A 57,671-nucleotide genomic window follows, 5' to 3' on the forward strand; every position below is an offset into this window, starting at 1 on the left:
GACCTCGACCGTCGACCTGGCCGATCTGCTGCTGCGCCTCGTCGAGGCCGACGCACCGTCAGGGACGTACCACGGCACGTCGTCGGGTGAGACGACGTGGTGGGGCTTCGCCCGCGCCGTCTTCGAGGAGTCCGGCCTGGACCCCGAGCGTGTGCAGCCGACGACGACGGACGCGTTCCCCCGGCCCGCTCCCCGACCCGCTTACAGCGTGCTGTCCCACAGCTCTTTGGTCACAGCGACGGTCACTCCGATCGGGGACTGGCGGTCGGGACTATCCGCGCATCTGCAGCACATCAAGGGCGGGCAACCTCGCACCTAGCGGGCGACGCGTTTCCCGCTTCCGCCCGCTGTCGAGGACGGTGCCCCCAGCGTGGACCAACGCGCCTCAAAGCTACTCCCTCGGTAGCATCTATAGAACATGGCCACGACTCGAGGGGTTAGAATGAGCCGGCGCGGCAGCATTGGATTTTGGTTATTCACCGTCGCCTCTGTGCTTGTGGCGAGCATCGGCGTTGTCCTCGTCTCGAATGCGTTGTCGTCGCCTGACGTCGACACGGTAATTAAACCGGCGCTGCTTTGCGTGAGCCTTGTGGGCCTTAACGTCGTTACGTATGCGGTCTGGTTCAACCGTTGGAACGTCATCGCGCACACCCAGCTCGTATTCTCGGTAGTCGCGTATGTCATCCCGATCTACTACCTCAACACGCTCGATCTACTTGGCGGCCCCGCCTTGGATCTCTATTACCGCGTCGTCTCCCTCGGCTTTCTCTGTTGTCTGGTCGGAACCTTCGTGGGGGCACTTCTGGCCAGTCCTGCTCGAAGCGCGCTGATTCAGTCTCGACACGACTTTGAGGGACCTGCGGCGACGATCATGCGTCGGCGCACCTACACCTTGCTCATCCTCAGCATCGTAGGGATTCTCGTCTCATTCGCTGTCATGAGATTCATTCCTGCCGCTTCTCCTGACCCATTGTCGGCGAAGTTCTTCAGGGGAGCCTACGCAGACGCCTACCGGCCAGTGGCTCCGCTCTACCGATTCTCTACGACGGTTATCACCCTGCTCCTGCCGATGGCTGCTCTTTACGCATGGACACGACGCACGTTTGGCGCCGTCTTCATGCTCGTTGCCGCAGCTGGAGTGATGATTCTCGGGCTGCTACGGGAGCCGGCCTTCAGTGGCATCCTGCTCTTCATCGGGGTCTTGATGGCTTGGCAGGGCAGCAGGCTTCCGCGGTATTTCGCCCTGCTGATCGGCGCCTACTTCGCGGGTGCGGCGTTGTACTCGATGCTCGGAGCGCTCGGGGTACCCGGCTACACAGGTGGCGGCATCGTGTCCGGGGGTGACATCTTCGCTCAGGCGGCATCCGGAGCACCCGACCTTCGTGACCAGGTCGGCTTCCTGAATCGGTGGTCTATGCGGCCGGAGTACACCGACGGCAAAACCTTCTTCGGTGGCTTGATCCCGGGCAACTACCCCTGGAATCCATCCGTGTGGTCACTTCACGTCGTTAACCCGAGCCAGTCGATCGAATCCATCAACTCCGGCGGTCTGCGACTGCCCGCACCACTATGGGGGCTGGTGAGCTTTGGGTGGCCCGGCGTGGTGATCGTGAGCTTCCTCAACGGTGTCATCGGCGGATTTCTCGCGCGCAGGTTCTCCCACCTGATTACCGGCGCGCCCCTCGTGACTGCGACGTGTTGGGTGGTGCTCTACGCGGCCATTCTGGATGTCGCCCCAGTGTTCTTCCGGCTGAGCTACTTATCAGTCATCCAGCTCGGGGTGGTCGTCTGGCTCCTCCGGGCAGCAAGGGTGGGTCCGAGCGTGCCACCTAGCGAATTACCCGGCCCTCCTCCAACGGTCAACGTGATGGTTGGTGAACGTCCCTGAGCCACCCTGGCTCGCAAGTACCGACATCATCGCGGTCAGCGCGCCTTGCGCTCGCGCTCTGGCTTCTGTTAAGGCTCCCTCGTCGGCATTCGCCGGCTCCAAGAACGAGGCCGCTGACACTGACGGGGCTAGGGGTATGCCGAATTCTTGGGCGAAGGCCCTGACCTTTGCCTTGGACCCGATCGCAACCAACCGAGCACCACAGGACATCCCCAGGTACAGTGCGTGCATTCGTGAAGCCACTACGACGTCCGCCTTCATGACATCGTCGGCGAGAACCCTCCAGTGATGAACCACTCCCGGGTCGGTCTCGCATCCGCGCAGACCCCGCACCGCATCTCGATCGTCGAACGGCGCGCTCTGGCTCATGGCGACGAATCTCACGGTTCCATAGCGGCCGGTCATCGCTGCGATGTCGTCGTCTGAGACGTCGGCGGCCTCGGCGCTCGCAAGAGCAAGGATCGCGCCCGTTCGTGCGGATTGGGCTGGGCCGTCGTCAAGCTCAGCCAGCAGGAAGGCATCTGCCCCCAGCGCGACCTTGGCCGAACGAGAGAGCTCCCGGCATCGATCGACCGACGCGGCGTCCCGTGGCCAGGCTGATCGTCGCCACAGCGCGACCTTGAGCAGGGTGCGGGGCAAGAACCGACTCACCGGGTCGCAGCCGACGCCGAAGTAGGCAAGCGGTCGGCGCGCCACCCAAGCGCAGACTGACGTCACCGCGACGAGCCGCGGCAGTCCGCCCAAGGCGGCCCCGTCGTCTTGAAGCATCGTGCCGCCGCCCACAACAACGGCGTCCGCAGACCTGACCGCCTTCAAGAGTGAGAGCACCCCTGACACGGGCACCCGGCCTTGACCACCTTGCCGGGGGGAATCCCCGAACTCCGCGACGGACACGACATGACCTTCCCTCCGGAGCGCTCCCGCCAGGGCGTCCGTGAGCATGGCATCACCGAGGTTGATCGGTTCTCCCTCGGACCCCGACCGGTCTGAGTTCACGACGAGGATCTTCATGGCCAACCAATCGTTGTGTTTTGCGGAAGTGCCGAAGGACTGCGACTGAGACAGCCATCAGCAAGATCTCGGCCACGAGCGTGGTCCACGAGATGCCAGTGACGCCGTAGAGGTTCCCGAGAACGAAGGCGAGGAGCGTCACAACGATGCCGAGGCATACGTTCATCCAGATGCGGGTCCGCACCCCTCCGAAGGCGAGGATCGCCGAGACCAGTGAGTAGTTGGCGAACTTGGGAACGAGCGCCAGGGCTACGACGACGAAGACGACATGCCCGTTGACCGGCAGTGCGAGCGTGGAGAAGACCCACCCCTGAACGAGAAGAAGCACTGCCACGACAACCACGCCCAGGCCGAGCATGCTCGCGACGAGAGCCTTGAGGATCCGGGGCTGTTGAACCAGCCGCGGAAGCGCTTGCGTGGAGATCGTCGCGGGGATCATCTCGAGTGGCTGTGTGAACCGGTAGGCCACGGCGAGCCGGGCCGCATCCGGCCAGGATAAGAGAGCCGTACCCATGATCATCGGCATCTGGGAGTAGAGGGCAGACAGAGCGGATCCGATGCCGAAGCTCACGACATCTCTGAGACGCGGGCGCGTCCCTGCTTCAGGGCATCGACCGCGTTCTGCCACAAGCACGCCCAGCAGAACCAAGCCTCCGACTACGGGCGCGAGAAGCGACGGGAACAGGGAGCCGGAAGCCAGACAGGCTGCAGTGAGAGCCACCCTGACGCTGCCGGACAGCAGCTCTGGGAGTGCGTACGAGCGATCGTCCCCGCGCCACAATCGCGGCGCACGAGCCACTCGGAGGACAGTGTCAGTCAGTTGGCCCAGCGCGAAGGTGACGACAGCGAACCACCACAGCGCCCAGAGATCGGTCGGGGCCCGCAACCCTTGCCACGTCAGTGCCAGCGCATATCCGGGCAGCGCGATGGCACCCTGGACACTGACCGCGAAGCCATATTGGGTCCGCGTTGGCGTGCTCTCGCGAGTCAGGAGGTAGTTGGTTCCTCCCCCGTCAAACACGATCGAGGTCGCAGCAAGGACCCCGATGGTCGCGATGGCGAAACTCGACGCCTCTGGGGGAGCGAGACGTGCGATGGCCACGAGGAACAGCAGCTGCCCACCCCGCGAGACAACCACGGCGGCGAGCGGTAGCCCCTTGTGCCACCGTCGGTTACGTCGCGTCACGACCCTGACCGGTCGAGGCTCACGCGGCGGACCTTGCGCCAGCCTCTCGTCGCCGAGCTCCCAAGAATCGACAGCGACCCACGACCAACGACGCCCCCCGCAACGACCACCGCTTCCGCCGGGCTGCGCTTGAGGTTCTTTGCGTAGTAGGTGTACATAGCCCGGTGGAAAGCCACGTTGGAACGAAGCCGGCGCGGCTTTCCACTCGAGGCGCCCTTGGAGTGGGTCGAGGTGCCGGTGGCAACCATCCCCACTCCCCAACCGGACTGCGTGGCGTCAAAGCACAGTTGCAGGTCTTCTCCGTACATCCAGTAGGCGGTGTCGAAGATCGGAGACTGCGGATCCCGGAACTCGGGATTGACAAGCATGAGTGCGCCGGTGGTGGCCTCGATGCGGCGCACACCATTGCTTCCCTCCGCCTCGGCTCGGGGCTCTGGAGGGGCGTTGTATCTCCAACGTCGCGGCGTAAACCGGCCGATGGCCGCGTAGAGCGTGGCGGTCCCCAGCTTCGGCAAACGGCGAACGGACGCACTGTCAGGCGAACCAGTCTCGTCGAGCAGAGGGGCGGTGAGGATGCCGAACTCTTGGTGTGCGGACATAGCGGCTGTCATGTCCGCGACCACCTGGGGAGCCAAAGCAACGTCTGGGTTAAGACAGAGAACGGGGCCGCGATCGACGACGTACGTCGACGCTGTTGCGTATCCCCCGGCGAACCCGTCGTTCGACGACTGCACGACTGTGACTGGGAAGGGCAGCTCCGTCCGCAGCCGACTCAGGTGCGCCACAGTCGAGTCGGTGCTCCCGTTGTCTACGATCACCACCCGCTCGATGCCGCTCTCGTTCGCGATCAGTCCCTTCGCGTAGTCGCTGAGCGTGGAGTCGCTGTTGTAGGTGACTGTGATGATGGTGGCCTTCACAGCGAGTTCGCCACCTTCTTGCGCAGAAGCTGCACCGTGTCCGCCCATGACGACACACCGCCTGACGCGGTCCGACCTCGAGCCAGCGCCTCAGCCATCGCCTGGGCCATCCCGGCGGGAGTCGGCTGCGCGGCAATCACGTCGGGCCCGTGCATGTCGGAGACACCGCTGTCTTCGGCAACGACAACGGGGATGCCGAAGTACAGCGCCTCAGCAATCGGTAGACCGAACCCCTCATCAGACGACGCGACCACGACACAGTCGGCGCCCGCGATGATGCGTTGGTATTCAGGCTCCTCGACGAAACCTGGGAAGAGGACGTCTTCCTCCTTACCCAAGCTCGCGGCGAGCGACTTGAGTTGTGCTGCAAGCTCACCTCGGGCGCCGAGCACTGTCAGAGCAGCATTGTCGGGAAGCTTGGCCATCCCCCTGATGACGAGATCCGGACGCTTGTTGTTGTGGTGCCCAAAAGTGACCACCATGGGCCGGGGGTGCACCGGGAGGTCTCCTACCTCCCACCGCCGCGGATGGTCCCCACCGTTCGGCACGATCTCCGTGGACGCCGTCCGCACGAGCTCGAGGGTCTCGTTCTCGGCCTTGTCGGAGATGCAGAGGCAGCCGGTGGCACGGGCCGCAGAGAGCTCCCAAAGCTTTCGGTAGGCGCGTTGAGCAACGCCGAACTCATCCTTGTTCTTGAGGTGGCGCCAGTCGTGTTCGAAGCAGAACGTGGGCCGAGCAAAGACGAGTGGCGAGACTATAGGGCTGAGGGAGACCACCGCATCGACCTTCTTGACCGCTGCCAGCAGGGGCTGCAGCAGCATTTGGCCGGTGGAACGTGCGACGACCCTCTCGTTGGGCCAGGTGACGAAGTCCACATCGGGGCCCGCAAACGAATCGCGCACCCAGCTGGGGCCCAGCACCACCAGTTCATCCGCGGGGTACAGCTCGCACCAGGTACGCACAACTTCCTCCGCGTGCAGCCGCATACCGCCCGACTGACGAGGGGAGCCAAGGACATCAACCAGTACCTTCATCGTTCATCACTTTCAGCACTAACGCCGGAATAGGAGCTCTGTGTGAGTCCAGGCGGCGCTCAGTAGGCGCCCTTGCCCCGGAGGACCGCGAAGATCGTGCGCCAGATGAGGACCATGTCGAGCGAGAGCGACCAGTTCTCGACGTAGTAGAGGTCCATGCGCACCGCGTCGTCCCAGGCGACGTCGCTGCGGCCGCTGACCTGCCACATCCCCGTCATGCCAGGCTTGGTCTTGAGGCGGCGCGCGTGCGTGGCGGTGTAGGTGCTGACCTCCGCCGGACGCTGGGGCCGCGGTCCCACGAGACTCATGTCGCCCTCGAGGACGTTGATGAGCTGCGGCAGCTCGTCGAGCGACCACTTGCGCAGAAAGTGCCCCACCGAAGTGACCCGCTTGTCGTTCTTGATCTTGATGAGTGGCGGCAGCGATCCGTTCTCCTCTGCCAGCTTCTGCAGGTGCGCATCGGCTCCGTCAGCCATGGAGCGGAACTTCCAGATGCGGAACTCCGCACCACCCAGCCCAACCCGGATCTGTCGGTAGAAGACCGGCCCCGGGCTCGTGAGCTTGACGGCCACGGCAATGACCGCGAAGAGCGGTGAGAGCAGGACCAGCGCCATCGCGGAGAAGACCTTGTCGAAGAGGTCCTTCACCGTACGCATCGCGCCGGTGTACTGGGGCCCCTGGACGTAGAGGAGCGGCAGGCCTTCGACCGGCCGCGTGTGCACGCGGGGGCCGGCGATCCCGCTGAGTGATGGAGCGAGGATCAGGTCGGCCCCGACGGACTCGAGTGCCCACATGAGCTCGCTCAGCTCAGCCGGCGAGAGGTTCGCCGAGCTCGACACCACGACAGCATCGATGTCCAGCTGGTGCGCTAGCCGAGCGACGTTCTCCGCCAACGGTTCCCGCTCTCTGACGGAGACCTGCCCCGCGACGAGCAGACCCGATGTCGGTGAGGCGCTGACGTGCTCCGCAAGACGCCCGATGTCGGACGGGTCCTCGATGGTCAGCACGCGCGACGACGAGCGGCCGAGGGCGCGCCGGGCCAGGAGGTTGCGGCGCCACAGCCAACGCGTTGCCAGCAACGCGGCCAGGGTGAGCGGGAGCGAGATGACGACGTAGCTGCGTCCGACTTCGTACTGGAGGAAGTAGGCGACGAATCCGAGGCCACCCAGCATCCACACGGTTGCGCCGAGGATACGCCGGTACTCCTCCGTCCCCGACCCGAGCACTCGCTTGTCACGTGAGCCGTTGAGTCCGAGCACGACCGTCCAAGAGATAGCTACGAGAACCGTGAGCATCCAGTAGGGAATGGTGGGCACTCGCGTAGTGCGGTCTGCGACGACGTCCATCCCGAGGTCGGGAAGGCTCATCGCCTGGGCCACCGCGGTCGCACAGAGCGCACCGACCAGGTCCGAGACCGTCAGCCTGAGCCGCTCGACGATGGCCCACCGATGACGCGTCGCGGAGATTGAGCTGATGGTGTGGCTGAGAGCCCCGCTGCTGGACTCGCTCATAGACATGCTCCTGTCGCCCCTGAAATTCGACCGCACGTCATCGGGCGTCAAGCATTGCTCCACAACCACAGTGGAGCAGCCCCACGAATAGTGGATCTCCCGAGGTGAGGCCTTGCCCGAATCATGGCACAAGAGTGTTTCTGGCGCATTTCGAAGCAGATGCTCGTGAGATTCCTGTTTGACACATCTGTCACATCAGATTGCGCAATACCATTGATGGGCACGACGCGCCGAAGAACCCGTGAGTAACATGGACCCGGCGGGGATTCGCACAGCCGTCGCACCCGCCCATCCCTCAAAAGAAGACGCCCGGTGAGGGAAGTCCGGCGCGGTCCGGGCCCCTACCAGACATACTGGACCCCATGGATGCTCATGCGCTCGCGACCACCTATCGAGTCCCCAGCAACATCGCATGGATCGACGGCGCGGACTTTGGGATGCGCGAGGAACTCTATCTGACGGCGCTTCCGTCAGGTCAGACCGTCCTACTCGAGGATACTGGCCGTCTGATCTGGTTGGTCGCCATGGAAGGAGGCGAGGTGTTAGAGCGCGTAGCTGAGGTGGTCGGACTTCCGCTAGCCGCGATCGAGAGCGACGTCACACGATTCCTTGCTGAGGTCACGACTCGTGGCCTGCTCGCCGGTAGCCTGACCCTACCTCGCAGCGATTGACCGATTCGAAGCGCTCCGACCGTGGATGCTCGTTCAAGCGAACAGGTCGGGCGACGACCAAGGTTCCTGGGATCACGGGCTCAGTGTCTGGCGAAAGCGGCCGAGAGCTAGGATCACCTTCGCACGGCTATGAAGCCCCCACGCTCAAGCGCCCTTCAAGATACAAATATGTCGCACGCAGTCGAATTTGCACATTGCATTATCACAGCGCAACAGGGCTGGTTGCGCCCTTCGGCCAACCGAAGCCATCAGCGACGCCTGAGTTTCCAGCGTCGTCCGTCACCGCGACAGAGCCCGTGTAGGCTTGATTGGACCCACCACTCCACGTGACGCTCCACTGCGTAGCGGATGCGTATGAGTACGTGCCCATAGTCAGGCCGGCTACCGACACCACAACCGTCCCGGCCTCGCTCTTCGTCCCCGAAATTGTGCCGGTCTGATTATTCGTGGAGATCGTCGCCTGCGTCGCGAGCACTGTGGGTCGCACCGTGTCCTTAATCACAGTCTGCGTCGCCGTCACGGACGGCTTGTTCCCTGAGGCGACCGTGGCCGTGAACGTGTGGACTCCATCTGACCACCCTGCAACGACAGAGGACGGAATGACGACGGACCACGTTCCGCCTGACGCCGTTACATTGCTGCTCGTGTAAGAGCCAGTCTTGACGTAGACCTGAACGCCCGCCGTCGCAGTGCCTGACACGGTCACTGTGGCAGTGGGTGCGTTACCAATGTTGATGTAGCGGGTGGGGATCAAAGCGCCGACCGCTTGCGGACTTACGACCACGGACGTGATCGCAATGGCGTCACCTGTTGCGGCAAAGGCCGGGGTGGAACCGACAATGGCAACCGCGGGCACACTCCATGCGCCAGCCTTTAGAACCCTACGACGCGCAACCGACGGGCGCTCGTTGGTCTCCGATGTCTCGCTGATGTGCTCCACGACTTCTCCCCTTTGAACGCCGGCTCTGCACCTCGCGTAGCCATCACCTTAGCCCCATTGACAGAACCGGCCTGACAGACGCTCAAGATTCCAGCCACCATAGGGTCGAGGCCTGCGGCGGATCCTGACGCTCGGCCGTTGACCTCCGTGCGCTCCCACCGAACAGTAGCCTCATCGCATGCCTCGCTGCCTTGGAATCACCGCTCTCGACACACCCCTGCGGCTCACTTTCGCGAGGTCAGTTCCCCAAGCCTTCGTACAGGCTGTCGCCCACGCTTGGTCCCGCTGCCTTGCCGAGAGCGAGCGATCGAGAGTCGGCGCTGTGGAGATCGACCCTGCGCTTCTCGCTGTCCATGCCCCCTTGGACGACTCCCCTGAGGAGTTCCGTTGCGCCCTGCAGCGGCTCAGCCAGGACGTGACCCACTGTCTCATCACCGCCCAGGCCGGCCGCCTGCTGATGTTTCATGCAGCCGCGGTCAGCCATCCGCAAACGGGGGCGAGCATGGTGTTCGTTGCTCCAAGCGGGACCGGAAAGACGACGCTGACCCGTCTCCTGGGGCGCACTCACGGCTACCTCACTGACGAGACCGTTGGCATCGAGCCTGCCACGGGTCGCATCCACCCCTACCCCAAACCGCTCTCCGTTGCCTATGGCGAGAATGGGCGCAAGTTCGAGACATCCCCGGACGATCTAGGCCTCGTGGCCGCTCATCCGGTCCCTGCTGTGGCCCGCATTGTGCTGCTCCGCCGGGAGTATGGTGCCCCCGCGCCCGCTAGCGTGGAGGAACTTGACGTCCTGGACGCCGTGGCTGCGCTCATCCCCGAGACCTCCGCACTGAACCGTCTGCCACGGCCTCTGCAAAGCGTCGCGGAACTCCTCACCCGCACAGGGCCACTGGTCCGGCTGTCCTATCACGAGGCAGGGGAGCTCGTACCCCTCGTGTTCAGGATGTTCGAGGACGCAGCATGAATGGGCGCTTCGTGCGGGGAGATGCACTGGACGCACTCGAGTCCGACGGTGAAGCGCTACTACTCCTTCCCCCTGATCGGGTGGTCCGGCTCTCACCGATCGCGACGATGATCTTCAACTCGGCCTCCAGCGCCGTTTCGTTGGAGGACCTCGCACCAGTCGTGGAGGAACGTTTCGGTCCGCCCGCTGGTAGGGCCATCGCGGAGGCCGTGAGTGAGATCGTCGACGGCCTTGTTGCGGTTGGCGCGCTAGAGCTGGCCCCCGATGTCTGAGCTTCCCACCATCCCCGTGCGGCTCCGCGTCCATCTGGCGCATGCGACGGTGCAGGCAATCGCCGAAGAGGTGGGTGCCGACATCCTCCACATCAAGGGCCCGGCCGTGGACCCTGCGCTTCGTCCTGAGGGCCGCGCGAGTGCGGACGCGGATGTGCTGGTCCACCCCGCTCACCTGAAGCGGTTGTTGGCTGGTCTAGAGCGACATGGCTGGCAACAGGTCACGACGCTGAGGAGTGGTGGCCTGGTGGAGCACTCCACCAACTGGTATCACGGCGAACTCGGCCAGGTAGACGTCCACCTGCGCTTTCCCGGGATCCAAGTCACGCCCGAGCAAGCCTTTGATTTGCTCTGGAAAGACCGCGGCGTGCAGGAGGTCGCTCATCGCGCGTGTGTCGTCCCCCGGCTGGCGGCTCAGCGGCTTGTCTTGCTGCTGCATGCAGCACGCGACATGCGAAGCTACGCCGACGACGTCACCGCTGCGTGGACCAACGCTTCCGGGTCGGAGCGGGAGGAAGTCCGCGCGCTGGCACGCCAGTTCGACGCGGAGGTGGCGCTCGCCGCGGCAACGGGCCAACTGGAGGGTTGCCGCGATCGGCCCGAGTACGAGCTGTGGCGGCTCTACGCCGACGGCATGATGACCACCAGCGGGTTCAGGAGAATGAGGGCCGAGATCAAGGCACGGCCGGCCGGCTACAGGATGGTCCACGTCAGAGTCATCGCGTATGCCGTCAGCGCGGTCGTCCGCGTGCCGCAGCGGCTCACGGTGCAGTTGGCCCGAAAACCCACCATGAGCGAGATTCGCGCGGGCTACGTCGCGCTTCTCCGCCGAGGCGCGGATGTGGTGAGGCCCCGGACTCGTCTCTGACCGATACAGGGCGGCACCGGAAGCATGTTAGGGCGCCCTGCGCCCAATGAATGCGGGGACGATCCGGATCAGGGCGGCGTCGATCTCGTCGGCGCAGCGCCGAGCGGCAGCACGACCCCGTCGATACGGGTCGCGCACATCCCAGGTCATCGAGTCCGGCATGCTCATCGCCCGAACCTCGTCCGCGAGATCCCGGCCATGAACCCCTGAGGTCGCGAGATGCAGCCCATCCGCGAAATGCTGCAGGCCAAGCACCTTGCCCACATGATGAGGCCACAGGTCGAGGACTCGCATCCGCTGGCCGAACTCGAATGTGAGCACGAGGTCGGCCTCCGTCACCAGTTCTTCACCTAAACACCGGCTGACATGCCCCGCGGGATCTCCCCCGCGCGCCAGCAACTCGGTCGCCATCGCGGGATCCATGCCACGACCGGGGACGCCGGGGATGCCCGCGCTCGAGACCACCACCGGGTGACCGCGGAGAAGGTGCGAGGCCCGCCGCTCGGCATACGGCGACCGTGAAATGTTGGCGGTGCAGACGAAGAGGACCCGCAGCGGGGTCAAGGCGCTTTCCTCGCGACGGATCACGTGCCCACGCTACCGGCGGCTCCCGCACGGCCAAGCGCCGCCGTCGCCCCAACTGCGCCCGACCGTGGACTGGGACCCAACGCTGTTAACCTGCGCCGAGCACCGCGTGAGTCGAAAGCAGACATACCGAGGAGAGTCACAGTGAAGGTCGTTGTCACCGGGGGGGCTGGCTTCATTGGGTCGAACCTCGGCAAAGAGCTGCTGCAGCGCCCCGAGATCGACGAGGTCCTTGCTCTAGATGACCTGTCCACGGGTGCGCGGGCCAACCTCGAAAGCACCGGCATCCGGCTTCACGAGGCCTCCATCCTCGACCCGGCGGCTCTGGACGCGGTCTGCGACGGCGCCGACGCGATCGTTCACCTCGCTGCGCTGCCCTCGGTCCCCCGATCGGTCATCGACCCCATCGCGTCGCACCACGCAAACGCGACCGGCACGCTCGAGGTGCTGCAGGCAGCGCGCAGAGCCGGCAATCTGCACGTTGTCGTGGCGTCGTCGTCGTCTGTATATGGCGCCAACCGCGAGCTGCCCAAGCGCGAGAGCATGCGCACTGCGCCCATCTCGCCGTATGCCGTGAGCAAGCAGGCGACGGAGGCCTATGCCTTGTCCTTCGGCCACACCTACGACCTGCCCACCCTCGCCTTCCGATTCTTCAACGTCTACGGCCCGCTTCAACCGGCGGGACACGCGTATGCCGCCGTGGTGCCAGCCTTCGTCGATGCCGCGCTTCGCGGCGTCCCGTTGACCGTTCACGGTGACGGAGAGCAGACCCGCGACTTCACCTTCGTCGGAACGGTGACCCGCGTGATCGCCGACGCCGTCATCCGCAAGGTGTCCGACCCGGACCCCGTCAACCTCGCCTTCGGCAGCCGCACCTCCTTGAACGGGCTCATCGACGATCTCGGTGAGATCCTCGGCGGGCGCCCCGCGGTCGAGCACGTCGCCTCTAGGGCTGGCGACGTCCGTGACTCGCAGGCCGACAACGCGCGGCTGCGTCGACTCTTCCCCGACGTCGAACCCGTGTCACTCCACGACGGGTTGAGAGCCACCGTCGACTGGTTCCAGACGCTGCCCGACTACCAGCGCTAGCCCGTGCGCTGGCCGCTGCACCACATCGGCAAGCCCGTGCTCGCGGGTCTGGCGCTTCTTGTCGCGTGGATCCTCTGGGCCGCGATCTGCGCTGGGGCGGGCGGGCAGCCACTCGCGCTCACGTCGCCCTACGTCGCCGCTCCCGTCGGGCTGGGCGTCGGCGTCGCAGCGGGCTCCTTTGTCGCCACCCGCTCGAGCGCGCCGGTTGTGCCGCTTGCCCTCATGACGCTGACGGGAGCGCTCATCGTCGGCGTCATGTGGACCGATGGGCCGGCGAAGAATCCCCTCGGCTATGCCAACGCCAACGCGGCACTGGCCGTCCAGCTCATCGGGCTCTCGGGCCTCGCCCTGTTGAGCCAGGTCGGCAAGCGGCGCATCTTGCTCGCCTTGTCGGCGATAGGCGCCTTCGCTGTGATCGTCATCAACAGTTCGCGGGCCGGGATCGTCGTCGCCATCCCACTACTCGTGGTCGTCGCCGTCAGCGCATGGCGGCCCACCCGTCGCCAGAGGGTCGCGGTGATCGCGGGCATGGCAGGTCTGGCAGTCTCGACGCTGGCCGCAGCCGTCATCGTCAGCTTGGCGGCTCGCGACGAGTGGCCGAACTGGGCCACCACCGCCTTCGACTCGGCCCGGCGTTCCCTGTGGCACGACGCCTGGCAGATCTGGTCGACCCATCTCGTTTTCGGCGTCGGGCCCGGCAACTTCGAGCGACTCAGCGCCCTGGGCCACGACTCCGACACTGCCGCGGCACACTCCTCCGTGCTTCAGGTCGGGGCCGAGACCGGCACTGTCGGTGTCGTCCTCCTCGGACTCACCGTCGTCGCGGGCCTGCTGTGGGCAGGAAGGGGCCGACCGGCATACGCCGTCGTCGGTGCGGCCGCGTGGACGGCCCTGCTCGTGCACTCTCTCGTCGACCACCTGGTCGACTTCCCCGCCATCGTGGTCGCGGGCGGCATGGTGATCGGCTGGGCCGGAGCGACCACACGCGAGTCAGAAGAGCTCGACATCCCCCAACGTGAGGGTCCAGTCGCCCACCGGCGGGGGTGACACCGCAAGCGGGCGCGTCGTGAGCAGCGGCCCCTGACCCACCAGCGGGAGAAGTCCCGCAGAGGGGCCGGTTCGCAGCCCGATGGCGTAGTCCGCGCCCGTCTCCTTGAGCATCCGCCGCATCAGCTGCGTGCCAGTGCGCCAGTCAGGCACGAGCTGCTCGAGCACGACCGCTTCGACCGAGACTCCACGCTGGCGGAGCCTGAAGACCATGCCGCCCTCAGCCGGGTCGGTCGTGGCAAGAAGCAGCCGATAGCGCAAGGGGCCGAAGGCCGTTCGCCACGCGAGGTATTCGGGAGTCCTGTTGGTTCGGTATCCCTGGCTCGGTGCGTGCGTGAGGAGAGCGTCTGCGACAGATCTGTCTTCGAACGCCTCGACTGCATCGAGACCTGCGGTCGTTGGCTGCGACCACATCGCGGCAGGCACGCGGGAGTTCACCATCGTCCGAAGCGAGCGCGGGCGCGCAGGGAGGACCCCCACGGGCAGCCGTCTTGCCACGCTCCAGCCCATCTTGAGATAGCCCGGCCGGCTCTGGTCGTTGGGAGTGTTGAAGACGAGCCCGTCGCCCGCCAGCGTCAACTCGGCGACACCCTGCAGGGTGAGCCTCCGGAAGATCCCCATGCCCTGGTATGCCGGGTCGGTCGCCGTGTCGACAGCCCGCACCGCCCGCACCTTCCGACCGTTCCCGTCGATGAACTCCCACCGCAAGAAGGTCCGGTAGCCCACGATGCGGTCGTCGTGAAGGGCCACCCAGGCAGGGGACTCCCCGAACGCGTTATCGCGGTGCTTCCAGTGGAGAAACGCCTCGTAGTTCGGGTCGTCCCCCTTCCCGAGAGCTGCCTGAAGCAACGGGATGACCGCAGGCTCGTCCGTCGGCTCGGCCCGCCTGACGACGAGATCCTTCGCCTGCACTGTGCTCGTCACTGCTGCGACTCCCCTGGTTGGTACGCTTCGCGCGTTTGCGGCTCGTGCCGACCTCGTTGTCCGCCAAGGGGACCCGAGACCTGAGAGGTGAGTCTATTGGGCACCGCCCCGACTCCGGGAGATCGGACCAAGATCCTCTGGCTCATCAAGGGTCTGGGGCCCGGTGGCGCTGAGCAGCTGCTCCTGCTCTCTGCGCGCGTTGCTGACCGCGACCGCTTCGACATCCGGCTCGCCTACGTCAGGCCCGACAAGACACACCTCGTGCCGGAGTTCGAGGCTCTAGGCCTCGTGCCGCACCGGCTCGGTGAGGGAACGGGCCGGCCGGGTGGCTGGCTACCCGAGCTGCGGCGGCTCATGGCCGAGGTGGACGTCGTGCACGCGCACTCGCCCGTGCTCGCCTCGGCCGCGCGGCTCGCCGCTCGGACCCTGCCCCGGGGCAGACGCCCCGTCGTGGTGACCACCGAGCACAACGAGTGGACGAGCCACCGCGCTCCGACGCGACTGCTCAACGGTCTCACCGCGCCGCTCGACGCCCACCACTGGGCGGTCTCGGAGCAGGTGAAGCACACGGTCTGGCCCTCGCGACGCGTGAGCTACGAAGTGCTCATCCATGGCATCGACACGCAGGCGGCACCGGTCGACCCCTGGGAGCGCGAGCGCGTGCGCGCCGAGCTCGGGGTGTCTGAGGATGAGGTCCTGTCTCTCACGGTGGCGAACCTGCGCAAGAACAAGGACTACCCGAATCTCCTCCGAGCGGCGCGGATCGCACTGGATGCCGAGCCCCGCCTGCGCTTTGCCGCGGTCGGACAGGGTCCGCTGGCCGACGCGGTCTCGGCACTGCACGCCGAGCTCGGGCTCGGCGACCGCTTCGCACTGGTGGGGTTTCGCCGCGACGTGAGATCCCTCATGGCCGCTGCTGATGTCTTCACCCTCGCATCAGCGCACGAGGGACTGCCCGTCGCCGTTATGGAGGCCTTTGCAGCTGGTCTCCCTGTGGTCGCGACGCGTGTCGGTGGCCTGCCGCACCAAATCGACGAGGGCGTGCACGGCCTCCTCGTCGAACCGGGCCAGAGCGCCGAGCTGGCTGAGGCGCTCGTCGCCCTCGCGCAAAACGCACCCCGGCGCGCGCGGATGTCATCTGCGGCGTTGAGCCGTGCGTCCTCCTACGACATCCGCAACGCGGTCACGAAACAACAGCAGACGTATGCCGCCGTCGTTAGTTCGCAGCGCCGTCAAACCACGCCTGCAGCATGAGAACCGTCCACAGGGCGTAGTCGTTGTTGCGGCGTCCAGAATCGTGCTCGGCAAGCGCCGCGGCGATGGGTTCTGGACGAAGGAGGCCCTGCCCGCGCAACCGCTCGGGCGACAGCAGGTCGTGCGACCACTCCCGCAACGGCCCTCGGAGCCACTCGGCGATGGGGGGGTCGAAGCCCACTTTCGGCCGGTCCCAGAGCTGGTGGGGCACGTACTGGCTGAGGATCTCTCGCAGCAGCCACTTGCCCCGCCCATGGCGCATCTTCGCGTTGTCGGGGAGGCGCCAGGTGAGCTCGACGAACTCGTGTGACAGGAACGGCACGCGCACCTCGAGCCCGACAGCCATGCTCGCGCGGTCGACCTTGACGAGCATGTCGTCCGGCAGGGTGCTGAGTTGGTCAGCCAGCAGCATCGAGCCCAGGGCGCTGGCCCCAGCAAGTGCGGGACCAGGCAACGGGCTGTGCCATGGCGCTTGCGTCATGGCAACCTCTGGGTCCCACTGGGTGGCAAGAATCGTGTAGGCCCCCCACGGGTCGTGCGCGGACAGCACCCCAGCCAGCTTGTGTACCTTTGTCCCGACATCAACCTGCTGCCCAGGAGCGATTCGGGCCACTCGCGCCCACCCGGTCGGCGGAACCGCCTTCAAGGAGCGTGAGATTGCGGCTCGTGTCGCCCGCGGGAGGGCCAGCATCCGGGCGAGCCCGCCCTGCGCCATCTGGTAGCGGTTGTAGCCACCGAGCAGTTCGTCCGCACCATCACCGCTCAGGCACACCGTGACGTGCTCCCGAGCTGCGGAGCAGAGCAAGGCGGTCGGGATGGAAGAGGGGTCGGCGAACGGCTCGTCGTGCATCGCCGCCGCCCGGAGTGCCATCTTCACGGCATCCATCTCAGGCAGGGGCAGTGTGGTGTGGTCGGTGCCGAGGTGACTCGCGACGCGAGCTGCGGACTCTGACTCGTCTCCGTCGCCTCCGACGGCGACGGTGAAGGTCTTGACCGGCCGCGTGCTGACCTGTTGGGCCAGCGCCACGATCGTCGAGGAGTCGACTCCGCCGGAGAGGAACGCGCCGACCGGGACGTCGGCCACGAGCCGCCGCTGCACTGACTCTCGCAGGGCAGAGTCCGCGAGCTCCACCAGCTGTCGATCGGGAACCTTCAGTGGTTTGGACAGACCTTCCGTTGCCACGTAATGGAGCGACCAGAAAGGCACTGGCGGGCCCGCTTCACCGGTTGCGCTTACGTGCACGATGCAACCTGGGGGCAGCTTGCCGATGCCTGTGACGATCGAGTGAGGAGCCGGCACGAAGCCCCACCTCAAGTAGGCCGCAACGGCTTGGGGATCCGGTTCAGTGCTGGCCTGCGGCAGTCGACGGATCGCCGTCAGCTCGGAGGCGAAGACAAAGGACGGGCCAAGCCTGCCGAAGTAGAGCGGCTTCTCGCCCATCGTGTCTCGAGCCAGGACGAGGGTCCGGTCTCGTCGGTCCCACGCGGCGAGGGCAAACATGCCATCAACCGCCGAAACCGCTTCTCTGACACCGCGTTTCGCGATGAACTCGAGGAGCACCTCCGTATCGGAGTGACCTCGCAGCCTAAGCCCCTCAGCCTCGAGCCACTTCCGGTGATCGGCGTGGTCGTAGATCTCACCATTGAGAACGAGGACCCATCTGCCGTCGGCGGACGTCATCGGCTGGTGGCCGGCCGCGGACAGGTCGACGATCGACAGTCGCCTGTGGCCCAGCGCCACTCCCGCCTCAGGGTCGACCCAGGTGCCCGCATCATCCGGACCGCGGTGCGCGACCGCCAACGACATCCGGCCGAGATCGTCGACCAGGCTGCGGCTCCCCCGAGCCATGAGTCCAACCAACCCGCACACCCGCGACTCCTCGCTTCGCCCCCGTGGCCCGGGTCCAGAGCCGAAGGCCGAGTGTAGAGCGCTTTGGTGGGAACTGGGGCAGGATGCTCGCATGAGCGACCCCGGGGAGAGCCCAGCCGTGCGGGCTCGCGTCCTGTGGGTCATCAAGGGTCTGGGGCCGGGGGGCGCTGAACAGCTTCTCGTCTCCTCGGCGCGCGTCGCCGACCATGACCGCTTCGCCTACCGCGCGGCATACGTCCGGCGCGACAAGGCCCAGCTGGTGTCTCGACTGGCTTCGTCAGGTGTGCCCGCTCTGCTGCTGGGGTCGGGCCGCTTCGGCGCGATCATCTGGCCCCTCCGCCTGCGAAGGATCATGAAGGACACGGACGTCGTGCATGCGCACTCGCCTTTGGTGGCAGGGGTCACCCGTCTTGTGGCACGGACCCTGCCACGCCACCGGAGGCCGGTGACCGTGTCGACGGAGCACAACGTCTGGGGCAACTTCTCCGCGCCCACCCGCATCCTCAACGCAGTCACCTGCGGCCTGGACGCGCGTCGTTGGGCGGTCTCGCGTGAGGTCCGACGGTCGATGTGGCGACCGCTGAGAGGCAGAGCGGAGGTGCTCGTGCACGGCATCGTGCAGTCCGATGCGAACCCGCCCGGCGGGACCAGGGAGAGGGTGCGGGGTGAGCTGGGCATTTCCGACGACGCCGTCGTGGCGATCACGGTGGCGAACCTACGTCGAGAGAAGGACTATCCAAACCTTCTCCGCGCAGCAAGCCTTGTGCTGCGCCGGGATCCGAGCATCGTGATGATCGCCGTCGGGCAGGGTCCGCTGGTGGACGAGGTCCACGCTCTTCACCGCGAGCTCGGGCTGGGCGAGCGGTTCAAACTGCTGGGGTACCGGACGGACGTCCCCGACCTGCTTGCTGCGTCTGACCTGTTCGTGCTCGCCTCAGCCTTTGAGGGGCTACCGGTCTCGATCATGGAGGCGATGGCCGCTGGCCTCCCCGTCGTCGCCACTTCGGTCGGCGGAGTCCCCGAGGTGGTCGTCGAAGAAGAGACAGGTCTCCTCGTTCGGCCCGGCGACTCGGACGCCCTCGCCGATGCGGTGCTCGCTCTAGCTCAGGACGCCCCCCTCAGGCTAAAGCTGGGCGCGCGCGCGGCCGAGCGGTCGCAGGCCTTCGACATCAGGGCTGCTATCCATGAGCAGCAGCGAGCCTATGCTGCGCTCGCACGTCGCTAAGCGCGCAGGCCAACCTTCTTGGCAAGGCCCACGACACCTGCATACGCCCGTTCAGGCACCAGACCGCCGGTGAGCTTGGCGGCGAAAAAGGCGTCAGGGTCGCTCTGTCTCACTGGAACCCTCCTCAGCCGCATGCGATCTGTGTCGGGCAGGTTACGCCCTAGTTGCCCGGTCGACGCGCTGCGGAAGCGAGACCGCAGTTCATCTTCCATCGCGGGCACCGAGACACCCCACGGATAGGTGAAGTGCGCCGGGGTGACCCCGAGATGATGCTCTGTGGCCTCGGTGCAGGTATCGAGCTCTTCCACGCTCAGGCTCTGCGGAGGCACGTGGCGGTGGGTGTGGTTCCCGATCGTGCATAGGCCTGAGTCGACCATCTCGGCGAGCTGGGCCCAGGACATCCCTATACCAGAAGAGCCTTTCGCCGTCGATCCTTCCCAGACCATAGGTCTCGAGACGAACCCAGAGGCAAGGTAGACGGTGAACGGAAGGCTGTGCTCGCGGAGGTGCGGCCAGGCGTTGGTGTGGACATCTTCAAAGCCGTCGTCGAACGTAAGCACGACGCTCTCACGCGTGTCGCCAGCGTCAAGCCTGTCGAGGGCGGTGTCGAGCGCAACGACATCATGGCCCTCGAGCAGGCGCACATGTCTCGCAAACCTCCCGCCGGGCACGTCAAGCTCGTCGCGTGTGCCGCCACCGATCCGGTGGTAGATCAGTAGCGTGGCGCCGTCCCTCTTCCCGGCAGGGTTGGCTAGCGCCAGACCCTGCTTCAACTGGCCTCGAAGTCCTCGCCAGGCGCCTGTCGCGTCGGGTCCCGCGTCATCGGTGCGCATCGTAGAACTCACTCTCGAGCTGATCACTGGAGACTTTCCTGCGGGCGGGAAGGCACAGCAGAACGAGGAAGAATGGGATCATAAGGACGCGCTGCCGGGCAAGGATACCGAAGTTGCCCAGTCCCGAGAACGCCCACATGAAGGCCAAAGTATAGACGACGCTGAAAACGACGTAAGGATTGTGCCGCAGAAGCTTCGGCAGTCCCCGCAACTGCGGCCAGGCCCGCACAGTAAGAATGAGGAGAAAGAATCCTTCGAGGCTCTGCACGAGAAGTTGGACACTGTGCGCCTCCCACGTGAACGGGCGGAAGAGTACAGTCGCGAGCGCAGCCGGGATTCCGGTCACGGAAGTCAGGGGCACCGGGCTGAACTCCGAGCCTCCTTGCACTGTCTGCTCGCTGCGAAAGGTGACGGTCTCGGACAGTGCCTGCCAGTTGAAGTCGTCGATGCCGAGAAAAGTTGCCGATTTCGTGGAAATTACATACGCTGCTCCACCCAAGATGGCGATTCCACCGACCTTTCTGAGGATATCTGTCGACGCCGACCCGCTCGGTCGGAACAACTGTGCGACCAGCACGCCGGCAAAAAGCAGTACGGCTATGTGGGGACGGATGAGCGTCGTCCCGACTGCCCCGACGGCAAGCAACCCAAGGGCACCACGCTGGCGAACGAACATCTTGGCGGCGCCGAGCGCCGTGACACCAACAAAAAGCATCAGCCAAGACTCCTTGCCAATGCTCGACGGCCAGTAGAGCAATGACGGGAGCAGCAGCACCAAGAGCGCATACCGCCGACCGTCACCCTCTGGTAAAGAGATCCGAAAGGCGCGAAATAGGAGGTATTGGCCCCAGAACGCGAACGATCCAAAAACGAGAAAGCCTGCGAGAGGCGAGGGTCCGATGACTGTGTAGATCGCTGTAGTAATCAGTTCCATGTACTGCGTGCCCTGCGCAGACCCCCAGTCCCATACGACGAAGCCCTGGCGCCACAACCCGTACTGACCGGCAGCGTAGACGTTGTAGCGTTCGGCGTCTGCTGCACCGCCATAGACACCGTACGCGACTAGGTAACGCACCAATGCGCCGACGATCTTGGCAGCTAGGGCGACGCTCAGGATCGCGGGGAGCCAAGGCTCACCACTACCTCGAGTAACCCGCCTGATGAGCATCAGGTTGAGGAGGATAATCATCGGGGTGACCAAGATGGCGCCCCACACGTTGTACGACTGCGAGTCGAGCGCCCAGGAAAACACGGCACTCAAGGCGCCACCTACGAGGCCTGCGACAACGACGGCAATCCGCGAGACTGACGTTCGCGGCATGAACTGACTCAAAGTGACGACGACGACGTGCGTCGCGTTTGTCTGGAGTCGGGATCAGACTTCGAGTCGACATCGTGCGCCGGCCTTTTAGCACGCGCACCCTGTGCCCCGCCTATAGAGCGGCCCCGCTTCTGCTTGCTGACTCCATAGCCATATCCATACCCGCGGCCATAGCCGTAGGTGCTCCGCTCGGTGCGGACGCCCACGATAAGCACGCCGCTGACAGGTACGTTGAAACGCCCCAATAGCTCGGAGACACGGCGCCCCGCCACCTCCGTGATGCGGCCGTTGCGCACCACCATTAGGACTGTGTCGACAAGCGGGAGCAGATCGAAGACGTCGCTCGCGGCAAGCAGGGGCGCTGTGTCGATGAGGACGATGTCTGCCAGACCACGCGTCTCGCTTAAGAGGCCACCCATACGGCTCGCCAATGACGCCGGGTGGGACAGACGTGTACCCGCCGTGATGATACGCACGTCCGGGATGCTCGTGGGGCGGATGAGTGCTTCGAGTGAAGCGTCCTCGGGGCGGCTGAGGTAGTCCGATAGTCCTGCGCCTTGGGGGACGTCGAAGAGATCGTGCGTGTCCGGCGAGCGAAGGTCCGCGTCCAGTACGAGCACCCTCAGCCCCGTCTCGGCAAAGCTCGCGGCTAGGTTAGCGACGCTGGTCGTCTTACCCTCGCCTGGGTAGGCGGAGGTAACGAGGATCAGACGCCCTTGTGCCGCGGCGTACCCCCGCGGCACATCAGTTGAAGAGACTGATGCGCCCGCATGCTGGCTTGCGGTGTGGGCGAGGGCCGTGCGGGCCGCACGGTAGGAGTCGGAATAGGGGCTGAGCGGCTGCTCCGCCACTCCGATCGATGGGCTACTGCGCTGTGAGCGATTGAGCCGCGGCACCTCGGCGATGATCGGCAGGCGCAGGGCGGCGGCGATCTCCTCGCGTGTACGCAACCTCGAGTCCAGGCGGTCGAGCACTAGTGCCAGCGCCAGACCAGCGAGGAGGCCCAGCATGGCGGCCAGCGCGGTGCGGAAAGCGCGCCCAGGGGGCACTACGAAGCCCCCTCCCGTGACGTTCGGGATCGGCGTCGCTCGCTGGAGGATAGTAACGGTGGCGTTGCCGGTGCCCGGCCGGCTCTGCTTGAAGAAGGCCACGGTCTCATCGGCGAATGCGTTGGCGACTGCTGCGGCCCGCTGTCCGTCCGGCGCCGTTGCCGCCACGGTCAGCGCGGCGGCGTTGAAATCAGGCGTGACCGTAAGCCCCGAAGCCAACATCGCGGGGTCACCGGTGTAGCCAAGCTTCGCTGCGGCACGGCGTGGGATCTCACCCGTCGTTAAGTAGAGGGCGATGCGGCCCATCTGCGCCGTTGAGTCCGCACTGGTGCCGACGAGCAACGTTGCCGTCGCAGTGTAGGAACTTGCCTTCTGCGCTGTAGCCGTCTGTGCAGGGGTGACGAGCCACATGATGGCCGCAGCGGACAGCGCGCAGGCAACGATCACCGGCCACCGGTGTCTGAAGACCTTGAGATAGTCCTTGAGCGTCATACGGTTTTCTCCCTGGGGCTCTCGGCGCTGCGGTCTTCCGCTCAGGGGGCCAGCAGTAAGCCCTGCCTGTCGATGGGCAGTAAACCACGATCCTATCCGACGGCGAGCAGCCACTCTCCGGGAGATTTTTGACGGACGTTTGCAGGGGAGGCTTTGCCCTGCGACCATCATGCGGTGACGGCAGACTCGGGTGCGCCAATGAGCGACCGCCCCTTGCGGATTGCCCATCTGACGACTGTAGACATGAGCCTCGCTCTGTTGCTTGGGACCGAGTTGGCGGTGGACATCGAGCAGGGGCACACGGTCTTTGGCATCAGCGCGCCGGGGCCGTATGTCGAACGGATCGAGTCGCTGGGCGTGACGCACGTGCCCGTCGTGAAGCTCACCCGCTCTTGGGATCCGAGGAGCGACGCCGCCGCCTTTCGGGGGCTGGTGCGGACGATCCGAGGTCTAGAGCTCGACGTGCTGCACACACACAACCCCAAAACGGGCGTCATGGGTCGAATCGCCGGGCGGCTGGCCGGCGTGCCTGTCGTCGTAAACACGTGCCACGGTCTTTGGGCGCTGCCAGACGATCACATCGCCAAACGCTCATTCGTCTACGCGCTTGAGGGACTCGCGGCGCGCTTCTCAGATTTTGAACTCTTCCAGAACGCCGAGGACCTAAGGACCCAACGGTGGGCCCTCAAGCGCGGCCGTCACCGCGTTGTTGGCAACGGCGTCGACCTCGGGCGCTTCTCGCCGGACCCTGAGGGTCGTCGCCGGGTGCGGTCCGAGCTCGGTATCGCCCACGACCAGTTGTTGGTCGGAACCGTCGGTAGGCGAGTGCGCGAGAAGGGGCTTGCCGAGTTCACTCAGACAGCGAACCGCCTGGCTAACAAGGCGGCGTTTGTCTGGGTCGGTCCCGCAGACGAGACGGACGGGCGTGCTGATGCCGAAGTCTGCGGGGCAAGTGCGGTTCGCTTCGTCGAGGAACGACAGGACATGCCCTCGGTCTACTCGGCTTTGGACGTCTTCGTCCTCGCCTCTTACCGAGAAGGTTTCTCCCGAGCCTCGATGGAGGCGGCAGCATGTGGGGTGCCCATGGTCCTCACCGATATCCGCGGCTGCCGGGAGATTGGCGACGATGGGATCCACCTGCTTCTCGCCTCCCCGAACAGCGCTGAATCGTTGACCCGCGCCGTGGACCGCCTGCTCGACCATCCGGACCTCCGTGTCCTGCTGGCGGCCGCGGCACGTACCCGTGCACTCGAGCGGTTCGACCAGCATGCCGTCGCGCGCCTGTCTATGGAAACCTATGCGGCTGTCGCGCATCGGAAAGGAGCAGCGCTAGGACTTGTGGACGATAATCGAACCACGGTGTTGCACGTTTTGCCCTCTGATCTAGACCGTGGCGCTCAGGTATACGCAGGACGGTTGCGTGACGCACTCAAAGGCGACCCGAGCCAACGCCACCTGGCCGCCTCCCTTTTCGAGGCTCCCGAGGCCGCGCTGCGCGCAGATGTGAGATTGCATGTCCGCTCAGGACCCATGCGTAGGGCAGGTCTCGATCCGCAGGCAGTAACCCGCTTACGACGCGCGGTGCGCAAGAACCGGGTCAACGTGATTGTCGCCCACGGGGGTGAGTCGCTGAAGTATGCCATTGCGGCCGCTGGGCGCACCCCCACCATCTATTACAAGGTGGGGCTCTCGTCGAACGAGCTAGCGCGAGGTTACCGCAAATGGCTCTACCGTTTCCTAGCAGCGCGCGCGACGCGGGTCGTTGGGGTCTCCGAAGCAATAGTCCAACAGGCCAACAACCTGCTTCGCATACCGCGCGGCAAACTCACACTTATCCCCAATGGTAGGGACCCAAGCACCTATTCTCCGCCTCCAGCGGAGGCAGGGAATATAGATCGAGCCCTTGTCCTATTTGTCGGGCACCTCGAGCCGGGCAAGAGGCCTGGACTGTTTCTCGACGTCATCGAGGTGCTGCGCTCTCGAAATGTGGAATTTGGCGCGGCGATCGTCGGTGACGGTCCATTGCGGCACTCCCTGGGCGCTCGCGCGGCGGCGCTGGGAGTGAACCTGATGGGTGTCCGAACCGATGTGCCCCAACTACTTCGCCAGGCCTCTCTCTTGGCTATGACGAGTGATTTGGGCACCGAAGGAATGCCAGGAGTACTCATCGAGGCGGGGCTGAGTGGCCTCCCAGTCGTATCGACCGCTGCAGCCGGTGTGGCCGACATAGTCGACGACGGTGTAACCGGTTTCGTGATAACTACAGACCGGCCAGAAGATATCGCCGATCGAATCGAAGAACTACTGGCAGACGGTCGACGCCACAGGGACATGGGCACTCAAGCCCGGCTCCGTTGCGAGAGGCTTTTCTCGATCGACGCCACGGCCAACCTTTGGTGGTCGCTCGTCGCCGGCCAGATCGAAGATGGCTCCGTCAACACCTCACGGTCCTGGAGAGGACGTGGACTTACTGGCGCCTCAGCAGTCAAGGACCAAGATCAAGCAGGCGCCCTATGAACCTCAAGGGCAATCCGACGGACAAGAGAATTGGTAGAACTTTAGGATTTAGGAAACTACTGTCAAGGCATCAGGGGCAAATGGCATTGCTCGCCGCGGTCTCCTTCTTCGGCGCACTGCTCGAGGCCTTCTTCCTCGTAACCGTTACAGGGGTCGCGATGGCGCTAGTTGGGGAACGACCTGCAGTTGGTCCAATCCTTGGGCAAACAGTCGCTCTCGGACACGCGTTACTCATCGCCGCCATTGTCCTCATCGTGCGACTTATTCTCAATATGGCTGGGGTCCGAACCTCGGCCGATCTTGCCGCCAACGTGACCACTGATCAACGATTCGTCCTGTCACACGCCTACCTTGAGACGGACTGGCCCACTCAACAGGCTGAGCCAGCGGGACGATTGCAGGAACTCCTCACGACCTTTGTCCTTCGAGTAAACAACACCGTCGTGACACTGACGCAAGCGGTAACCGCCCTCCTCAGCCTTTTAGCATTTCTTGGGGCCGGCCTTTTGGTAGATCCGGGATCGACGCTGGGGGTCTTGGTGGCGCTGACGCTCGTTGGAGCAATTCTGGCCCCCCTGCGGCAAAGAATCCGGCGACATGCTGCCGCCTCCGCCGGTGCTGGCGTGAACTTTGCAAACGCTGTTTCAGAATTGGGCTCATTCGGTCTGGAAATGCACACATTTGGCGTGGAACGCCAGATCTCAGACAGAATCGATGAGCTCACGCACCAAGCCACGGGTACCCAACGCAGAGTCCTGATACTGACTCAGTCTCTGCCCCCGGTATACATATCGCTCGCCTATGCCGCCGTCCTAGGAGGGGTCGGGGTCTTGACGCTGGTCGGCGTCGACAGCCTCACGGTCATCGGCACCGTGATGCTCCTGATGCTGCGCTCTCTCAGCTACGGCCAGCAACTCGCGACCGCCAGCGGTTCGCTCGCCGCCAACGCCCCGTTCATTGATCAGATTCGCACCACAGTGGAGCGCTATGAATCGCACGCCGCAGGCGCCGGGCACCGCATCCCAGGCGCCGTGACACCGCTGGAGGCCCTCGAGGTCGAGTTCGCGTACACGCCCGAACGGGTGACTCTCTTCACCGCGACATTCCAGATTCAGCCGGGCGAAGTCGTGGGAGTCATCGGCCCATCAGGGGCTGGAAAGTCGACCGTGGCTCAGTTACTGCTAGGACTCAGGCAACCCACTCGGGGCAAAGTGCGAGTCGACGGAGTGGACCTGCGCGATGTAGACAAGCGGTGGTGGAGCAGCAGGGTTGCGTTCGTCCCCCAGGAAGCCCGACTCCTCACCGGCACCGTCGCCGAAAACGTTCGCTTCTTTAGGAACGGCATTGACGACTTGATGATAGTTGATGCCTTGACACAGGCGAACATCTTGCAGGACGTCGAAGCACTTCCGAGCTCCTTCAACACCCATCTTGGCCAATTGGGTGCGCACCTCTCTGGAGGTCAGCGGCAACGCCTATCCATTGCCCGCGCACTAGCCGGCAAGCCAGAGCTTCTCGTACTCGATGAGCCAACGTCGGCCTTGGATGGAGCCAGCGAGTCCCTTATTCGTGACACTCTTGAAGCGTTGAAGGGGCAGGTAGCGGTAGTGATCATCGCCCACCGTATGTCAACCTTGGATATGTGCGACCGCATCATGGTCCTTGAGGCCGGTCGGATCACCGCCTTTGACTCGCCTGCCAACCTTCACCGAGATAGCGCCTTCTACAGGAACGCTCTAGCGGTCGCGGGCATCTCAATGACGTCGAAGGACTAGAGATTGCGACTCCTCTACGTCATCGACAGTCTCGCGCCCGGCGGAGCCGAAACCTCCTTGGTTGAGATGGCGCCGGGCCTGATCGCTGGCGGTATCGACCTTCACATACTCCCGTTGGGAATGCGGCTGGACCTAGCGCATAGCATACGGAATGCGGGCGCGGTCATCCATCAGCGGGACTCGCGAGCAGGGCGGGCCGCAAACTTTAGGGCAGTTCTGAAGGTGGCCCGCCGGACGTCGCCGGATCTGGTGCATACGACGCTTTACGAAGCAGACGTCGCTGGGCGTGCGGCCGCGAAGGCTTTGGGTATTCCTTCATCAACGAGCATTGTGAACGACTCGTACGGCTCATCGCACTACGCTGAATCGATGACGGCGAAACTCCACGTCGCCCGCGCGCTGGACGCCTGCACAGCCCAATTCGCGAATGGCTTCCACGCCATTTCTGAAGCTATAGCGGGCACCGTTCCGCATCGCCTTGGTATCGCCCGCAGCAGAGTCACCGTAATCCCGCGGGGGCGAGACCCCCATGCATATCGGTACCGCGATTCCGAACTGCGCCGCAATACGCGTGGCGCACTCGGCATCCCGGACGATGCGAAAGTTATTCTCGCGATTGGGCGCCTCGAGCCTCAGAAGGGCCTTCATCACTTGCTCAACGCATTGCCGGCCGTTTCACGTGCTCATCCAGATGTGCTTACGCTCGTCGCCGGCAAGGACGGGAGGTCTGCATCTTCACTGCGCTCCAAGGTCGAACAGGATCGAATGAGGGTTCACTTTCTTGGTCATCGCCATGATATTCCGGCTCTCCTCTCCGCCGCAGACGTCTTCTGTTTTCCCTCAGAGCGCGAAGGCTTTGGCGGCGTGCTGATGGAAGCGATGGCAGTGGGTTGCCCGATTGTTGCTTCATCGATCCCGACCACCCTTGAGGTTCTCAATGGGGACGAGCATGCACTTACCGGAATTGCGACTGCGCCGGGAGATGCGGAGGCCATCGCTCGGGCATTGACTCGGGTCTTAGGGAACGCCCAGGAGGCAGCCGCAATGGCAGCTGCGGCCCGGTCATCCTTTGAAAGAAGATTTGACATCAAGCACATTAACAAAGCCATGATTGCGTTTTTCGAGAATGCGTATAGCTGAGCCAGATTAGTCAAGCCCGAGTCTTGCCGGCTTAGCCCGGATCGTTCACGTGTCGTGATCTGACACCGGTCCCGAACGCGCAAAAGTGCCTGTCGCGTAACGAGGCTCATCACAATCCAGGGTGTAGGCGGGGTCTGAATCTTCCGGTCTCGAGCAGGGATCTGGTGATGTAGTTGGTGAGGTTGCGGAAGCCCAGGGCGGAGCCGCGCAGGTCCTCGAGCCGGCCGTTGATCGCCTCGGTCAGGCCGTTGCTCGTGCCGGGCCGGTCGAAGTAGGCCAGCGCATCGGCGGCGCGCTTCGCTCAGCGATCTGCACCGCCGTCGCCCCGGAAGCCGTCCGAACCTTCCGCACGAACACCACGAGCGCGACCCTACCGGCCCGCTCAGTGTGTGTACGCGCCCCAACGCAACGCCTTGACCAGCACAAACGCTCGGCTAGTCGCCGAGATCACCGAAAGTGGCACGACTCAGGTCGGGTTCATGCACTGCTGCTACTGCCCCCCGTCACGGTGAGGGCAGAGGCATACAAGGCTCATCCCAATCGAGGGTGTAGTTGTGGTCTGAACCCGCCCGCCTCGAGTAGGCATCTAGCGATGTAGTGGGTGAGGTTGCGGAAGCCCAAGGCGGAGCCGCGGAGGTGCTCGAGCCGTCCGTTGAGGGCCTCGGTCGGACCGTTGGACCTGTGAAGTGTCCTGAGTCTCCCGGAGGGCTGGTTGTTTACGCGACCTCCGGGTTGGGGGCCACGGTCTTAGCCTGGCGGTGGGCGTGCTCGTATTCAATCGGGTGCAGGTTCCCCATCGAGGAGTGCAGGCGCCGGTGGTTGTCCCAGTGGACCCAGCGGGCGACCTGCCACTCGACCTCGCGGCGGTCGGCCCAGGCGGGTCCGGTGATGTCGATGGCCTCGGTCTTGAACAGGCCGCTGGTGGACTCGCACAGCGCGTTGTCGAGCGCGTCCCCGACGGTCCCGATCGAGCCGGCGATCCCGGCAGCGATCAGCTCGGCGGTGAACGCCACCGACGTGTACTGCGATCCGGCATCCGAGCGGTGCACCAAACCTGTTGATGTCCAATGGGACTCACGCCGGGCGCGGACGTTGAGCGCCTGGCGCAGCGCGTCGGTGACCAGCGCCGTGTGCTTGCTCGTGGTGACCCGCCACCCGAGGACCCGTCGGGAGAACACGTCGACGACGAACGTGACGTACACGAACCCGGCCAGCGTCCACACGTAGGAGAAGTCAGCCACCCACAGCTGGTCCGGCCCGGTCGGGGCGTCCCAGCCGCGGTGCACCAGGTCCGGGTGACGGGCCGCCGCCTCGTCGCGCCTCGTGGTGACGGTGCGGTGCCGGCCGCGGGAGGACGCCGTGGATCCCGGCGACCTGCATCAGCCGGCCGACCTGGTCGCGGGCCACCTCGATCCCTGCGCGGCGGGCTGCGTGCCACATCTTCCGGACCCCGTACACGCCCCAGTTCTCCTGCCAGAGGGTCACCAGCGCGTTCACGAGGTACGCCTCCTCCAGCGCCGCGTCAGAGACCGGAGCAGCCTTGTGGGCGTAGTAGGTGGACGGCGCGATCTTCACGCCGTGCTCCGACAGCACGGCACAGATCGGCTCGACGCCGAACCGCTCCCGGTACTCATGGGACTGCTGCACGGATAGGTGACACCTGATCTGTGGCGCTGAAGGGCGCCGCTGGAAGGATGTTCACCGTGCCCAAGCCCTACCCCAAAGAGTTCCGTGACGACGTCGTGAACGTTGCACGCGGCCGTGAACCGGGCCAGTCGCTCAAGCAGATCGCGGCCGACTTCGGCATCGCCGAGTCCTGCCTGCGCAACTGGATGCGCGATGCCGACGTCGAGGACGGCATCAAGCCAGGAGCCACAGCGGCCGAGAATGCCGAGTTACGCGAGGCCAGGAAACGCATCCGTCTGCTCGAGCAGGAGAACGAGGTCCTGCGCCGAGCCGCGGCGTACCTGTCGCAGGCGAACCTGCCGGGAAAATGATGTACCCGCTCGTCCGCGAGCTGGCCGCCGATGGGATTCCCGTCGCGGTGACGTGCCGGGTCCTGAAGATCGCCCGCCAGCCGTACTACCGCTGGCTGGCTGCACCGGTCACCGCGAGCGACAGAGCCGAGGCCCACCTGGACAACGCGCTGTTCGATGCCCACCGGGACGACCCCGAGTTCGGCTACCGGTACCTGGCCGACGAAGCCCGCGACGCCGGCCTCCAGGCCTGTGACCGGACCATGTGGCGGGTCTGCTCGGCCAACGGCTGGTGGTCGGCGTTCGGCAAGAAGCGGGGCAAGAACGGTAAGAGACCCGGACCTGCCGTCCACGACGACCTCGTCAAACGCGTCTTCACCGCCCCGGACCGGAACCGGTTGTGGCTCTCGGACATCACGGAGCACTGGACCGGTGAGGGCAAGCTCTACCGGTGTGCGATCAAGGACGCCCTACTCCAACCGGATCGTCGGCTACTCGATCAGCGACCGGATGACCTCCCGGCTGGCCGTCGCCGCCCTGAACAACGCCATCGCCCGACGCGGGCAGGTCGCCGGCTGCATTCTGCACACCGACCGCGGATCGCAATTCAGGTCAAGGAGATTCGTCCGCGCTCTGCACCGGCACGGCATGGTCGGCTCGATGGGCAAGGTCGGCGCGGCCGGTGACAACGCCGCCATGGAGTCATTCTTCGCCCTGCTGCAGAAGAACGTCCTCAACCGTCGAGCCTGGGACCTGACTCGTGCCACTTTTGGCGATCTCGGCGATTAGCCGAGCGTTTGTGCTGGTCAAGGCGGTGCGCTGAGTCGCGTTGACACACTAAGCGGGCCGTTGCACGCGGCCGTGAACCGGGCCAGTCGCTCAAGCAGATCGCGGCCGACTTCGGCATCGCCGAGTCCTGCCTGCGCAACTGGATGCGCGATGCCGACGTCGAGGACGGCATCAAGCCAGGAGCCACAGCGGCCGAGAATGCCGAGTTACGCGAGGGCAAGAAACGCATCCGTCTGCTCGAGCAGGAGAACGAGGTCCTGCGCCGAGCCGCGGCGTACCTGTCGCAGGCGAACCTGCCGGGAAAATGATGTACCCGCTCGTCCGCGAGCTGGCCGCCGATGGGATTCCCGTCGCGGTGACGTGCCGGGTCCTGAAGATCGCCCGCCAGCCGTACTACCGCTGGCTGGCTGCACCGGTCACCGCGAGCGACAGAGCCGAGGCCCACCTGGCCAACGCGCTGTTCGATGCCCACCGGGACGACCCCGAGTTCGGCTACCGGTACCTGGCCGACGAAGCCCGCGACGCCGGCCTCCAGGCCTGTGACCGGACCATGTGGCGGGTCTGCTCGGCCAACGGCTGGTGGTCGGCGTTCGGCAAGAAGCGGGGCAAGAACGGTAAGAGACCCGGACCTGCCGTCCACGACGACCTCGTCAAACGCGTCTTCACCGCCCCGGACCGGAACCGGTTGTGGCTCTCGGACATCACGGAGCACTGGACCGGTGAGGGCAAGCTCTACCGGTGTGCGATCAAGGACGCCCTACTCCAACCGGATCGTCGGCTACTCGATCAGCGACCGGATGACCTCCCGGCTGGCCGTCGCCGCCCTGAACAACGCCATCGCCCGACGCGGGCAGGTCGCCGGCTGCATTCTGCACACCGACCGCGGATCGCAATTCGGGTCAAGGAGATTCGTCCGCGCTCTGCACCGGCACGGCATGGTCGGCTCGATGGGCAAGGTCGGCGCGGCCGGTGACAACGCCGCCATGGAGTCATTCTTCGCCCTGCTGCAGAAGAACGTCCTCAACCGTCGAGCCTGGGACAGCCGCCAACATCTGCGGATCGCGATCGTCACCTGGATCGAGCGCACCTACCACCGTCGACGCCGTCAAGACGCCCTCGGACGATTGACCCCCATCGAGTTCGAGACCATCATGACCAAACCTGCCACTCAGGCAGCCTGACCCCACCTGTCACCTATCCGTGCAGCAGTCCCCCCTGTAAGCATCCCCGGATGCTTCTCGAGGACGTTATCCACCAAATCACCTGACTCGTGCCACTTTTGGCGATCTCGGCGATTGGCCGAGCGTTTGTGCTGGTCAAGGCGGTGCGCTGAGTCGCGTTGACACACTAAGCGGGCCGGTAGGGTCGCGCTCGTGGTGTTCGTGCGGAAGGTCCGAACGGCTTCCGGGGCGACGGCGGTGCAGATCGCTGAGCGTCTGGACGGACGAGACCGGGTACTCGAGCACCTCGGCTCGGCGCACACCGAGGCCGAGCTCGCCGCCCTCGTCGCGGCCGCCCGCCGCAAGGTGTACCCGGGACAGGGCGAGCTGGACCTGAGCGCAGGCGCGGTCCCGGCCGGGCACGCGGTGATCACCTCCAAGTCCAGCGCGGTGCTGTGGCAGGTCCTGGCGGGCGCGTACACGCGGCTCGGGTTCGATGCCATCGACGATGTGGCGTTCCAGCAGCTGGTGCTCGCCCGGATCATCGAGCCGACGTCCAAGGCCGACTCGCTGCGCGTGCTTGAGGAGGTCGGGGTCGCCCACGCGTCGTTGCGCACCATGTTCCGGTCGCTGGCCCGTGCCCAGGAGCGCGGCTACCGCGACGTGCTCGCGGGCGCGTGCTTCACCCACGCCACCGCGAGCGGGGATGTGTCGCTGTGCCTGTACGACGTCACGACGTTGTACTTCGAGGCAGAGAACGAGGACGAGCTGCGCAAGGTCGGCTACTCCAAGGAACGCCGCGTCGACCCGCAGATCGTCGTCGGCCTCCTCGTCGACCGGGGCGGCTTCCCGTTGGAGATCGGCTGCTGGGAAGGCAACACCGCAGAGACGACCACGATGATCCCGATCATCCGTCAGTTCCAGCAGCGCCACTCCCTGTCGGACATGGTCGTCGTCGCCGACGCCGGGATGCTGTCCGCGTCGAACCTGAGAGATCTGGACTCGGCGGGGCTGCGGTTCATCGTCGGCTCCCGGGTGACGAAGGCGCCGGCGGACCTGGCGTCGCACTTCCGGTGGCACGGGGACGCGTTCACCGACGGGCAAGTCATCGACACCATCACCCCACGCGTCGCCACCACCGCCGCCCGGGGCGTCAACGACGTCAACAAGAAGACGGAGCCGACCTGGGACCCGGCCGTGCACGACCGGTCCTGGCGGGCCGTGTGGGCCTACTCCCGCAAGAGGGCCGCCCGCGACGGGAAGACCCTGACCCTGCAGGAGAACCGCGCCCGTGCCGTCGTGGCCGGGGAGAAAGCCGCCCGCACACCGCGGTTCGTCACCACGAAGCACGGCACCCAGTCACTGGACGAAGCGTCCCTCGCCCGAGCGCGGCGCCTAGCCGGCCTCAAGGGCTACGTGACGAACATCCCCGCGGACGTGATGCCCGCCGGTGAGGTGATCGCGAGCTACCACGACCTGTGGCAGGTCGAGGCCTCGTTCCGGATGAGCAAGAGCGACCTGCGGGCTCGGCCGATCTTCCACCACACCCGCGAGTCGATCGAGGCCCACCTGACCATCGTCTTCGCGGCTCTTGCCGTCGCCCGCTACCTGCAGGACGCGACCGGGATGAGCATCAAGAAGCTCGTGCGCACGCTCCGGCCGCTGCAACTGATGACCCTGACCATCGCCGGGCACGAGCACACCGCAGCCGACCCCCTCACCGACACTGGCCGCGACATCATCATCGCTACCGGCACGAACTGGCCGACACACTAAAGCGGCACGACTCGGGTGGGACAGCCGCCAACATCTGCGGATCGCGATCGTCACCTGGATCGAGCGCACCTACCACCGTCGACGCCGTCAAGACGCCCTCGGACGATTGACCCCCATCGAGTTCGAGACCATCATGACCAAACCTGCCACTCAGGCAGCCTGACCCCACCTGTCACCTATCCGTGCAGCAGTCCCCATCGAGGCGGGCAGAACTTGCTCAGGTCAGGGGTCGCGAAGGTAGCGTCAGACACGTCGAGGTCTTCCGGGTGGGGAGCGTCAGAACTCCCATCATCGGAAGGCCTCGACCCCTACCCCGACATCGACGCGCCCGTGTTACCTACACCCTCGATTGGGATGAGCCGCATACAATCGACCATGGCAACAATGAGAGAGCGCGCCAGATGGGCTCGTCGACGATCAAAGCGATACGTGAACAACTTTGGCCTTGTGAGAGGACTCTGGTTCACTTTTCGCGACAGACCAAGAGCGACCGGCGAAGTCGAATTGGAATGGCCCGGGTACGCGCAGCCATTCCGGATCCGGTTTGGAGGCAGTGATCTCCGCACATTCATTCACGTAATCGCAGAGAGGGGGTACGAGTTTCCGTTTGATTTGCAGCCGAAAGTAATTGTAGATGCTGGAGCAAATGTCGGTTTCTCTGCCGCGTACTTCGCGACTCGATATCCCGCTGCCTCGATAGTTGCCATGGAGCCAGACCCTGGAAATTTCAGACTTCTCTGCGCGAACACCTTCGGATACGCACGTGTCTTGCCCATTCAGGCCGCCCTATGGGAACATCCCGGAACCGTGAACCTGGTAGACCCAGGCCAAGGTGCATGGGCATTTCGGGTGGAAGGGATCGAGAGCTTCTCTCACTCTCAGCGCGACGGCATGAATTCCGTTCAAGCGATTGACATACCCACTCTTCTCACTACTTTCGGGCTCGAAACCATAGACCTCCTAAAACTGGATGTAGAGGGCGCAGAACGCGAAATCCTGTCCAGCGCGGAACCTTGGATTGATAAGGTATCGGCAATAGCTGTCGAACTTCACGACCGTTTTCAGCCCGGGTGCACCGACGCCTTCGAGAAAGCAACGGCCGCCTTCACTCAACGCACGACGAGGGGTGAAGACACCTTCGTGGCCCTGCCTTTCTAAGGTTCAAGCGAGCCGTCGACTTCGGCTACCTTGACCAGAGGCAGAATCAGTGTGCACTGTTATTCCCATTACGCCAGTCAGAGCATTATGCAACCCCTTCACGCGTAGCGCCATCAAGCGGCCTCGCTTATCGCCGCCGTGAAACGCGGCCCAAGCCATCTGCTTAGAGAAGCGTGCTAGCGATGCCACAAGAAGTTTGCGATGGCGAAGGTCCAGCGCCGAACGGACCGAGTTCCGGGTTTGATAGTAGGCGCGCCACTCAGAACCGCTGATTCCCGACGAGCCGCGGTGCAGTGCAGTCGACCTGACGGCATCCGAAATGAAGATTTGGCTACCTGCCCTTCCCATGCGCAGCGTAAAGTCTGCATCCTCAAACATCATAAAGAAGTCCGTCCGCGGTGGCCCTGCGTTCTTAATGACCTCTACCGGGAAGATGCCTCCATCAACGAGGGCCGCCTCCACAGGTTCCGCCGCCTCGCCACCCGGGGTGGTATATATCCCGGTCCAACGGAAGACAAACCCACGGTTAGAGAGGCTAGAAGCCGCAGGCAGTTTCGACAAGGTCGCAAGCCCCCTAGCAAGGGAGTCTGGCGCAACCGGTGAATCATCGTCCAAAATCCAAACCAAATCGGCTTGCCCCTGACCAAGGATGTCTATGAGACCGTAATGCAGTCCCCCACTGAACCCAAGATTCTGGCCACTCGAAAGCAACTGCACGCCCTCCACGTTGGAGAGGTAACTGGAGCATTCGCGTTCTGGACTGTTATCCACCACTACAACTTGGCAAACAGCGGATGTCTGAGCCCGAACGGAATCCAGCGTCCTCAGGAGATCCTCGCGGCGCCGAAACGTCACAATCAGCGCAACAACTCGACGCTCCGTCACATCGTCGGTACCGTGACTAATTTCCAACAGATTCTCCCTTAAGTAACGTCCAGAACTGTACTCGGCGGGTGGTCCGTACGCGACCCCACCCCTTAACACACTTGAGCGTCGCTCGGACTGGTTGCTGATAGCGGGCTCTACCTGGCACTCACGATCTGTCCCGTTCACGGCTCTTCGCATTTGAGCGGGCGCCCGGTAGCTGATGGAGTCCGTGGCCTCGATCTTGGTTTGTCACAATGCGATACCGGCGAGTGCATGATCATGAGCGAGTGTATGTCAGCGCGGCTCGGGCTGGCCGAAGGAAGGGAAGTGACTTGAAATCAGCGCCCGCCCGCTCAAATGCCGAGAGGGCTCTATTGGGGCGACCCGTCATGGTGTCTCTTGCGATTCTGGCCGGGATCGACGCGCCTCCCATACAGGCCAATCAGCCCGTGGACGGCCCCACGCGCCGGAAGGAACCACTCGGATATCCGACCTCCGCCCCGCGCGGTAGAAGCTCCGCCCTTGACTGCGCCCACTAAGCCGACGGCCACTGCGGTAAGAGTGCCACAGTAGCGGCGAGCGATAAGCACTGCGTTCCTTACGGAGTAATACCGCCGCCAGGGGGCGACATCCTTCACGGTTCTCGGCCGTGCTGCATCTTGACCAGTTCTTTGATGGAACATGCGTTCTTCCAACCACCATGATCCTTCAACATATAGGGAATAGCCAGCATGACCGAGCCGCAAACCATGTTCAAGGTCGTCGAAGCCGAAGAATAGCCTCTCATCGAATACGCCGGCCTTGCGCAGTGCGTCGCATCGGAATAAAGGGAGTTGGCCTCCACCAATGTAGTTTACCAAGACCGGGCCACTCAAATCTTCGTCTGCGACGCGACGCGTGACCCCCCGGCGGAAATCGTACCTGGCGCCCACAAGACCAACCGCCGCCGTTTGTGCATCTAGTAGGTGTTGCTGCTGGCCGAACCGCCACAGCCTGTCGAGCATCTCCGAGGTCCGTGGCGGGTCATCGTCGTCAAACAACACCAACCAGTCGTCATCCTGAGCTCTCTCGAGGATGTGTCGCATGCCTAATGCGATCCCCCCTGCAGGACCACGATTGTCGCCAGCATCGAGATAGAAAGCACCTACCGCTTCGGCCGCTCCCCGCGCGCTGGCATCGGAGCCGTTGTCCACCACCAAGAGATGGTCAACGGGTCGACTCTGCCCCGCGATCTTTGCAAGGGACATGGCGAGCGATTCCGGCCGGTGAAACGTCACGACAAGGCCCCAGAGTCTCGGCCCGCGCTCGCTGATAATAGGGTCACTCATCGTCCCCAGGACCCACCGACGCTCAGCGGTGACCATCGCGAAGGACCACGGCCAGGCGCATAACCGGGGAAGATTGAAGCCTGTCTGCGGCGCAGATACTCGCGATGAGTTGCGCGCTCGATCAGGCGCAAATGCTCGAAGTCGCCAGGCAGGCTATTCCGACGCGCGAAGCCACTTGCAAACTTGAACGCCAACCTGTTTCGGGCTTGCCGGCGACAGCTGAACCTGCGACGACTCGCTGATCCACCGTTAGACCGGTACGTAGCAGAAAGGAACACTCTGTCGTCGCTGCTCATTGTTGGCACGTCGACGCTGAGTGTCGTCCGCTCGTTGCCATCTGGCAGGGCTTCTTGAAACATCGTGGGCACACGCTCCGGGTTCGCCATCGCTCCCGGGTGTAGAGCCAGCGCAGGCGGCGAAGCCAGGGACTTCCTTGAAACTCGAAGACTTTGACCGATTGGCAGTGCCTTTCTGGAATGGGATGTGCGAGGGTCAACATTCGCCTGCCCCACCGCATCCGCCCAAGTCACAGCGGCGGGGTCGAGGGTCGCAAGGACGTTCGCCGCGATGACGACACTCATACTTTGCGGGAGGATGACGGCCATATCATCCCCCCGGTCTCGGAGCTCTGGAAGAGCCTTGATGGCGAATTTCGGTTTGAAACCACAAACTGTTGTCCAAGCTGTCGAGGTAGTCGCAGTAGTACTGACGGTCTAAGCGTGGATGAACGGAGAAGCTGACCTGCCCGCCCTCGCGTCCACGTGCTGTACTTTCTGATGCGGGCATCGCCGCTGCGACCAACACCGTCATCACGCATCCCCTACTCCGCCGGAGCGGGCACCCGTGAAGCGACTCATCGTCACTTCGCCGGTGCCGCTAATGCCACGACGGGCGAGCACAGACGCGACCGTCTGAGCCAAGATCTTCAAGTCCAGTGCCAGGCTGGTCCGGTCGACGTAGTCGACGTCGAGCGCAAGCCTTTCATCCCAGCCGAGTGTGTTGCGACCTGAGACCTGGGCGAGGCCAGTGACGCCCGGGCGCACTTCGTGACGGCGCGACTGCTCGGGGCTGTAGAGCGGGAGGTACTCGACTAGCAGCGGCCGCGGCCCCACAAGGCTCATGTCGCCACGCAGCACGTTCCACAGGGTCGGCAGCTCGTCGAGACTCGTGGAGCGCAGGAAGCGCCCAGCGCCAGTGAGGCGTTCAGCGTCCGTTACGTGAGTGGCGTCGATATGGCGCATCGTCCGGAACTTCACCAGTTCGAACACCACACCATCCTTGCCCGGACGCTGCTGGCGGAAGAGCACGGGCCGGCCGTGGGCAGCCAGCACGACACCGGCGGTCACGAGCTGCACAGGCGCGCTGACGACGAGGCCGACCGCGCTCACGGCGACGTCGAGGGCACGCTTGGCGGCGTCGTAGCGACGCCGCTCAGGCCGTCGCACGCAGGCCCCTCAAGAACGAGGTGACGGCCAAGTTGATTCGCGCGAACTCCTCGTCGCCGAGCACCGACCCGCTCGGCAGCGATAGACCGGCGGCGAAGAGCCGCTCACTCGTGCCGTTCACCACTGTGCGGGCATCTGCAAAGACCGGCTGCAGATGCATCGGCTTCCACAGCGGGCGGGCCTCGATGTCGTCGTCAGCGAGCGCCAGGCGGAGGTCCTCGCTCGTGAAGCCGGCCTCAGCCGGGTCGATGAGCACTGAGGTCAGCCAGAAGTTGTCGCGGGTGCGGCCGCCATCGACACCCGACGGCTCGCCGAAGACCGTTACGCCTGCGACATCGGCAAAGAGCTCGCGATACCAATACCGGTGCTGCCTCCGCCGCTCGATCATTCCGTCCAGCCGCGCCAGCTGCGGCCGCCCGAGGGCAGCGAGGATGTTGGAAAGCCGGTAGTTGTAGCCGATGTCGACGTGCTCGTAGTGCACGACCGGCTGGCGCGCTTGGGTCGCGAGGTAGCGCACCCGCTCGGCGATCGCAGCGTCGTCCGTGAGCACCGCGCCCCCACCCGACGTCGTCATGATCTTGTTGCCGTTGAACGACACCGCTGCCGCGAGTCCGTATGCCGCAGAGGACAGTCCGTCACGCACCGCACCGAGCGACTCGGCTGCGTCCGACAGGACCGGCACGTTGTACTCCGCGGCCACAGTGCCGATCCGCGCATGGTCAACGACCTTGCCCAGCAGGTCGACAGGCACGACGGCCCTGACCGGCCGCCCGCCGGTCACCTTGTCGGAGAACGCCTTGGCGAGCAGAACGGGATCCATGTTTCCGGACTCGTCGCAGTCGACGAGCACGGGCTCGGCGCCGGTGTAGGTGATCGCGTTGATCGTGGCGGCGAAGGTCATCGTCGAGGTCGCCACGAGGTCGCCCGGGCCGACGCCCAGCACGAGCAGCCCGAGGTGCAACGCCGCCGTGCCCGACGAGAGCGCCACAGCGTGACGTCGCCCGCAGTAGGCCGCGAGCTCGGCCTCGAAGGCGTCGACCTCGGGACCGAGGGGCGCGACCCACCCGGAGCGGATGGCGCGCACGAGCGCCAGCTCCTCGGCGTCGGTCACGTCAGGAGACGAGAGAAAGATGCGCCCGCTCACAGCCGCAGGTCCGAGTCCGACTTGGCGAGGACATATTTGAGGTCGTAGAGCACGTGGGCCCCGGGCGCGCCGAACGACCGGATGCGCTCTGCGCCCATCTCGACAAACTGCCGGTGGGCCACGGCGAGGATGACGGCGGCATACGCGCCCTGGCGTGGCTCTGTCACGAGGTCGACGCCGTACTGCGCGAAGGCCTCCTCGGGGTCGGCCCACGGGTCGAGCACGTCGACCTCGACGTCGTACTCCGCGAGCTCCTCGAGAATGTCGACGACGCGAGAGTTGCGCAGGTCGGGGGTGTTCTCCTTGAAGGTCAGACCGAGCAGGAGCACCCGGGCGCCCTGAACCTGGATGCCTTGCTTCGTCATCCGCTTGACGAGCTGCGAGGCGACGTAGGCGCCCATGCCGTCGTTGAGTCGACGCCCGGCGAGGATCACCTCGGGGTGGTAGCCGACCGCCTGGGCCTTGTGCGTGAGGTAGTAGGGATCGACCCCGATGCAGTGCCCGCCGACGAGGCCGGGTCGGAAGCCGAGGAAGTTCCACTTCGAGCCCGCCGCGAGCAGCACGTCCTCAGTGTCGATGCCGAGACGGTTGAAGAGCATGGCGAGCTCGTTGATGAGCGCGATGTTGACGTCGCGTTGGGTGTTCTCGATGACCTTCGCGGCCTCCGCCACCCGGATCGACGGCGCTCGGTGGGTGCCCGCCGTGACGATGGTGCGATAGAGCGAGTCGACGAAATCGGCCGCCTCAGGTGTGGAGCCCGACGTCACCTTGACGATGTTGTGAACCCGACGCTCGCGATCGCCGGGGTTGATCCGCTCTGGGCTGTAGCCGACAAAGAAGTCGCGGTTGAGGAGGAGCCCCGAAATCTCCTCGAGCACGGGCACGCAGCGCTCCTCCGTCGCCCCGGGATAGACCGTCGACTCGTACACGACGACGTCACCTGGCCGAAGAGTCGCCGCGATCGCCCTCGTCGCCGACAGGACCGGCGACAGATCAGGCTGGTTGGACGCGTCGATGGGCGTCGGTGTCGTCACGATGTAGACGTTGGCGCCCGCTAGGTCGGCCTCGTCGGCGCTAAAACGCAGCCGTGATGCCGAGCCAAGCTCCTCGTCACCGACCTCGAGGGTGTGGTCGTGTCCGCCCCGCAGCTCCTTGATCCGCCGCCCGTCGATGTCGTAGCCCAGCACATCGAGCTGCTTGCCGAACTCCACGGCCAGGGGAAGGCCGACATAGCCCAGACCCACAACTGCAAGGCGAACGCCGTGCGGCAGGCCCGGCAGTGCCGTCACCACGACGATGCCATCGGCGTCGAGTCCGCGGGCTGCTTCAACGACGACGGACGCCTCAGCAGGCGAACGAGACTGGGCACATCGGCGTCCTCGACGAGGACCTCGCGGGGCTCGAGGTGGGGCACCGACACCTGGGTGATGAGAGGGTGGCTGCTCGGCGCGCCCTTCTCGGCGTCGCTGAGCAGCACCTCGTGCAGCTTCTCTCCCTGACGCAGGCCTGCGAACTCGATCTCGATGTCCTTGTCCGACTCGTCGATGAGCCGCCGCGCGACGTCGACGATGCGCACCGGCTCGCCCATGTCGAGAACGAGCACGTCACCGGGGCGGCCGATGGCCCCCGCCTGAAGCACGAGCTCGCAGGCCTCGGGGATGGTCATGAAGTAGCGCGTCACCTCGGGGTGGGTGACCGTCACCGGCCCGCCCCGCTCGATCTGAGCACGGAAGGTGTCGAGCACCGAACCGCGCGAGCCGAGCACGTTGCCGAAGCGGACAGAGAGATAGGGCAGGCCGGTCTCGGCGGCGTACCAGGCGGTGAGCCGCTCGGCCAGCCGCTTCGTCTGCCCGAGGACGCTCGTCGGGTCGGCGGCCTTGTCGGTGGAGATGTTGACGAAGTGGCGCACGCCGCTCTCGTGCGCGCAGCGCAGCACGTTGACGGAGCCGAGCACGTTCGTCTTCCACCCCTCCTCGGGGTGGCGCTCGAGCATCGGCAGGTGCTTGAGGGCGGCCGCGTGGAAGACGACGTCGGGCCGGTGCTTCTCGAAGACCTTGGTCAGGGCGGCGTGATCGCGGATGTCGCATAGCACGAGGTCGTCGCTGTCGAGCAGGCCAGAGCCGTCGAGGGTGAGCTGCACGGCGTGGAGCGCCGACTCGTCCCGGTCGAGCAGCACGAGCCTGGCCGGCCCGAGGGCGCTCACCTGCCGCGAGAGCTCGGAGCCGATCGATCCGCCGGCCCCCGTGACGAGCACGACCTTGCCAGCGACGTAGTCGGAGATCTCCGAGAGGTCCGACTCGATCGGCCGGCGGCCGAGGAGGTCGGCGACGTTGAACTCGCGCAGCTGGTCGAGCTCGACGCGACCCGCGATCATCTCGCGCACCGGCGGCACGACGATGAGGTCGAGACCGGCGCTCTTGCACCGTTCAGAGAGTGCCTGGAGCAGCTGGGGCGTGGCCTGCGTGACAGCGAGGATGACGATCTCGGCCCCCGTCGAGCGGGCCACGTGGACGACGTCGTCACCCCGGCCGCGCACGCGCTGGCCGCGCACCCGGAGGTAGCGCTTGGCCGGGTCGTCGTCGATGTAGCCGACGATGGAATAGGGCGGGTGCTCTGCGATCTCGACAAGGCGCGCCACCTGGTGCCCGGCGTCGCCGACTCCATAGATGAGGGCCGGCTTCGCCGTGGGGCTCACGCCGCCATTCCGATTGCGACGGCCCGTGCCGACGGTCGCCCGAAAGACCCAGCGACCGGCCGCCATGACGAGAAATGCCAAGGCCGGCATGGCGATGACGAGCCCGCGGGAAAACACCGGCTGGGTGACGCTGAAGAAGACGCCGAGAGCAACGGCGATGCCGAGCACGATCGAGCCGAGCAGGGTCACCTCGTCATAGCTGCCGATGCGGCTGCGGCCGAGATAGAGGTGGAAGCGGAATCCGGCGATCACCTGGAGCACGATGGCGGCGGCCAGATAGGCCAGCGCGCCCTGCCACACCCGGTCGGAGAGCTCCAGGTCGAAGCGCACGAGCACGAAGGCGGCGAAGGAGAGCGCCCACGCCAGCACGTCCCAGCCCACCATGACGGAGCGCTTGAGATTCACCGACGACCTGACGAACTGCATTTCTCCCCCTGACCGATGCCCACCCCGCCCACGCATACTAGGACAACTTTCAAGGCGTCTCAGACGAATGTCGAAATGCGGGACCATCCCATTCCGATCGATTCAACGAGCGGATGGCGAGCGGGTTACGGGCGAGAATTCGGGCAATTCTTCTCCACCAAGGGAGGATTGACAGAAGGCATGCTGCACCGATAGAGGGCCTACGGCGCGGGGTACTCGTTGCTCCCCGGCTGGCCCTTTGTCAGCTCCACGACGGACGACCCGTCGAGTGCCACGCGATAGATGGAGAACGCGAGCCGCCCCGGCGCGATGCGGTGGGTCAGCACCGACCGCCCGTCGGGCAGCCACTCGGGCCGGCTCGTGATGCCGTTGTCGCCGAGCAGCCGTTTGGCGCCCGAGCCGTCGGCCGCGGCGACGCGGATGTCCCACACCCCGACTCCCGCTCCCCCGAAGGCCGTCAGCCATGCGAGCCGGCTCCCGTCGGGCGACACGACCGGGTCGTGGTCGCGCAGGCTGTCGTTCGTCAGGCGCGTCTCCTTCGAGCCGTCGCGCGCCACGCGGTAGATCTCGTAGTTGGTCTCGGTGCAGATCGCCTGGGCGCAGCCGACGAAGACGATCTGGCTGCCGTCGGGCGTGAAGGCCGGGTCGAGGTTGGTCCCCGGCCGGTTCGTCACGGCCTTCGGCGCCTGCCCGAGCTGGTCGGTGAGGAAGATCTGGGGGCTGATCCGGCTCCCGCCGAACAGCACGAGCGACGTGCCGTCGGGCGACCACTCGGCATGCCCCTGCTGGTACCACCCGTCGAGTCCAGCTGGCCGCAGCTGCCGCGCGCCCGTGCCGTCGGCGGCGACGGCCCAGATGCTCACCTTCGACTGGTCGAGGTCGTGCACCCCCTTCGGGGTGCGGTGGAAGAGGATCGTGCGCCGGTCGGGTGAGATCCGCGGTGACCAGGAGTCGTATGCCGGGTCGTTCGTCAGGCGCTTGGCCGCCCCTCCCGCGAGGGGCATCGTGAAGAGCTCGAAGTTGCCGGTGCGGTCGGAGTCGAAGGCGAAGGTCGTCGACGGGAGAGCCGTGGCGACGGGCAGGGAGCTCGGAGCCTTCCACCCGGACGGCAGTTGGCTGACCGGTGGTGCGACGAACTGGGCGATCGTGACCGCACCGGCAACCACCGCTGCGGCGATCGCGAGCATCACGACGACCCACCTCCTCCTCATACTGGGTGAAGTGTCCCAGTCTGAGCAGGATCGCGCAGGGCGATCGGTCGGAGTGTGTCGACCATCGCACGCCCGGTGCGCGTCAGGTCGTAGTCGGCAGCCCGCTCCAGGCCCGCCGCCTCACACCGGCCGCGCAGGCCCGCATCGGTGAGCAGCTCGCGCAGCCCCTCCTCGATCGCCGCGTCGTCGGTCGGGGCGACGAGCACCGCCGCCCCCGCGCACACCTCCGGGATCGAGGTCACGTCGGACGCCAGCACGGCCGTGCCGCGGGCCATCGCCTCGAGCGGCGGCAGCCCGAAGCCCTCGAAGGTCGAGAGGTAGGCGAGCACCTCGGCGTCGCGCATGAGCACCTCGCGCTCCGCGTCGCTCACCCGCTCGAGGAAGACGACGCTCCCCTCGGGAGCCCCGGCGGCCGCGTCACGCTCCGCCGTGCCGCCGAACCACGGCCGGCCCGCGACGACGAGCCGGTGCCCCGGCAGGCGAGGCTCGTTCGCGCGCAGCCGGAGGAACGCCCGGATCAGGCGAGGCACGTTCTTGCGGGGGTGCAGGTTGCCGAGGTAGAGCACGTAGGGCCCCTCCACTCCCCTACCGGCCAGCGCCGCACGCACTGCAGGGTCGGGCTCCGCGGGCGCGTCCACAGTCAGCGGCACGACGTGCACACGGGCGGGGTCGAGCCCGTAGGTCCTGACGAGGTCGTCACGCGAGAAGTCGCTGATCGTCAGCACCGTCGCCGCGGTGTGCACCTGGCGACGGACAAGCTGTTGCAGGCGAATCCGCGTCGCGCGCGGGTAGCCGTCGACGAGGTGCTCGAACGACAGGTCCGGCACCATGAGGGCCACCGGGAGCCGGGTCACGAGCGGAGCGTGCGTGTTCGTCACGACGACGTCGGGCGCGAGGTGACGCCAGCTCAGCTGGGCGAGCCAGAAGGGCAGCACGGCGGAGAAGTGCAGCGCCCCGGCCCGCCGCCTCACCCGCTCCAGGGCCACGCGGGGGTCACCCGTCACCTCGTCGGGCAGACGCGCCCCCTCCGAGGCGAGCACGTGCACCCGGTCGTCGGATTCGCCGCAGAGCAGCAGCCCCCGCAGCATGCCCGACACGAGCGTCTCGTCGCCCCCGAGCCCCGACCCGATGGCCGTGGCGTCGAAGGCGACGATCATGACGCCACCGCCGCATCCGCCGGCGCAGCCGAGGCCTCCGGCGGCACCGTCTCGAGGTCGGTCCGCGGGCGCATCCGCATCGCCGTGGCCTCCTTGGGCGGCAGCACGAGCATCCGCGGCGGCACGTCCGACGTGACGATCGCCGACGCCCCGATCACCGAGTGCTCGCCGATCTCGACCGGCCCAAAGATCTTCGCTCCGTCGAGCACCCACACGTCGTCGGCGAGCACCGGGTGCCCGACCCGGCCGCGCTTGCCGCTGCCGCCGATGCGCACGAGGCCCATGACGCGGCACCGCGCGCCGAAGACGCAGTCGCTCGCGACGCCGACGCCGACCGGGTGCGGCATGACGAAGCCCGGCCCGACGACCGCCCCGGACGCGAGGTCGGCCCCGAAGACCACCATGTTGGCGAAGTAGCACAGCCGCGACAGCGGGCGGATCTTCTTCTCGTGCAACGAGTTCCCGAGCCGCCACAGGGCCACCGACCAGAAGCCCGGCAGCATGAGCGCGTCGACGATGCCGACGGCGCCACGGTCGGCGGCCTTGACCCGCGACAGCTCCCGCGCGTCCGCGCGCAGGGCCGCGAGCAGCGGCGGGTTCTTCGGCCGAGGCCGTATGCCGTGTGGCCGGCTCATCGGAACGCCGCCGCCCAGCGGGTCATCCAGTCGCCCAGCTGGCTGTAGACCTCGCGATAGTGCGACGGTGCGCTGCTCGACTCGACACCACGCGCATACTCCTCGACGAAATGGCCGAACATGTCGGCGTAGTCGCCCACCTCGACGCGCGACGCGGCCTCGTCGACGATGTCGTAGAACGGCATCGACATGAGGTGCATCCACTGCTCGAGCACGACGACCCGCTCGAGCCGGGTCTGCTTCGTGTGGCCGACGACAGGGCCGCCGTAGGCGAGCAGGTCGCCGCGCAGGTCCATGAGCCGCTTCGTGACGTAGCCGCCCCAGATGTCGTCGTGGCGGCTCAGCTGCCAGCCGTTGACCCACAGGTCGGGCAGGAAGTAGTAGGCCGGCGTCAGCTCGCGGACGAAGGCGGTGTTCATGCCGCAGATCGGGATGTTGCCGAGGGCGATGCGCGACGGGCCGTCGGGCACGCCCGGGTCACCCGGCTCACCGGCATACAGCTTGTCGATGCCGTTGAGGTCGAGGATGCCGTCCCACACACCGAGGTTGAGCGCGACCTCGCCCGTGACCGGCTCGGTGCGCGTCTCGGCGAGCGAGGGCGTGCGCCACTCGTAGGGGTAGCCGCGGGCATAGACGGTGTCGCCGTTGTCGAAGCTCTTCGTGATGGGGTTGACCCAGCCGTTGTCGGCGACCGGCCGCACGCCCGGCGCTCCCTCGACCCGACCCAGGTTGGCCAGGTGGGTGTCGAACCAGCCCGGCCGCGTCTGGCAGTCGTAGTCGAGGGCGATGATGACGTCGAAGCCCTCCTTCCACGCGATGTAGTGCCCGATGTTGCGGCTCGCCGCGCTCTTGTGCGGCATCGCGGCGTAGTGCGACCCGGCATACGCCTCCTGAGCGGCGTAGTCGAAGTAGTGCACGTTGTCGCGCGGCGGCGGCGCGAGGTGGCCGTCGCTGTCGTCGCTGACGATGATCGGGATGTCGGGCGGGATCGCGTCGAAGAGCTCCCACGGCGGGTCGTTGGGGATCGGCACGACGACGCAGACGCTGGGGCTGCCTGCGCCCCGGCTCGTCTGGTCGGCCGGGCTCGGCAGGGTCGGAAGGGCTGAGAGGGTCATCGGTCTCTCCTCGGGTGACGGGTGACGGGACGAGCGAGGGCGAGGGGCGAGGGGTGGTCGGGCCGTTCGCCGCGTCAGGCGACGCGGCTGGCCCGGACGAGGTCGGGGAACTCGACCTGGAGGTACTCGGCGAGCGCGACGCGCCACGGGCGCATCGTGTTCATCCCCTGGAGGTCGAGCACGAGGTTGCGCATGATCTCCGACGGCGGGCGCGGCGACGGGAACTCCTCGGCGAAGTGCTCCGAGGTGACCGGCACGAGCTCGATGTCGCTGCGGCCGAGCACGTCGAGCAGGTGGGCGGCGACGTCGTAGCGGCTGCCCTCTCCCCCGCACGCCATGTGGTAGGTGCCGTAGACCTTCGAGTCGAGCAGCCCGAGAAGGCAGTTCGAGAAGTCGGGCGCGTAGGTCGGGGTGCCGAGCTTGTCGGTGACCGCATAGATCGTGTCGGCGCCGTCACGCACCTGGTCGACGATGCGCGAGACGAACTTGTGGTCCTTCATCCGCCCGCCGCCGACCATCCACCCGGCGCGGATGATGAAGTGCTGCGGCACCGTCGCGGCGACGAGCAGCTCACCCTCGTACTTCGACGCGCCGTAGGTGTTGATCGGGTTGGGCCGGTCGAACTCCGTGTAGGCAGTGGCCTTCTGGCCGTCGAAGACGCCGGCGGTGCTGATGTAGACGATCGGGATGCCGGCCGAGCGCGCTTGCTGCGCAACGTACTTCGTCGCGACGGTGTTGGTGAGGTAGGCGTGGTCGGGGTCGGCGTCACTGAGCTCGAGCGAGGTCTCGGCCGCGAGGTGCAGCACGATGTCGGGCTGCACCGCCGCCATCGTGTGGCGCACCTGGTCGCGGTCGCGCACGTCGAGGTGGCCGAGGGCAGGGCCGGTCGGGCCCCACGGGTGGGAGTCGGTGAGGTTGATGTCGGTGGCGACGACGCCGTGCCCGGCCCGCATCAGGGCGGGGACGAGGGCGCTGCCGAGCATGCCGGCCGAGCCGGTCGCGAGGATCCTCATGAGGTGCTGCCTTCCTTGGGACGGGACACGGGGCTGGACAGGGGGCTGGACACGGGGCCTGGAGCTGGGGCTGACAGGGGGCCGGACAGGGTGATGACCGCCATCCGCGAGATGCGGCGGGCGCCGGGGACGTGGGCGAGGATGGCGCGGTCCCACCGCTCGAGGCGGTGCCAGGCTGGGTCGGAGAGCTCGACGAAGTTCTGCAGCCGGCAGAGCACCTGGTAGGGCGTCCACTCGACGACCTCGAAGTGGCGCCGCATGATGTCGAAGTCCTCGGTGCCGAGCGAGCGCTCGTCGGGGCTGTGGGTGTGCATCGGGAAGCGCTTCGTGACGACCTCGGAGTTGCGCACGCTGCGCACCCACTCGGGCAGCAGGAGGATCGGCTCGCAGAAGACGGCGCTCGCGCCCGGGGCGAGCAGCTCGCCGATGCGGTGCAGGGCGAGGTCGCGCTCGAAGTGGTGCACGACATTGTTGCCGATGATGCCGTCGAAGCGGAGGTCGCCGAGCCCCTCCTCAGCGGGGACGAAGTGCTCGATCGGACGGCATACGAAGGTGGTGCGGTCGGCGACGCCGCTCGCCTCGGCGCGCCGGCGGGCCACATCGAGGATGCCGGGCGAGACGTCGATGCCGACGACCTCGGCCCCCTGGTGGGCGAGCCACACCGCGAGCGAGCCGCCGCCCGCGCCCACCTCGAGGATGCGCTTGCCGGCGAGTGGCCCGAGGCGGCCGATGGCGTCGGTGAGGAACTCGACGTGCTCGCGGTTGGCGAAGGGGATCTGGTCGGGCGACACGACGTAGTCGGGGTCGGTCCACGTGGAGCGGATCTCCTCGGCCATCCGGTCGTAGGTCTCGGCCTCGTGGGCGTGCCGCTGCTCGAGCGTCAGCGGCCCAGCTCCGTGGTCGTGGCCGTGGTCGTGATGGCCGGCCCCGTGGTCATGGTGCGCGTGCGCGTCGTGGTCAGGCATCGATCCCCTCCAGGGCGAGTCGTAGGTGAGTCGTGGTGGCGGTGAGCCGGTCGCGCGCACCGGGGCGGCCGGCGAGCGAGGCGGCGGCGAGCACCCCGGCGCGGGTGCCGAAGCCGACGGCCTCGAGCGCCCGCAGCCGGTGGCCGGCGGCCCGGCCGTGGTGGCGGACGTACCACCGGTTGAGCGAGCGGAGCGCCTCGGGCGAGGCCCGCCCGGTGACCTTCTTCGTCGAGGCGCCCATGAAGTGGGTCGCCGTCGTGTCGGCGGCATAGACGACGTGCCAGCCACGGGCGCCGAGCCGTTGGCAGAGGTCGACGTCGTCCATGTAGACGAAGATCGCGTCGTCGAAGGCCCCGACCTCGAGGGCCGCATCACGGCGCAGGAGCATGACGGCGCTCGAGACCCACTCGGGCCGGAAGGCCTCGGTTGCGTCGTCGCCGAGGTAGAGCCCGGTGCGGCCGAAGCGCCCCGGCGCGGCCCGGTCGAGCCCGCAGAGGTAGGTCGCCATCGACGAGAGCCGGGGCAGCCGGCCGGCGGTCCACCGCTGCCAGCTGCCGTCGCCGTAGACCAGGCGCGGCCCGACGACCCCGACCCGCTCGTCGGCATCGAGGTGGTAGGCGAGGGCCGCGATGCCGTCGGGCGCGAGCCGGGCGTCGGTGTTGACCAGGAGCAGCAGCCGCGCGTCCGTCGTCGCGATCGCCTGGTTGTTGGCGCGGCAGAAGCCGACGTTGTCGGTGTTGGCGATGACCCGCACGTGCGGCCAGTGCTCCCGGAGGTGCTCGACCGATCCGTCGCTCGAGGCGTTGTCGACGACGACGACGTCGTTGCGCCAACCCTCGGGTGTCGCGGCCTCGATGCTCGCGAGGCACTCGTCGAGCAGGTCGACGGTGTTCCAGTTGACGACGATCGTCGCGAGGTCCGGGACCCGCTCCCCCACGGCGCTCACCTCCAGTCCAGTCCGAAGACGTTGCGCAGCGGGTCGGGCTGGAGCACGCGAGGACGCTGCGCCGACGACCACGTGCCGCTGGGACCCGGCTCGGCGGCATACACCCCGAGCGTGTTGCCGGTGCGGGCGAGGAAAAGCACGCGGTCGGCCTCGGGGGCCACGAGCGGGCTCCAGCCGCGGTCGATGCCCCGGCTGAGCACCGTGACCCTGCCGGTCCCCTTGCTGCCCAACGGTGCCCGCACGACGGTGCCGCCGGAGCCGTCGCCACCGCTCACCCAGGTGAGCGAGCGACCGTCCGGCGACCAGTGCGGCATACCGGCCGGCGTCGCGCCGCTCACGAGGTCGGTCACCGTGTCGCCGGTGCGGGCGTCCATGGCGTGCACCGATCGGAGGCTGCCCTCGGTCCAGGTGAAGGCGATGCGGCGGCCGTCGGCCGACAGGGCGGGCTCGGCGTCGTCGGTCGGCACGGCGCCGGCGGTGCCGTTGGTGAGGTTGAGCACCGCTCCGGTGCGCAGGTCGAGGCGCAGGAGGAACGACTCGCCCGTCAGCGTCGAGGTGTTGCGCACGATGACGGCGCGCCCGTCCGGGGTCATGACGGGCTGCGAGCTGCCGCGCACGTCGCCGGGGGCGAGCCCGTCGCGCCAGTCCTCGGTCCACGCGTCGGTCAGCTGGCGCACCGTGCCGTCCGGCCTGCGGATGAAGACCTGCTGGCGCGCCTCGTCGCCGGGCAGCGCCGCTAGCCGCGCGAGGCGCTGGGTCGTCGCCACGGCATCGATGTCGTCGAAGGTTACGTGCGCTCGACGGGTCTGACCGCGAGGTGCCGACGGATGCGGCGCCTTCGCCTTGCCGACCGGCACCTCGGCGGTGAAGACGATGGTCGAGCGGTCCGGCCCCCAGCGCGCCTCGAGCGGCTGCAGGCCCGCGGGCAGGGGGATCTCGAGCTGGTGCATGAGGTCAGGGGTCGCGCCGACGAGGTAGCGGGTGCCGTCGGGGCGAGCGGTCACGAGAAGCAGCCGCGAGTCGCGCACCTTCGTGCCGATGCGTGACGTGTCGGTGCTCGGGCCAGGACGCTGCGGCCAGTCGTACCAGTCGATCGCGAGGTCGCTGCTCGAGATGATGGCTGCCGAGGACGACCCGTCGAGAGCCACCCGGCAGATGCACGTGTGGGCGACGTCCGTCGCGCCGACGAAGGTGACCGAGCGGCCGTCGGGGCTGAAGCGCGGCACGAAGCCCGACATCTCCTCCGGCGTGCACGGGTCGAGCGGGGTGCGCGTCGTGCAGTCCTTGCCCTGGGTGCGGACCGTCTCCGGGCCGCCGGCGGTCGGGCGCGTGACGACCTTCCAGTTGCCCGGCTTGACGTCGGTGAAGTCGACCTTGCCGCCGCTCGACGGGTTGCCGGAGCCGCGGTAGGACGCGATGACGACCTGCCGCCCGTCGGCCGAGACGCCCGGGTCGGTGTTGAACCAGCGGTCGTTCGTGATGCGACGCCGATCGGTGCCGTCGGTGCGCATCTGCGTCACCGACGCCTTGTTCTTGCCCTCGGTCCAGATGAAGGTGATGACCGAGCCCGACGCGAGGTAGGGGTCCGAGTCGAAGCCGCCGACCGGCACCGACACGGCCGAGACGTTGCGGCTCTCGCCCGTCACGAGGTCGAGGCGGAAGGTCGCCACCTGCGGGAACCACGGCGCCTGCGCGGTGAAGAGGACGTAGCGCCCGTTCGGCTCGACGATCGGCTGGCCCACGCGGTACTCGAACGACTGGAGGACGCGCGCCCCCGAGCCGTCGGGGTTCATCAGCGCGATCGACTCGGGAGAGCCGGGCGGGCCGGTGCGCACGGTGAAGACGATCTTCGTGTTGCCGAACGCCCAGCGCGGCCAGTTGTAGGCCTTGCCGTCGGCCGGCGTGATGCGCTTGATGCCCGTGCCGTCGAGGTTCGCCGTGAAGATGCCCTGCACGCCCGTGGCGCGCTCGAGGGCGGAGAAGATGAGCCCCGGTGGGGTGGCCGCGACGGTCCCCATCGCCGGGGTGGCGGTGCCTGCCGTCGCCCCGTCGCCGCTGGGCTGGGCGGTCAGGAGCCCGGCGACGAGGAGCCCGGCGAGGGGCAGGGCCAGCAACGCGCGGGACACGACCGATGCACCACGGCGTGGACCTGTCGCGCGTGAACCGCTCGGGCGGGGACGGCTGGGGCTCACGGTGGGCTGGGACGGCCGCGGCGGCATACCGCTGCTGTCGCCTGGCTGCTTGCCGTATGCCGGGTGGCCGCCCGGGCGCGTGCGTGACCTCCCGAGGGCCGGCCACTCCGCGCCGGACAGGCGGGTGCCGGCGACCGCGAGCCCGGCCAGCAGCCAGTAGAGCGCGAGCGGGATGTCCTGTCGCAGCGAGAAGCCGAGCAGCTCCTCGACCATGAGGAAGGCCATCGCGGCGGCGACCCCGATGCCGAGGGGGCGCAGCAGCGGGTCGGCGCTGCGGCCCAGGCGGATGGCGATGTCGTAGTTCGCGACGCCGACGAGCACGAGCCCGATGAGACCGACGATGCCCGCCTCGGCGAGGGTGAGGAGATAGAGGTTGTGCACGGGGTGACCGAAGAAGATGACCGGCCCCTGCTCGTAGCGCGGCAGGACGAGCTCGTAGTTGTTGAGGCCGACCCCGAGCACCGGGTGGTCGGCGATCATCTGGCCGGCGATGTCGTTCATCTGCAGGCGCGAGTCGACCTCGGTCCAGAAGTGACCGGTGCCGAAGTTGTCGGAGAGCTTCCTGCTGATGACCGGGAAGGCGACGACGACCCCGGCGACCGCGATGAGCGCCCCGGCGCGCACTGCACTCCACGGGATCGCGCCGACGCGGATGCCGTGGATGACGAGCACGGCCGACACGGCGAGCACCGCGACGAAGGAGGCGCGGGTCTGCGACACCCACATGCAGGCGAGACACGCGAGGTAGGCGGCGCCGGCCGTGACGCGGATGAGCGAGCGGCGTCGGTGGATGGCGAAGGCGAGCGCCACCATCGCGACGGCGCCGAGCGCGGCGGCCATGAAGACCGGGTGGATGATCGTGCCGAACGGGCGGCCGATGGCCTGGGCGTCGGTCGTGCGCTCCCCCAGCGTCTGCGGCACACCGAGGAACGACAGGCCGAGCACGCCGCCCGTGCGCCACTGGAGCATGACGACGACGAGCTCGACGGCGACGAAGACGACGAGCCCGCCGAGCGCCGCCCAGAGGTGGCGGACGGTGCGCACGCGCACGGCGACGTAGACGAAGAGCAGATACATCCAGCCCATCCGCACGAGCTCGGCGGCGGCGTGGCCGATGCTCGGCGCGGAGAGCAGGCTGGGCAGCAGGAGCACCACCCCGACGAGCGGGAACCAGATGATCGGCGTGCGGAACGCGGTGCGCACGTCGGAGACGAGGGTGCCCTCGCGGGCCCACAGCCCGTAGAGGAGCAGCAGCAGCACGTCGAACGTCGTGACGTAGACGGAGATCGCGCCACCCGACTGCTCGAGGTCCTGCGGGCCGAACGACTTGTGCAGGACGAAGGTCAGCGAGCACACGGCGACGAAGGTGACAAAGACCGTCTTGTCGCGCACGAGCACGAGCAGGGCGATGACGAGCACGGCTCCGGCCGCGGCGGCGAGGCCCTTCGTGCCGAGGGTGGCGAGGATCCACGCGACCCCCGCCCCCGCGGCTGCGACGAGGAGCGTCGCCACGAGACCCGCGCCGCGTGAGGAGCCACCCCTCGAAGTCGAGTGCCCACTTTCCGGCGCCCCCGACGAGGTTCTGGGTGTCGGGAACTGAGCACTCGACGGGGAAGGGGGTGTCGAGAACTGAGCACTCGACTGGGAGGTGGGGTCCCCTGTTGTCGAGTGCCCACTTTCCGGCGCTCGCCCGTGGGCGAGCTCGACGACGAGGGGCCACAGGACGAGGGCGGCGAGACCGAGGACGAGCAGCGCGACGACGGCGGCGATGGCCTTGCCGCCCTGGGTCGCGACGACCCACGCCAGCCCCGCCGAGCCCGCCGCGGCGAGTGCCGCGACGGCGACGCCCGAGACACCCGACACGGCCTTCGCCGAGGCGCTCGCCGCTCGCGCGTCACGCCGGCTGGCGGGCGCCCGCCCCGGGGAGCCCTGGCCCGACCAGACCCGTCCGAGCCGCTCGGTCACCGGCCCGCGGAGGTCGTCACGGAGCAGCCGCACGACGACACCGACGACGATGACGCCGAGGACGGCATACAGCGCCGTCATGCCCAGCTGGGCGAGCACGAGCGCGACGAGGGCCACGAGCAGGCCCACGCCGACGACCGACGCAGGACCGCCCCGGGGACGGGGAGGGGGAGGCAGGGTCATGCGCGCGCCCCCGGGGTGGTCGTCGTGGGGACGGGCCGGCGTGGCGGCGTCGTCCGGTAGGCGTGCTGTGTGTGGTGGAGCATGACCTTCCAGTAGCTCCACTCGGCGAGGCGGGCCCGCCGGTCGACCCGCTCGAGGCGCGGCTGCAGCAGCGGCACGGTGAAGCGGTTGAACAGGGCCGTGCGCACTCCCATCCGCAGGCGGCCGCGCCACGACGCCCGCCGGCTGAGGACGCCGTAGCGCTCGAGCAGGTCGGGCTCGGGGATGAGCACCTCGAGGTCGCGCAGGCCGCGCCCGATCGACGCCTGGAGCCGGCACGCGCTCGCGAGGTCGTGCGGGTGGTAGTGCTCGCCCCGCGCGCGCGGCTCGAAGACGACGCGGTAGCCCGCGCGGGTCCAGCGGTAGCCGAGCTCGATGTCCTCGTGGCCGATCTCGGCCCAGTCCTCGTGGAAGACGAGGTTGCGGTCGAGCATCACCTGGCGCGGGAGGCTGAGGTTCATCGACCAGTGGTAGCGGTAGGACACGTCGGCCCCTGCGCGGTCGGCGATCTCGGCATAGGCGAAGGGCTGGTACCACTGCGTGAACGCCGTCTGCGGCATCTGGCCGGACTGCTCGACGAGACCGAGCACTGCGACCGGATCTGCCTGTGCTGCATGGGCGGCCACGTGTCGGGAGATGAAGTCCGTTGTCACCCAGACGTCGTCGTTCATGAAGACGGCGATGTCGCCACGGGCCTCACGGAGCGCGAGGTTGCGCTTGACCGCGGGAAGCCGCTCGGTGCTGGCCTGAAGGATAATCCGCACGTCTGAGCTCGCCGCGAGCTCGAGCACCATGTCGGGCGTCGAGTCGCTCGAGTTGTCGGCCACGATGATCTCGAAGCGGTCGTGCGGGTAGTCCTGCGCGAGGAGGTGCTCGATCGTGCGCTGCACGACGTCACGACGGTTGTAGGTCGGGAAGATCACCGACACGAAGGGCGTCGCGCTCACGTCGGTCGTCATGTCAGTGCCTCCTTGAGCGACCGCAGCACGCCGAGCTTCAGCAGCCCGATCCCGTATGCCGCGAGGCCGGCGATCGTGGCCAGGGGCCACGGCACGCCGATCCGGTCGAGGGCCCAGAGCGTCACTGTCGCCGCGACGGCGACGGCGACGACCCGGGCGAGCACCGCGACGTCGAGCGTCGCGCCCATGTGGCGCCGCACCGCCCGAGTCGAGGCCCAGAGGACGAAGACGCCCGTGGCGACAGCCGCCAGCGCTGCCCCGACGAGCCCGACGGCGCGCACGAGCACGAGGCACAGCACGAGACTGACCGCGAGCGCAGCGAGGTTGTAGCGCAAGGTGACTCGCTGGTGGCCCCCCGCGAGCAGGACGAGCGACTGCCAGGCGTTGACGGTCATCAGCACCACAGCGACACCGAGCACCTGCAGCGGCAGGGCCGAGGCGGCATACGCCGGACCGAAGGCGAGGTGGACGAGGTCGTCGGCCACGACGAGGACGACGACCGGCACGACGAGCATGAGGACGACGAGCAGCTCGGTGCCCCGGCGGTAGATCTCGAGGAAGCGGTCGCGACCGGGGGCGGCCCACGCCGAGGTTGCGAGCGGGTAGAGCACGTTGATGAAGACGGCGCTGCCGAGGAAGAGGTACTCGATGGGCTGGTAGGCGGCGCCGTAGAGGCCGAGGTCGCTGCTCGGGCGCAGCGCCGCGACGACGAAGGAGTCGAGCTTGAGGTAGAGCACGCCGATCATGAGGGCCGGCCCGAGCGGCAGCGCCTCGCGCACGAGGCCGCGCACGAGCGGTGCGTGGAAGCGGGGCTGCAGGCCGAAGCGACGTGAGGCGAGCGCGACCGCGAGCACCGTGCCGACGAGGAGGCCGACGAGCGGCGGGACGAAGAGCATCGGCAGGCTGGCGCCGCGTGCGATGAGCACGAGCACGAGCGTCGTCTCGATGGCCTCGGCGACGACCCGGATGCCGGCTTCGTACTGCTGGACGAAGCGGGTGTGGAAGATCGTGACGACGATGCCGAGCACCGCCTCGACGAGGATGCCGAGCGAGGCGATGAGGCCGGCAAGGTGCGCCTGCGGCGACTGGTGGAAGAGCGACAGCGCCACCTGGACACCGAGGACCCCGAGGACGGCCAGCCCCAGGCGCACGACGATGACCGTGCCGACGACGTCGCCCTCCACCTGGCCGGGGCGCAGCATCTCGCGCACCGCGAGCTTCGGCAGGCCGAAGTCGGCGACGACCCCGACGAGCGTCGTGATCGTGAGGACGAGGACGTAGGTGCCGTAGGCGTCGGGCGCGAGGTAGCGCAGCACCGCCAGGGTCGACACCGCGTTGAGCAGCAGGTGCACGACCTTGGCCCCCAGCTGCGAGGCAGCGCTGAGGGTGACGGAGCCGGACCCGACGGGGCCGGCGGCGCGGGTGGTCACGTCAGGTCGTCCCGTCGGCCTGTCGCGGCTCGGGAGCGGTCGTCGGCGCGTGGTGGCCGTTGCCGGAGGGCGCGGCGCCCGTCAGGACCTCGGCCCGGGCGGGCGCGGGCCACTGGGTGACCGGCTGGCCGGCGCCGGAGCCGGCGAGCTCGTCGAGGAGGTCGGGGTCGCGGGCCTCGTCGCCGGGGTCCCTCGGGTCGAGGGGGTCGCCGTCCTCGACGTCGACCGCGTCGGGGTCGTGGCGCTTGGCCCACATCGTCAGGCCGGCGCCCGCGAGGGCACCGAGGAGCAGGCCGAGGGCGAGGTAGATGTAGCGCTTGGGCTCGCTCGGGTAGGGCGGCTCGGCCGCGGTGTCGATGCGCGTCAGCCCGACCGGGCCCTGCGCCTGCGACGTGCGGGCCTGCTGCACCGAGGCGGCGAGGTCGGCCTGGTTCTTCTGGGCGAGCTCGAGCTGGCTCTCGAGGCCGGTCATCCCGGCGAGCTTGGCGTTGTTGGAGATCGGCGCCGCCCCGTCGACCGCCTCGGTCAGCTGGCGCACCCTCGCCACCTGGCCGTCGAGGCTCGCCTGCGTCGTGCGCTGCTGGGTGAGCAGGTCGTTGTAGACGGTGTTGGCGTTGCTGCTGTCGAGCTGCGTCGTCGAGCGGCCGGTGATGATGCGCTGTCTCGACTGCGCGCTGCGCGGGATCGTCGAGAGCGAGGAGGCGATCG

Annotated in this window: 44 protein-coding genes and 7 pseudogenes (2 of these 51 only partly in view); 18 read left to right on the forward strand and 33 right to left on the reverse strand. The window is 66.7% G+C overall.

Annotation, left to right across the window (positions count from 1 at the left end; genetic code table 11):
• Window positions 1-319, forward strand: partial view of a dTDP-4-dehydrorhamnose reductase gene (gene rfbD / locus FHX52_RS09580; RefSeq protein WP_141821677.1) — the final stretch only. The gene continues 590 nt to the left of window position 1, outside the view; only the last 319 of its 909 coding nucleotides appear in the window; the start codon falls outside the window, past its left edge; its stop codon occupies window positions 317-319.
• 123 nt (window positions 320-442) lie between these two features.
• The gene (locus tag FHX52_RS09585) at window positions 443-1,888 is read left to right on the forward strand and encodes a hypothetical protein (protein WP_141821678.1); all 1,446 of its coding nucleotides are present in this window, start codon (window positions 443-445) and stop codon (window positions 1,886-1,888) included.
• On the opposite strand, the gene FHX52_RS09590 is transcribed toward FHX52_RS09585, so the two are convergent.
• From FHX52_RS09590 to FHX52_RS09610, 5 genes are all read right to left on the reverse strand, one after another.
• Window positions 1,838-2,899, reverse strand: coding sequence for a polysaccharide pyruvyl transferase family protein (locus FHX52_RS09590; RefSeq protein ID WP_141821679.1), 1,062 nt, complete (start codon window positions 2,897-2,899; stop codon window positions 1,838-1,840). The two genes, FHX52_RS09585 and FHX52_RS09590, sit on opposite strands and share 51 nt — an antisense overlap.
• Complete coding sequence (locus FHX52_RS23820) at window positions 2,835-3,470, reverse strand: polysaccharide biosynthesis protein (RefSeq protein ID WP_185747162.1); 636 nt, start codon at window positions 3,468-3,470, stop codon at window positions 2,835-2,837. The genes FHX52_RS09590 and FHX52_RS23820 overlap by 65 nt, the downstream gene beginning before the upstream one ends.
• 611 nt (window positions 3,471-4,081) lie before the next feature.
• Window positions 4,082-5,002 carry a glycosyltransferase family 2 protein gene (locus tag FHX52_RS09600; protein ID WP_185747163.1) on the reverse strand — a complete coding sequence of 307 codons (921 nt, stop codon included), beginning with the start codon at window positions 5,000-5,002 and terminating at the stop codon, window positions 4,082-4,084.
• Complete coding sequence (locus FHX52_RS09605; protein ID WP_141821682.1) at window positions 4,999-6,036, reverse strand: glycosyltransferase; 1,038 nt, start codon at window positions 6,034-6,036, stop codon at window positions 4,999-5,001. The genes FHX52_RS09600 and FHX52_RS09605 overlap by 4 nt, the downstream gene beginning before the upstream one ends.
• A gap of 59 nt (window positions 6,037-6,095) precedes the next feature.
• Window positions 6,096-7,547 carry a sugar transferase gene (locus FHX52_RS09610; RefSeq protein ID WP_185747164.1) on the reverse strand — a complete coding sequence of 484 codons (1,452 nt, stop codon included), beginning with the start codon at window positions 7,545-7,547 and terminating at the stop codon, window positions 6,096-6,098.
• Between the two features lie 362 nt (window positions 7,548-7,909).
• On the opposite strand from FHX52_RS09610, the gene FHX52_RS09615 reads away from it, so the two are divergent.
• Window positions 7,910-8,218: a hypothetical protein gene (locus FHX52_RS09615; protein WP_141821684.1), complete on the forward strand. Its 309-nt coding sequence runs from the start codon at window positions 7,910-7,912 to the stop codon at window positions 8,216-8,218.
• 202 nt (window positions 8,219-8,420) lie between these two features.
• On the opposite strand, the gene FHX52_RS09620 is transcribed toward FHX52_RS09615, so the two are convergent.
• Window positions 8,421-9,158, reverse strand: a complete 738-nt coding sequence (locus tag FHX52_RS09620; RefSeq protein WP_141821685.1) for a hypothetical protein — start codon at window positions 9,156-9,158, stop codon at window positions 8,421-8,423.
• 322 nt (window positions 9,159-9,480) lie between these two features.
• On the opposite strand from FHX52_RS09620, the gene FHX52_RS09625 reads away from it, so the two are divergent.
• The 3 genes from FHX52_RS09625 to FHX52_RS09635 are packed head-to-tail and all read left to right on the forward strand — an operon-like array spanning window position 9,481 to window position 11,268.
• The gene (locus tag FHX52_RS09625; protein WP_141821686.1) at window positions 9,481-10,128 is read left to right on the forward strand and encodes a P-loop NTPase family protein; all 648 of its coding nucleotides are present in this window, start codon (window positions 9,481-9,483) and stop codon (window positions 10,126-10,128) included.
• Window positions 10,125-10,400: a hypothetical protein gene (locus FHX52_RS09630; RefSeq protein ID WP_141821687.1), complete on the forward strand. Its 276-nt coding sequence runs from the start codon at window positions 10,125-10,127 to the stop codon at window positions 10,398-10,400. The genes FHX52_RS09625 and FHX52_RS09630 overlap by 4 nt, the downstream gene beginning before the upstream one ends.
• The gene (locus tag FHX52_RS09635; RefSeq protein ID WP_141821688.1) at window positions 10,393-11,268 is read left to right on the forward strand and encodes a nucleotidyltransferase family protein; all 876 of its coding nucleotides are present in this window, start codon (window positions 10,393-10,395) and stop codon (window positions 11,266-11,268) included. The genes FHX52_RS09630 and FHX52_RS09635 overlap by 8 nt, the downstream gene beginning before the upstream one ends.
• A gap of 27 nt (window positions 11,269-11,295) precedes the next feature.
• Here FHX52_RS09635 and FHX52_RS09640 read toward each other — a convergent pair whose 3' ends face one another.
• Window positions 11,296-11,856 (reverse strand): arsenate reductase/protein-tyrosine-phosphatase family protein, encoded by a 561-nt coding sequence (locus FHX52_RS09640; protein WP_246069761.1) that lies wholly within the window; start codon window positions 11,854-11,856, stop codon window positions 11,296-11,298.
• A 141-nt stretch (window positions 11,857-11,997) separates the two neighbouring features.
• On the opposite strand from FHX52_RS09640, the gene FHX52_RS09645 reads away from it, so the two are divergent.
• Both FHX52_RS09645 and FHX52_RS09650 read left to right on the forward strand, forming a co-directional pair.
• Entirely contained in the window at window positions 11,998-12,942 is a 945-nt protein-coding gene (locus FHX52_RS09645; RefSeq protein WP_141821689.1) for an NAD-dependent epimerase/dehydratase family protein, read from the forward strand.
• Between the two features lie 3 nt (window positions 12,943-12,945).
• Entirely contained in the window at window positions 12,946-13,989 is a 1,044-nt protein-coding gene (locus FHX52_RS09650) for an O-antigen ligase family protein (RefSeq protein ID WP_141821690.1), read from the forward strand.
• Here FHX52_RS09650 and FHX52_RS09655 read toward each other — a convergent pair.
• Window positions 13,933-14,913 (reverse strand): GNAT family N-acetyltransferase, encoded by a 981-nt coding sequence (locus FHX52_RS09655; RefSeq protein WP_141821691.1) that lies wholly within the window; start codon window positions 14,911-14,913, stop codon window positions 13,933-13,935. The two genes, FHX52_RS09650 and FHX52_RS09655, sit on opposite strands and share 57 nt — an antisense overlap.
• 96 nt (window positions 14,914-15,009) lie before the next feature.
• Here FHX52_RS09655 and FHX52_RS09660 point away from each other — a divergent pair, with 96 nt between their 5' ends.
• Window positions 15,010-16,167: a glycosyltransferase gene (locus FHX52_RS09660; protein WP_141821692.1), complete on the forward strand. Its 1,158-nt coding sequence runs from the start codon at window positions 15,010-15,012 to the stop codon at window positions 16,165-16,167.
• Here the strand turns inward: FHX52_RS09660 and asnB are convergent.
• On the reverse strand, window positions 16,130-18,181 hold the full coding sequence (asnB, locus tag FHX52_RS09665) for an asparagine synthase (glutamine-hydrolyzing) (RefSeq protein WP_141821693.1): 2,052 nt from the start codon (window positions 18,179-18,181) through the stop codon (window positions 16,130-16,132). The genes FHX52_RS09660 and asnB overlap by 38 nt on opposite strands.
• Between asnB and FHX52_RS09670 the strand changes: the two genes are divergently transcribed.
• Window positions 18,129-19,262, forward strand: coding sequence for a glycosyltransferase (locus tag FHX52_RS09670; RefSeq protein WP_141821694.1), 1,134 nt, complete (start codon window positions 18,129-18,131; stop codon window positions 19,260-19,262). The genes asnB and FHX52_RS09670 overlap by 53 nt on opposite strands.
• On the opposite strand, the gene FHX52_RS09675 is transcribed toward FHX52_RS09670, so the two are convergent.
• The 3 genes from FHX52_RS09675 to FHX52_RS09685 form a co-directional block, all read right to left on the reverse strand.
• Window positions 19,259-20,035, reverse strand: a complete 777-nt coding sequence (locus FHX52_RS09675; protein WP_246069770.1) for a polysaccharide deacetylase family protein — start codon at window positions 20,033-20,035, stop codon at window positions 19,259-19,261. The two genes, FHX52_RS09670 and FHX52_RS09675, sit on opposite strands and share 4 nt — an antisense overlap.
• Before the next feature lie 46 nt (window positions 20,036-20,081).
• Window positions 20,082-21,347 carry a hypothetical protein gene (locus FHX52_RS09680; protein WP_246069920.1) on the reverse strand — a complete coding sequence of 422 codons (1,266 nt, stop codon included), beginning with the start codon at window positions 21,345-21,347 and terminating at the stop codon, window positions 20,082-20,084.
• 77 nt (window positions 21,348-21,424) lie between these two features.
• Window positions 21,425-22,957: a CpsD/CapB family tyrosine-protein kinase gene (locus FHX52_RS09685; RefSeq protein ID WP_141821697.1), complete on the reverse strand. Its 1,533-nt coding sequence runs from the start codon at window positions 22,955-22,957 to the stop codon at window positions 21,425-21,427.
• 198 nt (window positions 22,958-23,155) lie between these two features.
• On the opposite strand from FHX52_RS09685, the gene FHX52_RS09690 reads away from it, so the two are divergent.
• The 3 genes from FHX52_RS09690 to FHX52_RS09700 are packed head-to-tail and all read left to right on the forward strand — an operon-like array spanning window position 23,156 to window position 28,389.
• The gene (locus tag FHX52_RS09690; RefSeq protein ID WP_221630529.1) at window positions 23,156-25,474 is read left to right on the forward strand and encodes a glycosyltransferase; all 2,319 of its coding nucleotides are present in this window, start codon (window positions 23,156-23,158) and stop codon (window positions 25,472-25,474) included.
• Window positions 25,471-27,249: an ABC transporter ATP-binding protein gene (locus FHX52_RS09695; RefSeq protein WP_141821698.1), complete on the forward strand. Its 1,779-nt coding sequence runs from the start codon at window positions 25,471-25,473 to the stop codon at window positions 27,247-27,249. The genes FHX52_RS09690 and FHX52_RS09695 overlap by 4 nt, the downstream gene beginning before the upstream one ends.
• Window positions 27,250-27,252: 3 nt before the next feature.
• Window positions 27,253-28,389 (forward strand): glycosyltransferase family 4 protein, encoded by a 1,137-nt coding sequence (locus tag FHX52_RS09700; protein WP_141821699.1) that lies wholly within the window; start codon window positions 27,253-27,255, stop codon window positions 28,387-28,389.
• 109 nt (window positions 28,390-28,498) lie between these two features.
• Here the strand turns inward: FHX52_RS09700 and FHX52_RS09705 are convergent.
• The 3 pseudogenes from FHX52_RS09705 to FHX52_RS24295 form a co-directional block, all read right to left on the reverse strand.
• Window positions 28,499-28,687, reverse strand: a pseudogene (locus FHX52_RS09705) (transposase); the annotation flags it as partial.
• 233 nt (window positions 28,688-28,920) lie between these two features.
• Window positions 28,921-29,067 (reverse strand): annotated as a pseudogene (locus FHX52_RS09710) (transposase); the annotation flags it as partial.
• Between the two features lie 38 nt (window positions 29,068-29,105).
• A pseudogene (locus tag FHX52_RS24295) lies at window positions 29,106-30,036 on the reverse strand (IS3 family transposase); the annotation flags it as partial.
• 56 nt (window positions 30,037-30,092) lie between these two features.
• Between FHX52_RS24295 and FHX52_RS24300 the strand changes: the two are divergent.
• The 5 genes and pseudogenes from FHX52_RS24300 to FHX52_RS09750 all read left to right on the forward strand — a co-directional run.
• Window positions 30,093-31,130: pseudogene (locus FHX52_RS24300) on the forward strand (IS3 family transposase); the annotation flags it as partial.
• A gap of 83 nt (window positions 31,131-31,213) precedes the next feature.
• A pseudogene (locus FHX52_RS09740) lies at window positions 31,214-32,335 on the forward strand (IS3 family transposase); the annotation flags it as partial.
• A 192-nt stretch (window positions 32,336-32,527) separates the two neighbouring features.
• Window positions 32,528-34,090: an IS1634 family transposase gene (locus tag FHX52_RS09745; RefSeq protein WP_141820155.1), complete on the forward strand. Its 1,563-nt coding sequence runs from the start codon at window positions 32,528-32,530 to the stop codon at window positions 34,088-34,090.
• Window positions 34,091-34,097: 7 nt separating this feature from the next.
• Window positions 34,098-34,253 (forward strand): annotated as a pseudogene (locus FHX52_RS24120) (IS3 family transposase); the annotation flags it as partial.
• A 212-nt stretch (window positions 34,254-34,465) separates the two neighbouring features.
• Complete coding sequence (locus FHX52_RS09750; protein ID WP_185747167.1) at window positions 34,466-35,248, forward strand: FkbM family methyltransferase; 783 nt, start codon at window positions 34,466-34,468, stop codon at window positions 35,246-35,248.
• Window positions 35,249-35,251: 3 nt separating this feature from the next.
• Here FHX52_RS09750 and FHX52_RS24755 read toward each other — a convergent pair whose 3' ends face one another.
• From FHX52_RS24755 to FHX52_RS09835, 18 genes and pseudogenes are all read right to left on the reverse strand, one after another.
• Window positions 35,252-36,313 (reverse strand): glycosyltransferase, encoded by a 1,062-nt coding sequence (locus FHX52_RS24755; protein WP_141821705.1) that lies wholly within the window; start codon window positions 36,311-36,313, stop codon window positions 35,252-35,254.
• A gap of 436 nt (window positions 36,314-36,749) precedes the next feature.
• Window positions 36,750-36,959 carry a hypothetical protein gene (locus FHX52_RS24305; RefSeq protein ID WP_246069772.1) on the reverse strand — a complete coding sequence of 70 codons (210 nt, stop codon included), beginning with the start codon at window positions 36,957-36,959 and terminating at the stop codon, window positions 36,750-36,752.
• 178 nt (window positions 36,960-37,137) lie between these two features.
• A pseudogene (locus tag FHX52_RS24760) lies at window positions 37,138-37,479 on the reverse strand (glycosyltransferase); the annotation flags it as partial.
• A gap of 773 nt (window positions 37,480-38,252) precedes the next feature.
• Window positions 38,253-38,888 carry a sugar transferase gene (locus FHX52_RS09765; protein WP_141821707.1) on the reverse strand — a complete coding sequence of 212 codons (636 nt, stop codon included), beginning with the start codon at window positions 38,886-38,888 and terminating at the stop codon, window positions 38,253-38,255.
• Window positions 38,875-40,032, reverse strand: coding sequence for a DegT/DnrJ/EryC1/StrS family aminotransferase (locus tag FHX52_RS09770; RefSeq protein ID WP_141821708.1), 1,158 nt, complete (start codon window positions 40,030-40,032; stop codon window positions 38,875-38,877). The genes FHX52_RS09765 and FHX52_RS09770 overlap by 14 nt, the downstream gene beginning before the upstream one ends.
• Window positions 40,029-41,321, reverse strand: a complete 1,293-nt coding sequence (gene tviB / locus FHX52_RS09775) for a Vi polysaccharide biosynthesis UDP-N-acetylglucosamine C-6 dehydrogenase TviB (RefSeq protein WP_281287988.1) — start codon at window positions 41,319-41,321, stop codon at window positions 40,029-40,031. Before tviB ends, FHX52_RS09770 begins: the two co-directional genes overlap by 4 nt.
• Window positions 41,318-43,153, reverse strand: coding sequence for a polysaccharide biosynthesis protein (locus FHX52_RS09780; protein ID WP_141821709.1), 1,836 nt, complete (start codon window positions 43,151-43,153; stop codon window positions 41,318-41,320). Before FHX52_RS09780 ends, tviB begins: the two co-directional genes overlap by 4 nt.
• Window positions 43,154-43,353: 200 nt before the next feature.
• Entirely contained in the window at window positions 43,354-44,343 is a 990-nt protein-coding gene (locus FHX52_RS09785; RefSeq protein WP_185747170.1) for a TolB family protein, read from the reverse strand.
• Window positions 44,344-44,360: 17 nt separating this feature from the next.
• Entirely contained in the window at window positions 44,361-45,521 is a 1,161-nt protein-coding gene (locus tag FHX52_RS09790; protein ID WP_141821711.1) for a glycosyltransferase family 4 protein, read from the reverse strand.
• Complete coding sequence (locus FHX52_RS09795) at window positions 45,518-46,156, reverse strand: serine O-acetyltransferase (protein ID WP_141821712.1); 639 nt, start codon at window positions 46,154-46,156, stop codon at window positions 45,518-45,520. Before FHX52_RS09795 ends, FHX52_RS09790 begins: the two co-directional genes overlap by 4 nt.
• Window positions 46,153-47,271, reverse strand: a complete 1,119-nt coding sequence (locus tag FHX52_RS09800) for a hypothetical protein (RefSeq protein WP_141821713.1) — start codon at window positions 47,269-47,271, stop codon at window positions 46,153-46,155. The genes FHX52_RS09795 and FHX52_RS09800 overlap by 4 nt, the downstream gene beginning before the upstream one ends.
• Before the next feature lie 74 nt (window positions 47,272-47,345).
• Entirely contained in the window at window positions 47,346-48,284 is a 939-nt protein-coding gene (locus FHX52_RS09805) for an SDR family oxidoreductase (RefSeq protein ID WP_141821714.1), read from the reverse strand.
• Window positions 48,281-49,249: a class I SAM-dependent methyltransferase gene (locus FHX52_RS09810; protein ID WP_141821715.1), complete on the reverse strand. Its 969-nt coding sequence runs from the start codon at window positions 49,247-49,249 to the stop codon at window positions 48,281-48,283. Before FHX52_RS09810 ends, FHX52_RS09805 begins: the two co-directional genes overlap by 4 nt.
• Window positions 49,242-50,186, reverse strand: coding sequence for a glycosyltransferase family 2 protein (locus tag FHX52_RS23825; protein ID WP_185747171.1), 945 nt, complete (start codon window positions 50,184-50,186; stop codon window positions 49,242-49,244). The genes FHX52_RS09810 and FHX52_RS23825 overlap by 8 nt, the downstream gene beginning before the upstream one ends.
• A 5-nt stretch (window positions 50,187-50,191) precedes the next feature.
• Window positions 50,192-54,535 carry an O-antigen ligase family protein gene (locus FHX52_RS09820; protein WP_141821717.1) on the reverse strand — a complete coding sequence of 1,448 codons (4,344 nt, stop codon included), beginning with the start codon at window positions 54,533-54,535 and terminating at the stop codon, window positions 50,192-50,194.
• On the reverse strand, window positions 54,532-55,533 hold the full coding sequence (locus tag FHX52_RS09825) for a glycosyltransferase family 2 protein (protein ID WP_141821718.1): 1,002 nt from the start codon (window positions 55,531-55,533) through the stop codon (window positions 54,532-54,534). Before FHX52_RS09825 ends, FHX52_RS09820 begins: the two co-directional genes overlap by 4 nt.
• On the reverse strand, window positions 55,530-56,963 hold the full coding sequence (locus FHX52_RS09830) for an oligosaccharide flippase family protein (protein ID WP_141821719.1): 1,434 nt from the start codon (window positions 56,961-56,963) through the stop codon (window positions 55,530-55,532). The genes FHX52_RS09825 and FHX52_RS09830 overlap by 4 nt, the downstream gene beginning before the upstream one ends.
• Window position 56,964: 1 nt before the next feature.
• Window positions 56,965-57,671, reverse strand: partial view of a GumC family protein gene (locus FHX52_RS09835; RefSeq protein WP_141821720.1) — the end only. The gene runs 820 nt beyond the window's last position; only the last 707 of its 1,527 coding nucleotides appear in the window; its start codon lies beyond the right edge, outside the window; it ends in the stop codon at window positions 56,965-56,967.

It is taken from the genome of Humibacillus xanthopallidus, assembly GCF_006717145.1.
Lineage (GTDB): Bacteria > Actinomycetota > Actinomycetes > Actinomycetales > Dermatophilaceae > Humibacillus > Humibacillus xanthopallidus.

Bases quoted from the DNA above. Each gene is read 5' to 3' on its own strand.
- FHX52_RS09590 (WP_141821679.1), bottom strand. From the start codon at position 2,899: ATGAAGATCCTCGTCGTGAACTCAGACCGGTCGGGGTCCGAGGGAGAA.
- FHX52_RS24755 (WP_141821705.1), bottom strand. From the start codon at position 36,313: ATGCGAAGAGCCGTGAACGGGACAGATCGTGAGTGCCAGGTAGAGCCC.
- FHX52_RS09695 (WP_141821698.1), top strand. From the start codon at position 25,471: ATGAACCTCAAGGGCAATCCGACGGACAAGAGAATTGGTAGAACTTTA.
- asnB (WP_141821693.1), bottom strand. From the start codon at position 18,181: ATGACCCACAGGACGCGAGCCCGCACGGCTGGGCTCTCCCCGGGGTCG.
- FHX52_RS09585 (WP_141821678.1), top strand. From the start codon at position 443: ATGAGCCGGCGCGGCAGCATTGGATTTTGGTTATTCACCGTCGCCTCT.
- FHX52_RS09615 (WP_141821684.1), top strand. From the start codon at position 7,910: ATGGATGCTCATGCGCTCGCGACCACCTATCGAGTCCCCAGCAACATC.
- FHX52_RS09780 (WP_141821709.1), bottom strand. From the start codon at position 43,153: ATGCAGTTCGTCAGGTCGTCGGTGAATCTCAAGCGCTCCGTCATGGTG.
- FHX52_RS09820 (WP_141821717.1), bottom strand. From the start codon at position 54,535: ATGACCCTGCCTCCCCCTCCCCGTCCCCGGGGCGGTCCTGCGTCGGTC.
- FHX52_RS09810 (WP_141821715.1), bottom strand. From the start codon at position 49,249: ATGCCTGACCACGACGCGCACGCGCACCATGACCACGGGGCCGGCCAT.
- FHX52_RS09825 (WP_141821718.1), bottom strand. From the start codon at position 55,533: ATGACGACCGACGTGAGCGCGACGCCCTTCGTGTCGGTGATCTTCCCG.
- FHX52_RS09795 (WP_141821712.1), bottom strand. From the start codon at position 46,156: ATGAGCCGGCCACACGGCATACGGCCTCGGCCGAAGAACCCGCCGCTG.
- FHX52_RS09805 (WP_141821714.1), bottom strand. From the start codon at position 48,284: ATGAGGATCCTCGCGACCGGCTCGGCCGGCATGCTCGGCAGCGCCCTC.
- FHX52_RS09690 (WP_221630529.1), top strand. From the start codon at position 23,156: ATGAGCGACCGCCCCTTGCGGATTGCCCATCTGACGACTGTAGACATG.
- FHX52_RS09610 (WP_185747164.1), bottom strand. From the start codon at position 7,547: ATGAGCGAGTCCAGCAGCGGGGCTCTCAGCCACACCATCAGCTCAATC.
- FHX52_RS09670 (WP_141821694.1), top strand. From the start codon at position 18,129: ATGAGCGACCCCGGGGAGAGCCCAGCCGTGCGGGCTCGCGTCCTGTGG.
- FHX52_RS09635 (WP_141821688.1), top strand. From the start codon at position 10,393: ATGTCTGAGCTTCCCACCATCCCCGTGCGGCTCCGCGTCCATCTGGCG.
- FHX52_RS09800 (WP_141821713.1), bottom strand. From the start codon at position 47,271: ATGACCCTCTCAGCCCTTCCGACCCTGCCGAGCCCGGCCGACCAGACG.
- FHX52_RS09605 (WP_141821682.1), bottom strand. From the start codon at position 6,036: ATGAAGGTACTGGTTGATGTCCTTGGCTCCCCTCGTCAGTCGGGCGGT.
- FHX52_RS09790 (WP_141821711.1), bottom strand. From the start codon at position 45,521: ATGATCGTCGCCTTCGACGCCACGGCCATCGGGTCGGGGCTCGGGGGC.
- FHX52_RS09750 (WP_185747167.1), top strand. From the start codon at position 34,466: ATGGCAACAATGAGAGAGCGCGCCAGATGGGCTCGTCGACGATCAAAG.
- FHX52_RS09685 (WP_141821697.1), bottom strand. From the start codon at position 22,957: ATGACGCTCAAGGACTATCTCAAGGTCTTCAGACACCGGTGGCCGGTG.
- FHX52_RS09630 (WP_141821687.1), top strand. From the start codon at position 10,125: ATGAATGGGCGCTTCGTGCGGGGAGATGCACTGGACGCACTCGAGTCC.